Annotated in this window: 62 protein-coding genes, 1 tRNA gene and 2 rRNA genes (1 of these 65 running past the window's edge); 42 read left to right on the forward strand and 23 right to left on the reverse strand. The window is 64.7% G+C overall.

Annotated elements, in window-relative coordinates:
• The 3 genes from VF651_10135 to VF651_10145 all read left to right on the forward strand — a co-directional run.
• A 23S ribosomal RNA gene (locus VF651_10135) occupies positions 1-1,064 on the forward strand; the annotation flags it as partial.
• Positions 1,065-1,195: 131 nt separating this feature from the next.
• Positions 1,196-1,311: ribosomal RNA gene (gene rrf, locus VF651_10140) — 5S ribosomal RNA — on the forward strand.
• Positions 1,312-1,607: 296 nt separating this feature from the next.
• Positions 1,608-1,994: a hypothetical protein gene (locus tag VF651_10145; GenBank protein ID HEX7966067.1), complete on the forward strand. Its 387-nt coding sequence runs from the start codon at positions 1,608-1,610 to the stop codon at positions 1,992-1,994.
• Between the two features lie 4 nt (positions 1,995-1,998).
• Here the strand turns inward: VF651_10145 and VF651_10150 are convergent, their stop codons facing one another.
• The 4 genes from VF651_10150 to VF651_10165 all read right to left on the reverse strand — a co-directional run bounded on the left by VF651_10150 (position 1,999) and on the right by VF651_10165 (position 4,724).
• Positions 1,999-2,763 (reverse strand): alpha/beta hydrolase, encoded by a 765-nt coding sequence (locus VF651_10150; GenBank protein HEX7966068.1) that lies wholly within the window; start codon positions 2,761-2,763, stop codon positions 1,999-2,001.
• Between the two features lie 5 nt (positions 2,764-2,768).
• A complete protein-coding gene (locus VF651_10155) occupies positions 2,769-3,143 on the reverse strand; it encodes a cupin domain-containing protein (GenBank protein HEX7966069.1) in 375 nt (124 codons plus the stop codon).
• Between the two features lie 122 nt (positions 3,144-3,265).
• Positions 3,266-3,649 carry a VOC family protein gene (locus VF651_10160; GenBank protein ID HEX7966070.1) on the reverse strand — a complete coding sequence of 128 codons (384 nt, stop codon included), beginning with the start codon at positions 3,647-3,649 and terminating at the stop codon, positions 3,266-3,268.
• 25 nt (positions 3,650-3,674) lie between these two features.
• Positions 3,675-4,724 carry a 2OG-Fe(II) oxygenase gene (locus VF651_10165; protein HEX7966071.1) on the reverse strand — a complete coding sequence of 350 codons (1,050 nt, stop codon included), beginning with the start codon at positions 4,722-4,724 and terminating at the stop codon, positions 3,675-3,677.
• A gap of 117 nt (positions 4,725-4,841) precedes the next feature.
• Between VF651_10165 and VF651_10170 the strand changes: the two genes are divergently transcribed.
• Genes VF651_10170 through VF651_10190 form a run of 5 tightly spaced genes read left to right on the forward strand, consistent with a single transcriptional unit; the run spans position 4,842 to position 9,504 of the window.
• Positions 4,842-5,780 carry an arginine deiminase-related protein gene (locus tag VF651_10170; GenBank protein HEX7966072.1) on the forward strand — a complete coding sequence of 313 codons (939 nt, stop codon included), beginning with the start codon at positions 4,842-4,844 and terminating at the stop codon, positions 5,778-5,780.
• Between the two features lie 10 nt (positions 5,781-5,790).
• A complete protein-coding gene (locus VF651_10175; protein ID HEX7966073.1) occupies positions 5,791-6,252 on the forward strand; it encodes a PaaI family thioesterase in 462 nt (153 codons plus the stop codon).
• 32 nt (positions 6,253-6,284) lie between these two features.
• Positions 6,285-8,114, forward strand: coding sequence for an adenylate/guanylate cyclase domain-containing protein (locus VF651_10180; protein ID HEX7966074.1), 1,830 nt, complete (start codon positions 6,285-6,287; stop codon positions 8,112-8,114).
• Entirely contained in the window at positions 8,111-8,623 is a 513-nt protein-coding gene (locus VF651_10185; protein ID HEX7966075.1) for an SH3 domain-containing protein, read from the forward strand. The genes VF651_10180 and VF651_10185 overlap by 4 nt, the downstream gene beginning before the upstream one ends.
• Positions 8,620-9,504: a M48 family metallopeptidase gene (locus VF651_10190; GenBank protein HEX7966076.1), complete on the forward strand. Its 885-nt coding sequence runs from the start codon at positions 8,620-8,622 to the stop codon at positions 9,502-9,504. Before VF651_10185 ends, VF651_10190 begins: the two co-directional genes overlap by 4 nt.
• Before the next feature lie 60 nt (positions 9,505-9,564).
• Here VF651_10190 and VF651_10195 read toward each other — a convergent pair whose 3' ends face one another.
• The 4 genes from VF651_10195 to rocF form a co-directional block, all read right to left on the reverse strand.
• The gene (locus tag VF651_10195; GenBank protein HEX7966077.1) at positions 9,565-9,873 is read right to left on the reverse strand and encodes a hypothetical protein; all 309 of its coding nucleotides are present in this window, start codon (positions 9,871-9,873) and stop codon (positions 9,565-9,567) included.
• A 14-nt stretch (positions 9,874-9,887) separates the two neighbouring features.
• Positions 9,888-10,409 (reverse strand): aspartyl protease family protein, encoded by a 522-nt coding sequence (locus VF651_10200; GenBank protein HEX7966078.1) that lies wholly within the window; start codon positions 10,407-10,409, stop codon positions 9,888-9,890.
• A gap of 183 nt (positions 10,410-10,592) precedes the next feature.
• Positions 10,593-10,904, reverse strand: coding sequence for a carboxymuconolactone decarboxylase family protein (locus tag VF651_10205; GenBank protein ID HEX7966079.1), 312 nt, complete (start codon positions 10,902-10,904; stop codon positions 10,593-10,595).
• 53 nt (positions 10,905-10,957) lie between these two features.
• The gene (gene rocF / locus VF651_10210; protein HEX7966080.1) at positions 10,958-11,872 is read right to left on the reverse strand and encodes an arginase; all 915 of its coding nucleotides are present in this window, start codon (positions 11,870-11,872) and stop codon (positions 10,958-10,960) included.
• A gap of 137 nt (positions 11,873-12,009) precedes the next feature.
• On the opposite strand from rocF, the gene VF651_10215 reads away from it, so the two are divergent.
• Together VF651_10215 and VF651_10220 are read left to right on the forward strand one after the other, a co-directional pair.
• Positions 12,010-12,681, forward strand: a complete 672-nt coding sequence (locus VF651_10215) for a Fe2+-dependent dioxygenase (GenBank protein HEX7966081.1) — start codon at positions 12,010-12,012, stop codon at positions 12,679-12,681.
• Positions 12,682-12,852: 171 nt separating this feature from the next.
• On the forward strand, positions 12,853-13,722 hold the full coding sequence (locus tag VF651_10220) for a DMT family transporter (protein HEX7966082.1): 870 nt from the start codon (positions 12,853-12,855) through the stop codon (positions 13,720-13,722).
• Between the two features lie 70 nt (positions 13,723-13,792).
• Here VF651_10220 and VF651_10225 read toward each other — a convergent pair whose 3' ends face one another.
• Positions 13,793-14,680: a diacylglycerol kinase family protein gene (locus tag VF651_10225; protein ID HEX7966083.1), complete on the reverse strand. Its 888-nt coding sequence runs from the start codon at positions 14,678-14,680 to the stop codon at positions 13,793-13,795.
• A gap of 72 nt (positions 14,681-14,752) precedes the next feature.
• Complete coding sequence (locus VF651_10230) at positions 14,753-15,226, reverse strand: MarR family transcriptional regulator (GenBank protein ID HEX7966084.1); 474 nt, start codon at positions 15,224-15,226, stop codon at positions 14,753-14,755.
• 178 nt (positions 15,227-15,404) lie between these two features.
• Between VF651_10230 and plsY the strand changes: the two genes are divergently transcribed.
• The 7 genes from plsY to VF651_10265 all read left to right on the forward strand — a co-directional run bounded on the left by plsY (position 15,405) and on the right by VF651_10265 (position 21,591).
• Positions 15,405-16,046 (forward strand): glycerol-3-phosphate 1-O-acyltransferase PlsY, encoded by a 642-nt coding sequence (plsY, locus tag VF651_10235; protein ID HEX7966085.1) that lies wholly within the window; start codon positions 15,405-15,407, stop codon positions 16,044-16,046.
• A 15-nt stretch (positions 16,047-16,061) separates the two neighbouring features.
• Positions 16,062-17,027 carry a bifunctional biotin--[acetyl-CoA-carboxylase] ligase/biotin operon repressor BirA gene (gene birA / locus VF651_10240; GenBank protein HEX7966086.1) on the forward strand — a complete coding sequence of 322 codons (966 nt, stop codon included), beginning with the start codon at positions 16,062-16,064 and terminating at the stop codon, positions 17,025-17,027.
• Complete coding sequence (locus tag VF651_10245) at positions 17,027-17,767, forward strand: type III pantothenate kinase (protein HEX7966087.1); 741 nt, start codon at positions 17,027-17,029, stop codon at positions 17,765-17,767. Before birA ends, VF651_10245 begins: the two co-directional genes overlap by 1 nt.
• Positions 17,764-18,486, forward strand: coding sequence for an SPOR domain-containing protein (locus VF651_10250; protein HEX7966088.1), 723 nt, complete (start codon positions 17,764-17,766; stop codon positions 18,484-18,486). The genes VF651_10245 and VF651_10250 overlap by 4 nt, the downstream gene beginning before the upstream one ends.
• Before the next feature lie 179 nt (positions 18,487-18,665).
• Positions 18,666-19,727, forward strand: a complete 1,062-nt coding sequence (locus VF651_10255; GenBank protein HEX7966089.1) for a hypothetical protein — start codon at positions 18,666-18,668, stop codon at positions 19,725-19,727.
• A gap of 222 nt (positions 19,728-19,949) precedes the next feature.
• Positions 19,950-20,025, forward strand: a tRNA-Thr gene (locus VF651_10260).
• Positions 20,026-20,043: 18 nt separating this feature from the next.
• Positions 20,044-21,591: a hypothetical protein gene (locus tag VF651_10265; GenBank protein ID HEX7966090.1), complete on the forward strand. Its 1,548-nt coding sequence runs from the start codon at positions 20,044-20,046 to the stop codon at positions 21,589-21,591.
• Positions 21,592-21,623: 32 nt separating this feature from the next.
• On the opposite strand, the gene VF651_10270 is transcribed toward VF651_10265, so the two are convergent.
• Positions 21,624-22,442, reverse strand: a complete 819-nt coding sequence (locus tag VF651_10270; protein HEX7966091.1) for a hypothetical protein — start codon at positions 22,440-22,442, stop codon at positions 21,624-21,626.
• A 282-nt stretch (positions 22,443-22,724) separates the two neighbouring features.
• Between VF651_10270 and nadC the strand changes: the two genes are divergently transcribed.
• A complete protein-coding gene (nadC, locus tag VF651_10275; protein ID HEX7966092.1) occupies positions 22,725-23,576 on the forward strand; it encodes a carboxylating nicotinate-nucleotide diphosphorylase in 852 nt (283 codons plus the stop codon).
• Positions 23,577-23,656: 80 nt separating this feature from the next.
• On the opposite strand, the gene VF651_10280 is transcribed toward nadC, so the two are convergent.
• Positions 23,657-24,238, reverse strand: a complete 582-nt coding sequence (locus VF651_10280; protein HEX7966093.1) for a hypothetical protein — start codon at positions 24,236-24,238, stop codon at positions 23,657-23,659.
• A gap of 184 nt (positions 24,239-24,422) precedes the next feature.
• On the opposite strand from VF651_10280, the gene VF651_10285 reads away from it, so the two are divergent.
• The 7 genes from VF651_10285 to VF651_10315 all read left to right on the forward strand — a co-directional run bounded on the left by VF651_10285 (position 24,423) and on the right by VF651_10315 (position 32,097).
• A complete protein-coding gene (locus tag VF651_10285; GenBank protein HEX7966094.1) occupies positions 24,423-25,622 on the forward strand; it encodes a DUF3142 domain-containing protein in 1,200 nt (399 codons plus the stop codon).
• Complete coding sequence (locus VF651_10290) at positions 25,609-27,942, forward strand: hypothetical protein (protein HEX7966095.1); 2,334 nt, start codon at positions 25,609-25,611, stop codon at positions 27,940-27,942. The genes VF651_10285 and VF651_10290 overlap by 14 nt, the downstream gene beginning before the upstream one ends.
• Positions 27,943-28,076: 134 nt before the next feature.
• Positions 28,077-28,667, forward strand: coding sequence for a YajG family lipoprotein (locus VF651_10295; protein HEX7966096.1), 591 nt, complete (start codon positions 28,077-28,079; stop codon positions 28,665-28,667).
• Positions 28,668-28,911: 244 nt separating this feature from the next.
• Entirely contained in the window at positions 28,912-29,622 is a 711-nt protein-coding gene (locus VF651_10300; GenBank protein ID HEX7966097.1) for a VTT domain-containing protein, read from the forward strand.
• A 49-nt stretch (positions 29,623-29,671) separates the two neighbouring features.
• On the forward strand, positions 29,672-30,343 hold the full coding sequence (locus VF651_10305; protein HEX7966098.1) for an outer membrane beta-barrel protein: 672 nt from the start codon (positions 29,672-29,674) through the stop codon (positions 30,341-30,343).
• 25 nt (positions 30,344-30,368) lie between these two features.
• Positions 30,369-30,806: an aspartate carbamoyltransferase gene (locus VF651_10310; protein HEX7966099.1), complete on the forward strand. Its 438-nt coding sequence runs from the start codon at positions 30,369-30,371 to the stop codon at positions 30,804-30,806.
• A 106-nt stretch (positions 30,807-30,912) separates the two neighbouring features.
• On the forward strand, positions 30,913-32,097 hold the full coding sequence (locus VF651_10315) for an FAD-binding domain (GenBank protein HEX7966100.1): 1,185 nt from the start codon (positions 30,913-30,915) through the stop codon (positions 32,095-32,097).
• 27 nt (positions 32,098-32,124) lie between these two features.
• Here VF651_10315 and VF651_10320 read toward each other — a convergent pair whose 3' ends face one another.
• Positions 32,125-32,757, reverse strand: coding sequence for a hemerythrin domain-containing protein (locus VF651_10320; GenBank protein HEX7966101.1), 633 nt, complete (start codon positions 32,755-32,757; stop codon positions 32,125-32,127).
• Positions 32,758-32,972: 215 nt separating this feature from the next.
• On the opposite strand from VF651_10320, the gene VF651_10325 reads away from it, so the two are divergent.
• The 3 genes from VF651_10325 to VF651_10335 all read left to right on the forward strand — a co-directional run bounded on the left by VF651_10325 (position 32,973) and on the right by VF651_10335 (position 34,365).
• Positions 32,973-33,422 (forward strand): DoxX family protein, encoded by a 450-nt coding sequence (locus tag VF651_10325; protein HEX7966102.1) that lies wholly within the window; start codon positions 32,973-32,975, stop codon positions 33,420-33,422.
• 61 nt (positions 33,423-33,483) lie between these two features.
• Complete coding sequence (locus VF651_10330; protein HEX7966103.1) at positions 33,484-34,056, forward strand: DUF924 family protein; 573 nt, start codon at positions 33,484-33,486, stop codon at positions 34,054-34,056.
• A gap of 126 nt (positions 34,057-34,182) precedes the next feature.
• Positions 34,183-34,365 carry a hypothetical protein gene (locus tag VF651_10335; GenBank protein HEX7966104.1) on the forward strand — a complete coding sequence of 61 codons (183 nt, stop codon included), beginning with the start codon at positions 34,183-34,185 and terminating at the stop codon, positions 34,363-34,365.
• A gap of 12 nt (positions 34,366-34,377) precedes the next feature.
• On the opposite strand, the gene VF651_10340 is transcribed toward VF651_10335, so the two are convergent.
• The 4 genes from VF651_10340 to VF651_10355 form a co-directional block, all read right to left on the reverse strand.
• Positions 34,378-34,680: a hypothetical protein gene (locus VF651_10340; protein ID HEX7966105.1), complete on the reverse strand. Its 303-nt coding sequence runs from the start codon at positions 34,678-34,680 to the stop codon at positions 34,378-34,380.
• Between the two features lie 244 nt (positions 34,681-34,924).
• Entirely contained in the window at positions 34,925-35,137 is a 213-nt protein-coding gene (locus tag VF651_10345) for a hypothetical protein (protein ID HEX7966106.1), read from the reverse strand.
• A gap of 245 nt (positions 35,138-35,382) precedes the next feature.
• Positions 35,383-35,739: a hypothetical protein gene (locus VF651_10350; protein ID HEX7966107.1), complete on the reverse strand. Its 357-nt coding sequence runs from the start codon at positions 35,737-35,739 to the stop codon at positions 35,383-35,385.
• A gap of 230 nt (positions 35,740-35,969) precedes the next feature.
• Complete coding sequence (locus VF651_10355; protein HEX7966108.1) at positions 35,970-36,383, reverse strand: response regulator transcription factor; 414 nt, start codon at positions 36,381-36,383, stop codon at positions 35,970-35,972.
• Between the two features lie 163 nt (positions 36,384-36,546).
• Between VF651_10355 and VF651_10360 the strand changes: the two genes are divergently transcribed.
• Both VF651_10360 and VF651_10365 read left to right on the forward strand, forming a co-directional pair.
• Entirely contained in the window at positions 36,547-37,176 is a 630-nt protein-coding gene (locus VF651_10360) for a hemerythrin domain-containing protein (protein HEX7966109.1), read from the forward strand.
• Positions 37,163-37,351 carry a hypothetical protein gene (locus tag VF651_10365; protein HEX7966110.1) on the forward strand — a complete coding sequence of 63 codons (189 nt, stop codon included), beginning with the start codon at positions 37,163-37,165 and terminating at the stop codon, positions 37,349-37,351. The genes VF651_10360 and VF651_10365 overlap by 14 nt, the downstream gene beginning before the upstream one ends.
• 52 nt (positions 37,352-37,403) lie before the next feature.
• Here the strand turns inward: VF651_10365 and VF651_10370 are convergent, their stop codons facing one another.
• On the reverse strand, positions 37,404-37,664 hold the full coding sequence (locus tag VF651_10370) for a DUF6496 domain-containing protein (protein ID HEX7966111.1): 261 nt from the start codon (positions 37,662-37,664) through the stop codon (positions 37,404-37,406).
• Between the two features lie 27 nt (positions 37,665-37,691).
• Positions 37,692-38,687: an SDR family oxidoreductase gene (locus tag VF651_10375; GenBank protein HEX7966112.1), complete on the reverse strand. Its 996-nt coding sequence runs from the start codon at positions 38,685-38,687 to the stop codon at positions 37,692-37,694.
• 188 nt (positions 38,688-38,875) lie between these two features.
• On the opposite strand from VF651_10375, the gene VF651_10380 reads away from it, so the two are divergent.
• Positions 38,876-39,304, forward strand: coding sequence for a four-helix bundle copper-binding protein (locus VF651_10380; GenBank protein ID HEX7966113.1), 429 nt, complete (start codon positions 38,876-38,878; stop codon positions 39,302-39,304).
• 9 nt (positions 39,305-39,313) lie between these two features.
• Here the strand turns inward: VF651_10380 and VF651_10385 are convergent, their stop codons facing one another.
• Positions 39,314-40,252: an NAD(P)/FAD-dependent oxidoreductase gene (locus tag VF651_10385; protein ID HEX7966114.1), complete on the reverse strand. Its 939-nt coding sequence runs from the start codon at positions 40,250-40,252 to the stop codon at positions 39,314-39,316.
• A gap of 297 nt (positions 40,253-40,549) precedes the next feature.
• Between VF651_10385 and VF651_10390 the strand changes: the two genes are divergently transcribed.
• On the forward strand, positions 40,550-41,026 hold the full coding sequence (locus VF651_10390; protein HEX7966115.1) for a lecithin retinol acyltransferase family protein: 477 nt from the start codon (positions 40,550-40,552) through the stop codon (positions 41,024-41,026).
• A gap of 16 nt (positions 41,027-41,042) precedes the next feature.
• Here the strand turns inward: VF651_10390 and VF651_10395 are convergent, their stop codons facing one another.
• Entirely contained in the window at positions 41,043-41,438 is a 396-nt protein-coding gene (locus VF651_10395; protein HEX7966116.1) for a hypothetical protein, read from the reverse strand.
• Positions 41,439-41,625: 187 nt separating this feature from the next.
• Here VF651_10395 and VF651_10400 point away from each other — a divergent pair, with 187 nt between their 5' ends.
• Both VF651_10400 and VF651_10405 read left to right on the forward strand, forming a co-directional pair.
• Positions 41,626-43,038, forward strand: a complete 1,413-nt coding sequence (locus tag VF651_10400) for an AsmA family protein (GenBank protein HEX7966117.1) — start codon at positions 41,626-41,628, stop codon at positions 43,036-43,038.
• A gap of 119 nt (positions 43,039-43,157) precedes the next feature.
• The gene (locus VF651_10405) at positions 43,158-43,496 is read left to right on the forward strand and encodes a hypothetical protein (GenBank protein ID HEX7966118.1); all 339 of its coding nucleotides are present in this window, start codon (positions 43,158-43,160) and stop codon (positions 43,494-43,496) included.
• Here the strand turns inward: VF651_10405 and dsbG are convergent, their stop codons facing one another.
• Entirely contained in the window at positions 43,497-44,261 is a 765-nt protein-coding gene (dsbG, locus tag VF651_10410; protein ID HEX7966119.1) for a thiol:disulfide interchange protein DsbG, read from the reverse strand.
• 97 nt (positions 44,262-44,358) lie between these two features.
• Between dsbG and VF651_10415 the strand changes: the two genes are divergently transcribed.
• From VF651_10415 to VF651_10435, 5 genes are all read left to right on the forward strand, one after another.
• On the forward strand, positions 44,359-44,652 hold the full coding sequence (locus tag VF651_10415) for a UBP-type zinc finger domain-containing protein (protein HEX7966120.1): 294 nt from the start codon (positions 44,359-44,361) through the stop codon (positions 44,650-44,652).
• A 107-nt stretch (positions 44,653-44,759) separates the two neighbouring features.
• Positions 44,760-45,533 (forward strand): GNAT family N-acyltransferase, encoded by a 774-nt coding sequence (locus tag VF651_10420; protein ID HEX7966121.1) that lies wholly within the window; start codon positions 44,760-44,762, stop codon positions 45,531-45,533.
• A gap of 4 nt (positions 45,534-45,537) precedes the next feature.
• Positions 45,538-46,332 carry a lysophospholipid acyltransferase family protein gene (locus VF651_10425; protein HEX7966122.1) on the forward strand — a complete coding sequence of 265 codons (795 nt, stop codon included), beginning with the start codon at positions 45,538-45,540 and terminating at the stop codon, positions 46,330-46,332.
• Between the two features lie 19 nt (positions 46,333-46,351).
• Positions 46,352-47,053 carry a phosphate signaling complex protein PhoU gene (phoU, locus tag VF651_10430; GenBank protein ID HEX7966123.1) on the forward strand — a complete coding sequence of 234 codons (702 nt, stop codon included), beginning with the start codon at positions 46,352-46,354 and terminating at the stop codon, positions 47,051-47,053.
• Positions 47,054-47,083: 30 nt separating this feature from the next.
• On the forward strand, positions 47,084-48,574 hold the full coding sequence (locus tag VF651_10435) for a Ppx/GppA phosphatase family protein (GenBank protein HEX7966124.1): 1,491 nt from the start codon (positions 47,084-47,086) through the stop codon (positions 48,572-48,574).
• A 1-nt stretch (position 48,575) separates the two neighbouring features.
• Here VF651_10435 and ppk1 read toward each other — a convergent pair whose 3' ends face one another.
• Positions 48,576-50,675, reverse strand: coding sequence for a polyphosphate kinase 1 (ppk1, locus tag VF651_10440; GenBank protein HEX7966125.1), 2,100 nt, complete (start codon positions 50,673-50,675; stop codon positions 48,576-48,578).
• 196 nt (positions 50,676-50,871) lie between these two features.
• On the opposite strand from ppk1, the gene VF651_10445 reads away from it, so the two are divergent.
• From VF651_10445 to pstS, 3 genes are all read left to right on the forward strand, one after another.
• Positions 50,872-51,972, forward strand: coding sequence for a carbohydrate porin (locus tag VF651_10445; protein ID HEX7966126.1), 1,101 nt, complete (start codon positions 50,872-50,874; stop codon positions 51,970-51,972).
• Positions 51,973-52,176: 204 nt separating this feature from the next.
• Positions 52,177-52,368, forward strand: a complete 192-nt coding sequence (locus VF651_10450; GenBank protein ID HEX7966127.1) for a hypothetical protein — start codon at positions 52,177-52,179, stop codon at positions 52,366-52,368.
• Between the two features lie 287 nt (positions 52,369-52,655).
• Positions 52,656-53,567: the 5' portion of a phosphate ABC transporter substrate-binding protein PstS gene (gene pstS, locus VF651_10455; protein HEX7966128.1), read on the forward strand. It continues 105 nt past the right edge of the window; 912 of the gene's 1,017 nt are visible here — the first part of the coding sequence; the start codon lies at positions 52,656-52,658; its stop codon lies beyond the right edge, outside the window.

Genomic DNA, 53,567 nt, shown 5'->3' on the forward strand with positions numbered 1-53,567 from the left:
CTGGAAGGTTAAGTGATGGGGTCAGCCGCAAGGCGAAGCTCTTGATCGAAGCCCCAGTAAACGGCGGCCGTAACTATAACGGTCCTAAGGTAGCGAAATTCCTTGTCGGGTAAGTTCCGACCTGCACGAATGGCGTAACGATAGCTCCACTGTCTCCACCCAAAACTCAGTGAAATTGAAATCGCAGTGAAGATGCTGCGTTCCCGTGGCAAGACGGAAAGACCCCATGAACCTTTACTCTAACTTTACACTGAACTTTGAACATACTTGTGTAGGATAGCTGGGAGGCTTTGAAGTCCGGTCGCTAGATCGGATGGAGCCACCGTTGAAATACCAGCCTGGTCTGTTCGGAGTTCTAACCTAGGTCCGTGATCCGGATCGGGAACAGTGTATGGTGGGGAGTTTGACTGGGGCGGTCTCCTCCTAAAGTGTAACGGAGGAGTGCAAAGGTACCCTCAGCGCGGTCGGAAATCGCGCACGGCGTGCAATGGCACAAGGGTGCTTGACTGCGAGACGTACATGTCGAGCAGGTACGAAAGTAGGTCATAGTGATCCGGTGATTCTGTATGGAAGGGTCATCGCTCAACGGATAAAAGGTACTCTGGGGATAACAGGCTGATTCCATCCAAGAGTCCATATCGACGATGGAGTTTGGCACCTCGATGTCGGCTCATCACATCCTGGGGCTGTAGCAGGTCCCAAGGGTATGGCTGTTCGCCATTTAAAGTGGTACGCGAGCTGGGTTCAGAACGTCGTGAGACAGTTCGGTCCCTATCTGCCATGGGCGTTGGAGATTTGAGGGGAGCTGCTCCTAGTACGAGAGGACCGGAGTGGACGTATCTCTGGTGTACCGGTTGTCACGCCAGTGGCACTGCCGGGTAGCTATATACGGACGGGATAACCGCTGAAAGCATCTAAGCGGGAAGCCCACCCCAAGATTAGATCTCCCTGGACTCTTGAAGTCCCTAAAGGCCCGTCGAAGACTACGACGTTGATAGGCAGGGTGTGTAAGCACAGTAATGTGTTCAGCTAACCTGTACTAATTGGCCGTGCGGCTTGGCCATATAACCTCAAGTGGTTTGTATGGACCAAGATTTTGTTTGATGGTCTCCATGAGAGACTGACATACTTAAGCGACAACAACTTTCCTCACCGCGCGCGCCTTTGGGTGCTGCGCGACAGTGAAACCGGTTTGCCTGGCGACCATAGCGAGTGGGAACCACCCGATCCCATCCCGAACTCGGAAGTGAAACTGCTCAGCGCCGATGCTAGTTTGCGGTCTCCGCATGCGAAAGTAGGACATCGCCAGGCTCTATACACGAAGGCCCGTCAATCTCACGATTGACGGGCCTTTTCCTTTTCTGCTTCTCTGGCGATGTCTTGCTTTCGCATGCGCATGCGGAAGTAGGGTGAGCAAGAGCCGGCGCCCACCGGGCGGCGGCCTTGCGAACGCCTGGCCCGGACGGCCAGGCCGGCGTGGCTACGTACTCAGATGCTGTGCCAGGGATGGCGGCTACATACAGTTTCTTTATCTGGCGGATATCGGAGGTTGTACACTTTATCTCTCGTCTTATCCTGAGCTGCATGTGCATTACGATCCCGACAGCATGGCCGCCGATATGCCGCCGAAGGTCCGGATCGGCATCGGCATTGTCTTCTTGATATTGGCGATCGGCCTCGGCGTCGCTGCTTTCCTGGTGGGAGGTCTATTCATCCCTGGCGCGATTGCCGCCGGCATACCCTTGGCAGCTTTGGGCGGGTCCGTGCTGTTCGGTCAGGATCGGGATGGCGACAAAGGCGTGGTCGGCCCCGTCACCCTCTATGTATTGGCCGGCGCTGTCACTCTCGGAACGGTTTGCGGCGTGTTTGCAGGAGCGCATGCCACGCTCGGGCCTGGAGCGACAGTTGCAGCATTGCTTGCTCTAGCAGCGCGTCGCGGCAAGAAGAAACTGGATTTGTCCCGAGTTCACGACCCTCGTGACCGAAATCTCTGAGCCCTCAACTGGCTTCTAACAGCTTCTCCAACCACTCCACCACCTTCCCCCAGGCCTCGCCCTTCGGATCCAGATGCTCGAAATGCCTCACGCCGGGCAGCTCGATGTATTCCACCGTATCGCCGGCCCTTTCCCCCGCCTTCACGTAGTCCCGGCCCACGGCCGCCGGCACCACATCGTCTTTTTCGCCATGCACCACCAGCTGCGGTACGCCCAGCGGCAGCAGTTCCTGGGGCGAGGCGAGGGCATAGCGCTCCGGCACCTCACTGGGCATGCCGCCCAGGAGTTCTCTCGCCACGCCGTTCGAGCAGCCGAGCTCGTGGATGCGCCTTAAGTCTGCCGCCGGCGCTTGGCCCACGGCCACCATGATCCGCACCTGCGGGAGAGCGCTGCTTGCGGCGATCCGGCGCGGACCCGCGGCCCAGAGCGCCAGGTGTCCGCCGGCGGAATGGCCCACGGTCAACACCCGCGAGAGATCGATGCCCGCGCCATCCGCCTTGAGTTGTGCGAGATGCTCGATGCCCGCGTGCACGTCCTCGAAGCTGCCCGGCCAGCCGCCGCCGGGCTCGCCCAGGCGCCGGTACTCCAGGTTCCAGGCGGCGTAGCCGCGGCGCGCGAGGTCCTCGGCGAGCGGTGTCATCTGGTCGCGGGCGTAGGGCATGCGCCAGAACCCGCCATGGAACAGGCAGACCACCGGCGCATCGTCACGGTCAGGCAGGTGCAGGTCCCCGGCCTGGGAAGCGGCCGGGCCGTAGCGGAAGGTCTGCATGGCTTTCAGCCCGCGAGCTGCTGCTCGATGGTCTTGCTGCGCGCGTCCTGCACGTCGCCGGTATGCTTGGTGGATACCGTCTCGATGAGTACCAGCCCCACTTCCTCCTCGGCCACCGGGTTATGCAGCGTGTCCTTGGGGATCACGTAGAAGTCACCGGGTCCGAGTTCCACCGTGCGGTCCTTGAGCTGGATCTTGAGGCGACCGTAGACCACCAGGAACATCTCGTCCTCATGGTCATGCTTGTGCCAAACCAGCTGGCCCTTCACCTTCGCCACCTTCACGTACTGGTCGTTGACACGCCCCACCACCCGCGGCGACCAGTGCTCGGTGACGCCTTTGAGAGCCTCAGTGAAATTGATGGGATTCAAAGCGTCCATAGCAGCTCCGGAGAGATTTAAGATGATCTGCCATCCCTGGCGCGCGTCGTAGTACTAACCATTGCTCCCTGCCGCACATCCTGTGCGGCGTTCACCGGCGTGAAGCAGTGCTTCCCGCCGGTTCACCCAGCCGGGGGCTGCCAGAGCTCGACCTTGTTCCCCTCGGGATCCATGACCCAGCCGAACTTGCCGAACTCCGAGTCGTCGGTCTTCTCCAGCACCTCGCAACCCTCGGCCCGCAGCGCCTGCAGCAGCGCGGTCAGGTCATCCACGCGGTAGTTCACCATGAAGGTCGAACGGCTCGGCGCGAAATGGCCGCTGTCGGCCGCGCCGATGGACCAGACCGTCATGCCCCCGGTGGGGTTCCCCGCGTCGTCGGTCCAGGTGAAGGCCGTGCCGCCCCATTCCTGCACGTCTATCCCCAAGTGCCGCTGGTACCAGGCCCGCAATGCCTTGGGGTCCTTCGCGTGGAAGAAGATGCCGCCGATGCCCGTAACACGCTTCATGTGTATCTCCCAACCTGACTGTATCTCAGCCGCCTGCCACCTGGTGCTGCATCTCGGCCATCCGCTCCCGTTCCCCGAAGAAGAACCCCAGCAGGCCATAGCGGCTGCCGCGGGTCACGGGTGTGACCTCGTGCAGCAGCGAGCAGGAGAAGATCGCCGCGCCGCCGCGCTCGGGCACGTAGAGGTCCGGGCCGAACTCCGGGAAGCGCAGTTCGCCGCCGTCGTAGGCGCCGGTGTTGAGGTTGAGCGTCATGGCGAAGCGCCGGTGCTGGGTGTCGCGGGACTCGTTGTCCCGGTGCGCGTGGAAGTAGCCGGCGCCCGCATCGTAGCGGATGAGCTTGAACACCTCGTGCTGCGTCACCTGGAAGTTGAAGCAGCGCTGGATCTCCGGCAGCACCCGCCGCACCAGCGCGTCCTTCACCTTGTCCAGCCACGGCCCGTCGGCGATGTACACGTCCCGGCGCATCTTCACGCCGGGGTCCGGTTTCCACAGGGTCTTGTTGCCCTCCACGTAGGCGGTGCCGGAGGGCGTGCCGCCGGTCTCCTCGAAGTGGGCGATGAGCGCGTCGCAGGAGGCCGCATCCAGCACCCGCGGAATGAACAGCACCGGCGCCTGCTGGCGCAGCGTCCTGGGTTCGGGCCGCGGGCGCGCGGCATAGAGGTCCGCCACCCGCGCCATGAACTCCTGCGCATCCGCGCCGCGTTCCAGCCGCTCCAGGATACGCAGGTTGTCGTCCAGCACCAGCGCCGTTGTGCCCGTGGGTGCGCCGCCCAGCAGGTGCTGGGTCAGCACGCCGTCATCCGCGAGCAGCAGCACGCCTTCCGTCTCCTTCTCGAGCGGGGCGATCTCCGCCGGGCTGCCCAGGACCAGGGCCACCCGCGTGGCCTTCTCCCAGGCAGGATGCGGACGGGCGAGGGCCGCGAGGTCGGCGCGGGTGGCGGCGTCCCCGGCAGGGCCGCAGACGAACAGCGCCATGGGCTGGCCGTAGTGCAGGTCCAGGAACATGCGCGGCTTGCCGGAAGCATCCAGCCGCCTGAAATCCGGTATACGGTCGCCGAGGGCGAGACCCGCCATGGAGACTCCCGAAACGCGTGGGGGCGGCGGCTACTTTAGCACTTGGCCGGACAGGAGCGCCGCCGGGTCCCGGCCCATGGGGTAAGATGCGGCGCATCCCGTCTCCTAAGGCCGCCGATGGCTGCGACTCCCGAAAAGCAGAGCGCGTCCGCCGTGCTCATGATCCGCCCCGCCAACTTCGGCGCCAACCCGGAGACCGCGGCGTCCAACGCGTTCCAGAAGAGCACCGAGGCCGGCGCCACCGTGCAGGCCCGGGCGACCGCGGAGTTCGACGCGCTGGTGGAGGCGCTCCGCGCCGCCGGCGTGGTGGTGGAGGTGTTCGATGACAGCCCCGAGCCCGTGACGCCGGACGCAGTGTTCCCCAACAACTGGGTGAGCTTCCACTCCGACGGCAGCGCCTGGCTCTATCCCATGCAGGCCCTGAACCGGCGCTGGGAGCGGCGGCGGGACATCCTCGATACCCTGCACGCCGAGCGCGGCTACGCGCTCAAGGACGTGCACGACCTCTCGTACTCGGAGTTGGACGGCCGCTACCTCGAAGGCACCGGCAGCCTGGTGCTGGACCGTGTGAACCGCGTGGCCTACGCCGGCCTCTCGCCGCGCACCGACGCGCGGCTGCTGCAGGACTGGGCCGCCCGCGCGGGGTACGAGGTGGTGAGCTTCCACCCGCGCGACACCCGGGGCCAGCCCATCTACCACACCAACGTCATGCTCTGCATCGGCAGCGCCTTCGCCCTGGGCTGCTTCGACTGCATCGCCGACACGGCCGAGCGTGAGCGGGTGGTGCGGCGGCTCGCGGACACGGGCCACGAGGTGGTGGCCATCAGCCCTTACCAGATGGAGTCCTTCGCCGGGAACATGCTGGAGCTCAAGGGCCGCGGCGGCGAGACGCTGCTCGCCATGTCAGCCCGCGCCGAGCGCGCCCTGAATCCAGCCCAGCGCGCGGCGCTGGAGAAGCACGCGCGCATCGTCTCGTCACCTATAGATACCATCGAGGATTGCGCCGGCGGTTCTGTCCGGTGCATGCTCGCGGAAATACATTTACCCCGGAATTGAGGAATCGCAGATGGAGAAGTGCCTGCAAGAGACCTACGCCCCCCACAACGCCTGCTTCGGCTGCGGCCCGGCCAACGCCGAGGGCCTGCACGTGCGCAGCTTCCCGAAGGACGGCGAGGTGGTGGCCGAATGGCGCGCCCAGCCAAAGTACGAGGCCTTCCCCGGCATCCTGAACGGAGGCATCATCGGCTCGCTGCTGGACTGTCACTGCAACTGGACCGCCGCCTGGCACCTCATGCAGAAATCCGGCGCCGCCACGCCGCCCTGCACCGTCACCGCAGAGTACGCCATCACCCTCAAGCGTCCCACGCCCACCGACGGGCCCATCACCCTCAAGGCCCGCGTGGTGTCCTCCACCGAAGACCGGGCCGTGATCGATGGGGAGCTTTGGGCCGGCGGCAAGCTCTGCGACACCTGCCGCGGCACCTTCGTGGCCGTGAAAGAGGGTCACCCCGCCTTCCATCGCTGGTAAGCTCTATATAGATACGGGAGCAGGGGTGTTCCATGGTTAAAGGCATGCTGCGCGGGCGCACCTGGCTGCTCGGCCTCTTCGTCGTCCTCGTCGTCGCGGACTTCTTCGTGTTCGCCGGCTTCGATTCCCTGGAGCATCCGCTGCAGGACCTCATGGTCCGCGCCCACTCCGCCGGCCGCGCGCCGGACCCGGACGTGGTGGTGGTGGACGTGGACGAGGCGAGCCTGGTAGCGGCGCAGCAGCAGCTCGGCGCCGGCTGGCCCTGGCCCCGTTCCCTCTACGCCCAGCTCCTGCAGGGCCTGCTCAAGCAGGACCCCAAGGCCGTGGTGTTCGACATCTACTTCGTGGACCCGGACAACGTCAGGCCTGAGAACGACAAGTACCTCATCGAGGTCGCCGCGCCCAGCGACAAGGTGTTCTTCCCCTCGGTGCGCCTCGAGAACGCGGACGACAGCAAGGGCGCACCGCTCAAGGACCTGCCGCCGCCCTTCGGCATCGAGCCGGGGCCCGGCGCGGACCCGGAGGCCCATGCCGCCATGCTGTTCCCGCTGCCGCAGCTCGCGCTGACGGGACGCGTGGGCGTGGTGAACTTCCTGCAGGATTCCGACAAGGTCGGCCGCCGCTACTACACCTTCTACGACGCCTACGGCTGGCTGATGCCCTCGCTGCCCGCGCGCGTGGCCCAGTCGGCGGGCTACCCGCTGCCGGAGTCGGACGCCTTCGTCATCAACTGGCGCAGCGGCGTGCCCCACGTGCCGTTCTATGAGCTCTACGCGGACATGCAGAAGCAAAAGTCCGCGCGTCCGGCGGGCGAGTTCAAGGACAAGATCGTGGTGATCGGCAGCACCGCCGCGGGCCTGGGTGACTCCCATCCCTCGCCGCTGGCGGCGAACTATCCCGGCGTGGACACCCTCGCCACCGCCATCGCGAACCTCAAGGACGGCGATTGGATGCGGCGCACGCCGCCCTGGACCGGCGCGTTCCTGTCCCTCGCCCTGCTGCTCGGCCTCGCGTTCCTCTTCGCCCGGGGCCAGGGCCCGTTCCGCACCGGTCTCGCGCTGCTGGCTGTGTCCTTCCTCGTGGTGTTCCTGGGCTACCTCCTGCTCGGTTCCCGCTGGCTGCTGCCGGTGGCCCAGCCGCTATTGTTCGGCTGGCTGTTCTTCTTCGCCATGGCCCTCGCCGAATACCTGCGGGAGCGGCGCGAGCGCCAGCACGCCATCGGCCTGTTCGGCCGCTTCCTGGACCCGCGGGTGGTGGACGATCTCGTCAAGCACCGGCGCGACCTCCTGAGCGAGGGCGCCAAGAGCCGCGAGGTCACGCTGCTGTTCTCGGACATCCGCGGCTTCACCACCCTCTCCGAGTCCCGCACGCCGGAGCAGGTGGTGGCGATCCTCAACCGCTACTTCTCCAAGCAGGTAGAGGTGGTGTTCCGTCACGGCGGCACCGTGGACAAGTTCATCGGCGACGCCATCATGGCGTTCTGGGGCGCGCCGCTGGAGGACAAGGACCAAGCCAGGCACGCGGTGGCCGCGGCCCTCGAGATGAGCGCGGTGCTGCTGGAGTTCCGCAAGGACCTGGGCGACCTCGCCGAGGTGTTCGACATCGGCATCGGCATCCACACCGGCCAGGCGGTGGTGGGCTTCATGGGCTCCGAGAACAAGCTCGACTACACCGCCATCGGCGACAGCGTGAACCTGGCCAGCCGCATCGAGGGCCAGACCAAGGGCGTGGCCCGGGTGCTGGTCTCCGCCGCCACCCGCGAGCGCTGCGGGGACGCCTTTGACTTCACCGAGCGGGGTACTTATAAAGTGAAGGGCAGGGAACAGCCGGTGGTGCTGTACGAACCCCGGGAGAAAACATGAGACGCTGGTCCATAGGAATCGCGGTCCTGTTGCTGGTGCTGGGCGCGGTGCACGCCGCCTCCACCTCCACCGCCCAGACCGTCGTCGCCGGCAACCTCACCTCCGGCCCGTACTCGGACGCGAGCGTGGTCGCGCCGGTGCCGAACGCCGCCCAGGTCACCATCATCGAGCGCCAGGGCGGCTGGTACCACGTGCGCCTGGATTCGGGGAAGGACGGCTGGCTGCCCATGACCAGCATCCGCCTCAACAGCACCAGCACCGGCAGCGGCTGGGGCACCAGCTGGTTCAGCCTGTTCCAGAGCGGCCGCTCCGGCGCCAGCGGCAGCACCGCCACCACCGGCGTGCGCGGCCTCAACACCGGCGACATCCAGAACGCCAAGCCCGATCCCAAGGCCGTGGCGGAGCTGGACCAGTGGCAGATGAAGCCGGGCCAGGCCCAGGCCTATGCCGAGCGCCTGCCGCTCACCGCCAAGCCCGAGATCGCCTACATCCCGAAGGTGAAGCCGTGAAGGCCCGCGCGCTCGCCCTCGCCGCCGGCTTCGCCTTGGCCGGCCTGCCGCTCGCCGCGTCGAGCGTGGACCTCGGCAACCTCTTCAACACCGTCAAGCAGGCGGTGAAGCCCGCGGACCAGGACCAGGAGGCGGAGATCGGCCGCGACGCGGCCGCCACCCTGCTCGGCGCCACCAAGCCCATCCACGAGGCGGAGGTGCAGCAGTATGTGAACCGCATCGGCCTGTGGGTCGCCATGCACAGCGACCGGCCGGACCTGCCCTGGCGCTTCGCGGTGCTGGACTCGGACGACATCGACGCCTTCGCCGCCCCCGGCGGCTACGTGTTCATCACCCGCGGCCTGCTGCTGCGCATGCATAACGAGGCGGAGCTGGCCGGCGTGCTGGGCCACGAGATCAGCCACGTGGTGCTCAAGCACCACCTGAACGAGCTCATGCGCGCCGCGCGCCTCGACCTGCTCGGCCAGGCCGCGAGCTACGAGATGCAGCAGCAAGGCCACGACACCAAGGTGCTGGACAAGGTGGCGGGCGCCAGCCGCACGCTGTACTCCAAGGGCCTGGACAAGGACGACGAGTTCGACGCGGACCGCTTCGGCGTGGTGCTGGCGGCGCGCGCGGGCTACGACCCCTACGGCCTGCTCTCGGTGCTCCAGACCCTGGAGAGCGTGGACCCCAAGAGCAGCAGCATGCAGCTCCTGATGGCCACCCACCCCTCGCCGGCGGACCGCATCGCGGCCTTGTCCGCGTCCATGCAGGCCGGCCGCATGGAGCGCTTCGGCAACCAGCCCGAGGGCCAGGGCCGGTTCGAGCGCATCGTGAAGAAGCTGGTGGCTCCGGACGCGGCCGGCAAGGATGACGAGGATGAGGACAAGAAGAAGTAGGGCTTGGCCCGTCTGCGGATGAAGTGATGGGGCCTGTACGGCCCCATCTTTTTTTGCCCCTCAATGGGCCTGTGCGTGCGGATCCTTCGCCTCCGGCAACGGCGCGAGCCACACCCGCCCATGTTCAAGGTCCATGGTCATGATCCAGTGCTGCAGGAACCCGTAGCCGATGTTGCCGTCCATGATGAGGTTGCCGGTCTGGGCCGTCCCGCTCACCGGGATGCCATTCGCCAGCGTCAGGCTGCCGTCGAAGGTCGCTTTAACGTCCGGCTTCATTCCCACCAGCGGCGCGATGTGGTTGCCCACTACCATCGCCAGGTAGCCCCCGGTATCCAACTCCATCCAGGCGAGGCCGTCGGGCGTCTGCACCGCACCGTCCAGCGTCAGCGCCCCCGCACCGGCAGCTCTTTCGCGTGAGCCTTGCGCGCCGCCAGGCTTGCCGGCGTCTCGACGATGATCTCCTTGCCCGGCACCAGCGTGATGGCGTGGCCCGCGAAGACGTCCAGGCCCACGATGCCATCGATGGGCGGCGCATCCGGACCCATGAAGCCCGCGACATCGAACACGCCGATGATAGGAGCCTGGGCCTTCACTCCCGGCATCTCGACCATGAGGCCATCGCAGTGCGGCCCGTCGAGCCGCTGGCCGTCCAGGCGGAAGCCGGTGGCCTGGCCCCAGGGCTTGCAGCCCACCTTCTGCGCGAAGGCCGGGGTCATGATCGTCACGCCTTCGCCGGTGTCGAACATGAACGTGCCCGTCTGTCCGCCTACCGTGGCATTGGCCGTGAAGAAGTAGGCGAAGTAGGGCTTGAGCGGGATATGGCCCGCCGGCTCCGGTCCGGCCGCCATCGCCAGGGCGGGAGCCAGCAGGGTGAACAGGGTGGGAGCTAACTGTCGTAGTTGCATCTTTCGTTCCTCCAGGTCGTTGAGTGGTTGCGTCGTGACGCCGGCCCACCCCGGTGTCACTGATTACGACCGGACGAAGGAGAAGGGAATTCCGTAAGACGGGAAGGAAAAGAAACCTGCGGTTCGCGGGAGATGGACGAAGATGGTTTCTGGCGGGAACGCCGGAGATATCCGGCGAACGTGTCAGCGGGCTTGGTCTTCCAGAAGCTCATCCATGAAAGCGATTGCGCGTCTCATATGAGGGATGACGATCGTCCCGCCCACCACCAGCGCCACGCTCATCGCCTCCACGATCTCTTCCTTGCTGCAGCCCGACTCGATGCACTGCCCGATGTGGTAGCTCACGCAGTCGTCGCAGCGCAGCACCATCGAGGTGGAGAGCCCCAGCAGCTCCTTGGTCTTCGCCGGCAGCGCGCCGTCCGTGTAGGTGAGGCTGTCCACCGAGAACACGCGCTTGATCACGCGATTGTCTTCAGCCAAGATTCTCTCATTCATCTTGGCCCTGAAGGCGTTGAACTCATCGACGCGCTTGCCCACTGAACTCTCCCTTAGAGAATCGTCCTGCCCAGGGCTGACTGGATCAGCCACACTGCAAATTTACCTGTCTTGTTCTCGGTATCCATGGTGGGATTGAGTTCGACGACTTCCATGCCGACGAGCTTGTTGCTCCGGGCCAGCACCTCGCACACCAGGTGCGACTCGCGGAAGTTGAGGCCGCCCGGCACCGGCGTGCCCACGCCCGGGGCCACGGTGGGGTCGCAGCCGTCCAGGTCGAAAGAGAGGTGGATGCCGCCGGAGGCCTTGCCCAGGATCTCCATGGCTTCCTCCAGGCAGGCCGGGGCGCCGCGCGCGTCGATCTCGCTCATGGTGAACACGCGCACGCCAAGTTCCTTCACGATCTTGGCTTCCTTGGCGTCCACCTGGCGCACGCCGAAGATCACCACGTTCTCGGGCTTGAGCGCCGGGGCGCGGCCGGCGATGCCGGTCAGCTCCTTCGGGCCGTTGCCCAGCAGCACCGAGAGCGGCATGCCGTGGATGTTGCCGGAGGGGCTGCTGTCGGGGGTGTTCATGTCCGTGTGGGCGTCGCACCAGAACACGCCGAGGTCCAGGTTCTTGCGGCGCAGGTGCTTGGCCATGCCCGAGATGGTGCCGATGGCCTGGGAATGGTCGCCCCCCAGCACCAGCGGGAACTCGTCCTTGTCCATGGTGGCTTCCACCGTGCCGGCCAGGTCGCGGCAGACCTCGCTGATCACGCCGAGGTAGCGTGCGTTCTTCTCGCCGAGCTCGGCCGCCTCCATGGAGATCTGGCCGATGTTATGCATGCCGACCACCTCGTGGCCGATCTTCTTGAGCGCCGGCACCACGCCGGCGACATGCATGGCGGAGGAGCCCATGTCGGTCCCGCGCCGCCCGGCGCCGAGGTCGAGGTGGACGTTGGTGATGCGGATTTTCTTGGAAGCCAAGGGAGTAACCGGGGAATGCGCTAAGCAGGGCGGCCATTGTAACATGACTGCATATTCACTGATTTGTGCATATTATTGTTGACACCCCCCGCCCCGAGCGGGTCTCATGGGCCGGGGTCACACCAAGGTTTCCCATCATGCTGCTCAAGATCGAAGGCCTGCTCAGCGCCGCCGAGTTGGTCCAGCTGCGCACGCAGCTCGCCGGGGTCAAGTTCGAGGACGGCCGCACCACCGCCGGCGTCGCCGTGCGCGACGTCAAGCACAACCTGCAGAGCGCGGCCCAGGACAAGGCGCTGCTGGAGCCGCAGCAGCTCCTGGCCGCCGCCCTCGTCCGGAACGAGCTGTTCAACCAGTGGGTGCTGCCGCGCCGCCTGCTGCCGCCCATGTTCAACCGCTACGACACCGGCATGGACTACGGCGGCCACGTGGACAACGCCGTCATGGGTGGCGGCGACCCGCTCAGGGCCGACGTCTCCATCACCGTGTTCCTCACCGACCCCGCCGACTACGACGGCGGCGAGCTCGTCATCAACAGCGACGGCGAGGCCCAGTCCGTGAAGCTCGCCGCCGGCAGCGCGGTGGTCTACAGCTCCACCAGCATCCACAAGGTGCAGAAGGTCACCCGCGGCAGCCGCGTGTGCGGGGTCACCTGGGCCCAGAGCTTCGTGCGCGACGAGCCGCGCCGCGAGATGCTGTACGAGCTCATGCAAGTCGCCCGCTGGGCGCGGGGCGTGGCGCCCGGTTCCGCCGAGGCCATGAAGATCAGCAAGCTGCGCGCCAATCTCATGCGCCTTTGGGCCGAAGTTTAAGTCTCATCTGGGCGCCTCCAGAAGCCAGAGATTTTGGTCGCGGGCAAGGCGAAGCTGCCCGAGCAACCGGGCGCGGCATATATTCCGCGCGGGCGGACAGGGATGTGCGTCCTGGACCGCGAGCGAAGCTGGATGCGTAGCGAGCATCAAACTAATCGAGGCTCATAACCGATGTGGCAATTAGTGATCGGCGCCGTGCTTATTAGCTTCTCGGCGGTGTTCGTGAAGCTCGTCCACGTGCCCCCGACCGTGAGCGGTTTCTACCGGGTCTTCTTCGGCGGCGTGATCCTGCTCGCCGTGGTGCTCTGGCGGCGCGAGCATCCCCGGCTGAATGGCGCGAGCTGGATCAAGCTCCTGCTCGCCGGATTCTTCTTCGCCCTGGACCTCTTCTTCTGGCACCGCAGCATCCTCTACGTGGGCCCCGGGGTCGCCACGCTGCTCGCCAACTTCCAGGTGTTCGTCATGGCCGCAGTGGGCGTGCTGTTCCTGAACGAGCGCCTGAGCCTGTTCCAGTGGCTCGCCATCGTCATGGCCATGTTCGGCCTGGTGCTGCTGGTGGGGGCGGACTGGAGCCATCTCTCGCCGCTCTACCACTGGGGCATCGTCCTGGCGCTCATCTCCGCGGTGGCCTATGCCGGCTACCTCCTGGCCCTGCGCAGCACCCGCAATGCCACCGGCGGCTCGTCCTACAGCGCCATCACCATCACCTCGTTCGCGTCGGCCGCGATGCTGGCGGTGTCGCTGCTGGTGGAAGGGGAGTCCTTCGCCATCCCCACCTGGGCGGACGCGGGCTGGCTGCTGCTCTATGGGCTGGTGCCCCAGGTGCTGGGGTGGGTGCTGATCTCCCACAGCATGCACAAGGTGCAGGCATCCCAGGTGGGGCTGGTGCTGCTGTTGCAGCCCGCCTGCGCCTTCGTCTGGGACAGCGCCTTCTTCGGCCGGCATTTCAGCCCGCCGGAGCTGGCCGGCGCGGCCATCACCTTGGTAGCCATCTATATGGGCTCCCTGAGGCGATCGCCCATGCGGAAAAGAACCGCCTGAAATCTTGATCTTGGGGGACGTCAGCCGGAAGCGTTACGAGCAAAGGCAGAGCGCAGTAGCTTCCGGGTAATCAGCAGACGACCTCGAGGGCCCGGGGTAAAACCTCTATATCCAGTTTCTTCGCGCCGGTATAGGTGAGTTCCCCATCCGCGTGTATCGGCAGCGGCACGTCCGCCTCTACTGACAGCCGCCCGGTCCGGAACTTCACCACCTTCGGGTGGCTCATGTGCTCGCCCTTCAGCACCTGGGGCAGGAGCTGCAGGACGCCGAGGCGCCCCATGCCCTTGGCCACCACCACGTCGAACAGCCCGTCGTCGATCTCGGCGTCCGGCGCCATCACGAACGCGCCGCCTTCCACCTTGCCGTTGTTGATGGTGAGCAGGGTGATGGGCGTCTCCAGCCTCTCGCCGTCGTGGCGCACCCGCACCGTGGGGGTGGAGTGCATCAAGAGCAGGATCTTGGCCAGCGCGATGCCGTACACCGCGTTGCCGCGCAGCCAGCGGATGCGGTTGGCCTCCAGCGCCACCTGGGCGTCGAAGCCGATGCCGAGGCCGTTCGCGAAGTAGAAGTCGTTGCAGCGGCCCACGTCCACGCGGCGGGTCTGGCGGCGCACCGCGCGCCAGCAGGCCTCGCGCCAGTCATGGCTCGCGTCCAGCATCTTCACGAAGTCGTTGCCGGTGCCCACCGGCACCACCGCCAGCGGCGCGCCGCCGCCGCCCTTCATCCAGCCGTTCACCGCCTCGTGCACCGTGCCGTCGCCGCCGGCCACCACCACCACCGGCGGCTTCTCTGCGAGCGCGGCCTGCACCTTGGCCTGCACGTCGCCGGGGCCGGTGCTGTTGAGGATGCGGGTAGGGAGGCTGAGTTCCTGCAGGTAGGCGCCGATGGCCGGGCCCATCTCGCGGCCCAGGCCGCGGCCTGCTTCGGGATTCACGATGACGGGAGCACGCGCACTCATGGCGCGCGCCTGCGGGAAAGTCTCATCTTGTCACCCCAGCCCCTGAAAGCTGCGGCATAGCTTACTCGAAGCTCAGCGCTTCCCGTTGCCGTTTCCGTTTTTGGGGAGTTCGCCGTCTAGCTCGGCCATCATCCGCGCCACGCTGCCGAGCGCGAGGCGGATCGCCACCTGCTCGTCCGGCGGCAGCTCCGAGAGCCGCGCGCTGAAGCGCATCTGCAGGGGGGAGGGCAGTTCCAGGGACATCTGCTTGCCGAGCGGCGTGAGCGAGACCAGCACCCGGCGCTTGTCCTCGGGCCGCCGCTCGCGACTCACGAGGCCCCGCACCTCCAGCCGGTCCAGGATCCCCGTGAGGGTGGCGGGGCTGAGGGCGATGCCCTTCGCCAGCGCGCCGGTGGTGAGCGAGCCGCGCCCCGCGATCTCCCGGAGGCACAACATCTGCGGACCCGTGAGGCCATGGCTGCCGGAAAGCTGCCGGCTGTAGACGTCCATGGCGCGCATGATGCGCCGCAGATCCATGAAGATGTCCTTCATGAGGTCTTGGTCCATTTCCATCCCCTGAGTACTCGAAACCCCTAAGCTTCGGATGCAACTCTTATTATGTAATATAACATAATAAACATTCATTTGCAAAGTACCCGCCTTGGCAGGACCAAGCCCCCGTCCTGCTTGGGCCGCCTGTAAACCCCCGCTAGAATGGACACTTCGCCCCGCCGGATGCACCCCCATGATCGCCCTTGGCCTGCGCTGCCTCCTGGCCTATCTATTGGGTTCCCTCCTGGGCAGCATGCTCGTGGGCCGGGTCTACGGCGGGGTGGATATCCGCACCCAGGGCTCCGGCAACGCCGGCGGCACCAACGCCCTGCGCACCCAGGGCAAGATCTTCGCCCTCTGGGTCATGCTCATCGACATCGGCAAGGGTGTGGCCGCCGCCTGGCTCGTGCCAGCCATCCCGCTGCCCGTGCCCGGCGGGGAAGTGCTCACGGGCCCCTGGACCGCCGCGCTCTGCGGCATGTTCGCCATCGTCGGCCACGTGTTCCCGGTGTTCTACGGGTTCCGGGGCGGCAAGGGCGCCGCCACCTATGTCGGCGTCGTGGCCGTGTTGGCACCGGTGGCGCTGCTGCCGGGGCTCGCCGTGTTCGTGCTCGTGCTCACCCTCTCGGGCTACGTGGGCCTCTCCACCGTGCTCTCCGCCTGCACCGTGGCGGTGTTCGCGCTCTGGCGCGACGGCGCCGCCTCGCCGCTGTTCACCTTCGCCCTCGTCATGGCGCTCTTCATCGTCTACACCCACCGCAGCAACCTGCAGCGGCTCATGGCGGGCAACGAGAACCGCTTCGAGCGCGCCATGCTGCTGCGCAAGCGGCGCTGACCCGAAGTCAGCTCCATGGACCGCGCCCACGCCATCCTGCAGGTGCTCGCCGACGGCCGCTTCCACTCCGGTGAAGTGCTGGCCAAGAGCCTGGGCGTCACCCGCGCCGCCGTGTGGAAGAAGGTGCAGGGCCTGGAGAAGCTCGGCCTCTCCGTGTTCCGCATCCCCGGCAAGGGCTATCGGCTCTCCGATCCCCTCCAGCTCCTCAGCGAGGAGGCCATCGCCGCGGACTTGAGCCAGGCCACCCGCGCGCGGCTCAAGGCCTTGACCGTGCTGCCCGTGGTGGACTCCACCAACACCTGGCTCGCGTCCCAGGGCGGCGAGCCCGCCGCCTGTTTCGCCGAGTTCCAGTCCGCCGGCCGCGGCCGCCGTGGCCGGGCCTGGGTCTCGCCCTTCGGCGCGAACCTCTATATGTCCCTGGCTTGGCGCTTCGACGAGTGGCCGCCCGGGTTCACGGCCCTGGGCATGGTCACCGCCATCGCCGCGGTGCGGGCGCTGGAGGTCCTGGGCGTGCCGGACGTGCGCATCAAGTGGCCCAACGATCTGATTGCTGCCGGCCGCAAGCTCGGCGGCGTGCTCATCGACATCCAGGGCGAGCCGCCCGGCGCCACCCGCGCCGTCATCGGCCTGGGGCTCAACGTGCGCATGCCGTCCCAGCCGGCGGAGCAGATAGACCAGCCCTGGATGGACCTCGCCACCCTCACCGACGGCAACGCGCCGGAGCGCAACGCCCTCGCCGCCGGGCTGATCGAGTCGCTGTTCACGGCCCTCGGGGAGTTCGAGACCTTAGGGTTCGCCGCCTTCAGCGCCGACTGGCAGCGCCTGGACCTCGTGGCCGGCCGCGCCGTGGCGCTGCACTCCCACGAGCACACCGTCACCGGCGTCGCCGCCGGGGTGGACGAGCAGGGCGCGCTGCTGCTGCGCACGCCGGCGGGCGTCAAGCGCTTCGTCTCCGGCGACCTCTCCTTGAGGATCACCTGATGGTGCTGTTGCTCGACATCGGCAACACCCGCGTGAAGTGGGCGCGCCTCTCGGCCGGCGAGCTCGGCCGCATGGACGCGCGCGTCCACGCGGACGAGCAGCTGAAACCCGCGCTCCAGGCCGCGTTCGAGGGTCCCCAGCCCAAGCGCGTAGTGGTCTGCAACGTGGCAGGTCCCCTGGTGGCCCGGTACTTGAGCGAGTTCTGCCAGGAGCGGCTCGGCGCCAACCCCGAGTTCTTCATCTCCTCCGCCGAGCGCTGCGGCGTCACCAACGGCTACCTGGATCCGGTGCGCCTGGGCGCGGACCGCTGGGCCGCCGTCATCGGCGGGTTCCGCAAGTTCGGCGGACCCGTCTGCGTCATCGACGCCGGCACCGCCATCACCGTGGATGCGGTGAACGGTGGCGGCCGGCACCTGGGCGGGCTCATCGCCCCCGGCCCCCAGACCATGCGCCGCTCGCTCGCGGACGCCACCGCCGGCCTGCAGGACCTGGGCGAAGGCGAGCTCGCGCTGCTCTGCAAGGACACCCGCTCCGCCATCTGGAGCGGCGGCTGGCACACCGCCGCGGGTCTCCTGGAGCGCGTGCACGGCCTCGTCACCAAGCAGCTCGGCAACAGCACCAGGTTCGTGCTCACGGGCGGCGATGCCAGGCGGCTGGACGCGCTGCTTCCGGGCAGGTTCACCCTCTGCCCCGAGCTCGTGCTCATGGGGCTCGCCGCCGCCGCCTCGGAGCGCGCGTGAAACGCGCGATCTTCCTCGTGCTCCTGCTGGCGAACCTGGGGTTGTTCGCTTGGTATCGCTGGTACCTGCAGCCCGGCGAGAAGGCCCCCGCGCCGGCCCCGGCGCTCACGGCGAAACCGCTGCAGCTCATGAGCGAGCTCACGCCCGCCGAGAAGAAAGCGCTCGCTGCCCAGGCGCCCGCCGCCGCCACGGCACCCATGCTCGCCACCGCCGCGCCGGCACCGGCCACTGTGGCGCCGTCCGCCGCGGGGCAGACCTGCGCGAGCTACGGCCCCTTCCCCAGCGCCGACGCCGCAAGCCAGGCCCTCGCGCGCCTCAAGGCCGCGGGCCTCACCGGTGCCCAGCACCTCGTGCCCGGCAAGGCCAAGCTCGGCTACTGGGTGTACCTGCCGCCCTTCGGCTCCCGCCGCGAGGCGGACGCGGCGGCGAACCTCTTGCGCAAGCGCGGCGTGAAGGACATCTACGTGGTCGCGGACGAGGCCAACCGTAACGCCATCTCGCTGGGCGTGTTCAGCCAGAAAGACGGGGCCGTCCAGCGGCAGAAAGAGATCAGGAAGATGGGATACCGGCCCCAGATGGCCGAGAGATTTAGAGACGAACCCAGGTACTGGCTCAATGCCCAGGGGCCGGAGGCGATGCTTCCGGGAGCGGATGTATTTAAGGATTTGGGGGATGAGGCGGCGCCGGTCGGACGAGCCTCGACGGCCTGTTCCAACTGACAGCCATTCGACCGCAAGGAAGGGTTCCCATGAGAAGACATTGGAGGCTTATCGGGATACTGATCTTGGGGGCTGGCATCCTGGGCGGCTGCCGGTCCGGGAGCTCCACCTCCAGCGGAGGCGGAGCCTGTACCAATTCTTTCACCTGTCAACTGACCAGTGTGACTTACGGCGCCGGCATGTTCGTGGCGGTGGGGTCGGGCGGCGAGACGAGAGGGGATGACGGCAACCCGTGGATCGAAGTCAGCACCGACGGCATCAACTGGACGCCCGACCACGTCCAGTACACCGACGAGCAGCTCAACGAAGCGTACACACTCCGGTCGGTCACCTACGGCTCGAACGGCTTCGTGACCACGGACGGGGTGCACGTGCTGCACAGTACCGACGGCCTCAACTGGACTGTCGAGTCCTTCGAAAGCGCATCTGACAAGATCTCCTATGTCCTCTATGACGGCACTCGCTACATCCTGTATTCGAATACCGACGGGCCGAGTGGAAAACTGGGGATGATCGACAATTTTCCCTGGAAAGTCAGTACCGATGGGGTGGACTGGGCCGACTACGGCGCCATCACCATCAACAACGGCCCTGCGGGCGAACCGGTGTCCATCATCCATGTGGGCGGCATGTACGAAGCCGCCTGGCAACCGGCGGAGAACGTGCCGGGTAATACACGCTACCTCACCGCCACCTCGACAGATGGCCTGTCCTGGACCTTGGGTACCCCCGTTGCTGCGGTCACTCCCAAACCCACCATGTATTGGATCCTGCACGCCGGGGACCAATACCTCGTGTACGGTGGCATAGACGATCCCGCGCAACAGGGTGATTTTGGCGTGGTGCTGTATGGATCCTCGATGTCGGCCATGAAGGTCGCGAGCCCGCTCACAGTCCCAAGCAATGACAACCTGGGTGACGTCGCCGACGACTTCGATCCCACTGGAAGTTCGTTCCCCGGGCCCCCTTACCAGACCCATGGGCTGGTCAGCAATGGCACCGTGGCCGTGGCCCTCGGTACGCCGGGACTCTTTGTGAGCACGGATGGCATCGCCTGGCACTGGAAGAGCATGGATGGCGTAGTGCCTCTGACTGCCTGCAATACCTTTGAGGGAAACATCTGCAGCTCCTTCGCTTCAGGTGCCGCCGCACCCGGCGGTTCGATCGTGGTGTTGGTGGCCAGCGGAAGCGCGGGGGCGGAGACGACGGATGGCATCCATTGGGTCACCAGCAACTTGTAAGGGGCTAGTGAAGGCCACAGGCTGCGCCCGGGGTGAAAAACCGATCTTTTGGCCCCCGGCGTTGTTGAAAAGCCCCTCGCACTGCTCACATACGCGAAAAGTATGCTCCGCCTGCTCGGGAGCTTTTCGCCTAGCCGGATGACCAAAATCTCGGGTTTTCCATGTGGCCTGCTAAAATCTTGAGGGTTGACCGCGAGGGGTCGCGGTCAAGAAGGGTAAGTGGCCGGCGTAGCTCAGTTGGTAGAGCATCTGATTTGTAATCAGGTGGTCGGGGGTTCGATTCCCTCCGCCGGCACCAATTTCAGTCACTATCTAAATGGTCGACGAAGAACAGCACAAAAGCATTTTCGATACCTCAAGCTCAGAGGGCGTTACCGAGTCAGAACGTCTTCTTATGCGCCTGTGTCGCAAGTCGTTTTTAAGTTTGTGGTCCTATGCAAATCTTCATACCGATGAGGGAATGCACGGCGAAAATAAAGCTCCCAAAGAATTTGCAGACGTCCTCGTTGTATTTGGCAACGATGTAATTCTTTTCTCAGATAAACACGTTAATTTTTCTGAAACTGCACCACTTGAGGTGGCATGGCCGCGATGGCGCAAGCGGGCTATTGATAAATCAGTAAGTCAACTTTACGGGGCATTGCACTGGCTTAAGCGGTTTCCATCCAAAATATTCCTGGACCCAAGGTGCGAGCGCCAATTGCCTATCGCACTCCCGAGTGTAGAACTAGCTAACTATCACCTAGTTGCTGTAACTCGAGGGACAGCCGAGGCATGCGCCAGGAATTTCCCGGGAAGTCTTGGCACACTTCTTATTAACACTGAAGTGGAAAATATAGCTAGCGAAATACCATTTACTACTGGCAAGCCGGCTGAGGGTAAGCCATTTGTGCATGTATTCGACGAACTGGCTCTCGAAATCGTGCTGAATGAGTTAGATACGATTACTGACTTTGTCAGGTATCTCAATAAGCGTGAACAATTTTTGTCTGATCCAGAAATGGTAGTTATGGCGCCCGGCGAAGAGCAACTCGTCGCCGCATATATAACCAATATGACGGGCGATAAGCATTATTTCGTCTCGAAGTCTGAAGAAGATAAAAAAGCAGATTTAATTGCTTTTGATGAGTCTTATTATGATGGGCTCATCAGCCGCCCTGAATACAAAGATAAAAAGAGAGCAGAGCTAGATAGCTATACTTGGGATCAGCTCATAGAAAAATTTATTAAGATCGGTGATCCCAAAGCAATCTTTCCTGAAATCAATCAAGACACCCATGATACGGAGCAAGCACTTCGGGTGATGGCTTCCGAAAGCCGATTTCGTCGGCGAGTTTTGGTAGATAACCTCAAAGCAACTTTACATGCGGCGGCAGAGAAGCCGACTGCGCGCCGGGCGCGGGTTTTTTCTACACGGCAAGAGCCAAATGTTGCGTATATTTTCTTATTCGTACCAAAGCGTGCAGAAGATACGTATGAGACCTATCGACATTTAAGAGCTGGTCTATTGATGGCCTATTGTCGCTGCTCCAAGCTGAAATTTCCTGATGCCAATATCTTCATTGGGCTTGGATTCGATCATCCGGTGAAAGACTACCCTGGAGTATCGGAGGACTTGGTGGTCCATACCTGGAAGAACTTTGATCAAGAAGCGCGGGCAGAGGCTGAAAATATTAGAAATGAACTCGGAATATTAGGTGATGAGCTTACGTACTATTCTGGGCGTGCGACAGAATTTCCAAATACGAGTAGCTTAGATGAATTTCTCCAAAGGGAAAGGACGACTAAAGCCAAATCGTTAAAAGCTAAACAAAAGCGCAAACGCAAAGAGGCGAAGAGGTCGCGGCGACGCAATCGTAAATGAGTGGCAATCGGCATAGGCCGCCTAATAGCATCTTACTGGATTATTAGGCCTATTTTTTCTGCCGCGTGATAGAGACTGGTTAATAGCTTATCTCCATTCGCCAGAAATGCGGTCGTGTCGGCAATCGTTCTGAGAAAAGAACGCAATTTTGTGGTGTTTGGTTTCTTGGATTTAAGTTCCTCTACGCATTCACTTGTTACTGACAAAGCTTCTTGTTTTGGTGTCTCAGGCATGTTGCTTGAGTTTATGGCTTGGGCAAACTCTTCCAATATAGCTTTAAGTCCAGCAAGATTCTCTGCGTTGTAGGTAACATTGGCGGTGGCATAAGGAGCTTGGATAACCACAAGATTTCCTTGCCCCACCGAATAAGTGTTTCCCTGTGCAGCCGCACCATTCCGAGTACTAACGCGCAGACCATCAGTATATAAGTCTATTTCTGCACTATAGATACCCAGTAATCCTCCTTCATTAATGGTGGTACTTCCCGCGATGCCGCCTGCTAATCCACCATCTGACAGGCGTACGTGGTAAATCCTGTTGGCTTCGCCAGCTATTCCATTTAAATGGAGGCGCATTTGTTCTTTTAAGTCGCTCTCAATTCCGTCATACCATTGAACCTGAAGTGTCGTTAGAACACGTTTAAAAGTGTTCCATACAAATTGTGCTTGTTCTTCCAGTGTTGATCTACAGGCTTGGTCCAAGAGCACTACCATAGCGCCTGATCCAAAGGCTCCCTTAGCCGAAAGTTCATGTATCACAGCAGTACAGCGCTGGTTCATAGCAGCGGAGTATGCAGATTGCTGAGCCTGCACAATTTGGTCAATCCGACTAACAAGCGCCTGGTCGAGCATGGCGGTTTTCTCTCCCTTACTCGAATATACGCTTATGCTCTAAGAACACACAATAAGAAGGGAGACATCAATTACTTCGTGCTTGCGGCCGGCGACGGTGCTGTAGTCGCGGCCGGAGCAGTCCCCGCCGCCTGCTGGAACCAACCTTCGGTGATGCTAAAAGACTTGTCGTAGAGGTCTTTGGCGCCTGCCGGATTGTCGAGATGTCCCACCTTGTGGTTCTTGCAAGCCAGCGTCTTCTTGGTGAACTGCTGCAGGGAGGCCGCATGATAAACTTCGCGAATGTTGCAGCTTCCATCCGACCTCGCCCAGCAGGTCACGACTGCCCTGGCTGAGGACATCGGTGGCGGTGACATCACCGCTCAACTGGTCCCCGCCGCACAGCGGGTCACGGGTAAGGTCATCACCCGTGAGGAGGCGACCTTATGCGGCCGCCCTTGGGTGACTGAGGTATTCCGTCAGCTGGATCCGGCCGTCCGATTGACCTGGCATGCCGACGACGGCGACCGCGTCACTGCGGATCAGACCCTGTTTGAGATCACGGGCCTTGCCCGGCCCGTCCTCACGGGCGAGCGGACCGCGCTTAACTTCCTCCAGCTCCTTTCCGCGACGGCGACCGCCACTCGCCGCTATGTGGATGCGATCGCGGGAACCCGCTGCGCGGTCTGGGATACGCGAAAGACGCTCCCAGGACTGCGGACGGCGCAGAAATACGCGGTTTTGTGCGGCGGCGGCCAGAACTACCGCATCGGGCTCTTCGACCAGGTGCTGATCAAGGAAAACCACATCGCCGCAGCCGGCTCCCTGACGGCCGCGGTGGAAGCAGCCCACCGCGCAGCCGGTGCGCGCAAAGTCAAGGTGGATGTGGAAGTGGAGACGATGGAGGAGTTCGAGGAGGCGCTGCGCGCAGGGCCGGACATCATCATGCTCGACGAGTTCAGCCTGGCCGACATGAGAGCCGCGGTGGCGCTGAACGACTCCAAGGGCCATCGGGTCATGATCGAAGCATCGGGCAGCGTGACGCTCGAGAATGTCCGCAGCGTCGCGGAGACCGGCGTCGACTACATCTCGATCGGCGGCATCACCAAGCACGTCCGCGCTGTGGACCTGTCGATGCGGCTGGCATTTGAATGATCGGGGACAGATCACGGCTGATAAAAAAGGCCGCTCATTGAGCGGCCTTTTTTATAGAAACGATTGGGGACGGGAGCCGATTACTCTCCGGGCTGCGGCGTCGCTGCCGTCGTCGCCGGCGCCGGCTGAGTCCCCGCCGCCTGCTGGAACCATCCCTCGGTCACGCTGAAAGACTTGTCATAGAGATCCTTCGCGCCAGCCGGATTGTCGAGGTGCGATACCTTGTGAGTCTTGCAAACCAGCGTCTTCTTGGTGAACTCCTGCAGGGCATCCTCGAGCCCCTTGTCATGCTGGGTCGGGGGCTCGGAATAGAGGCTCACGTGGTAGTCGTCCGGCTGGTCGGCGAAGGCCTTGAAGCTGATCTGGCGGCGGGCGCTGTCCATTCCCACGATGTCCATCTTCATCCAGCTGAAATCGGGGGTGAGCTTCTTCCCGGCGGCAACCTTGTCCAGGACGCGGAAGCCTTGGGCGGTCATGAACTGCTGGATGGCTTGGTTGGAAGGGGTCTTGCCCTTGCAGTCGAAACTGAAAGCCAGGTCCGCGCCGAAGACGCTCGGCCTGCTGTCGGCGTCCTCAGGCGTCGTATCCGGACGGACTATGATCAGGATCAGTCCGATCACGGCGAACAGCGTGATGAATCCGGGCACTATCCACTTCTTCATCTTCGACCTCGTGGGGGCGTTGAGCCTGTGTGGCGCGGTATTCTCGCATTCTGCGAGCGATAAGGGGATAGACGGTGCCTGCTTCTCAGGCCTGGCGAACCCAGGTCCTCGTGCGCGGTGTTAGTATCTGGGTGGGGAAAGAAGCCGTCTTGGGATGGACTGTTTGGCGACTAAGGGGAATCTGGTGGCGCATGCGTGGCCGCTATGCCTGGCGGCGCTGCTCGCCTGCCTGTGTGTCTCTGCTGCACCCGCTTCCCATGAAGCTTTTCGACAAGATGCCTATATATGGCAGCGCCATTGGACGCCCGCGCTTGATAGTGCCGTGCAAAGGTCCGCCGATGTTGTGGACGGCTGGCGCGTGCTTGCGGCAGAGACCGATGGTCTGGGTCACCTGAGGCCGGTGCAGGCGAATTGGGAGCTGTTGGCCGTGAGCGACCGGCCTGTCACCCCCGTGATTCGCATAGATGGCCAGCTGCAAGACTGGAGCATCGATCGCTTAGTTGCGGATATCGGGTCTGTGGTTTCCGAGTTGCGCGCCACCCATGTCCCCGTAGCGGGTCTGGAGATCGATCACGACTGCGCCACGGCGCGTCTGCCTAAGTACGCCGCTTTCATGAAGGCTTTGCGCCGGGCACTGCCCGATGTCCATCTTTCCATGACGGCACTGCCGGCCTGGATGGAGTCCTCACAACTCGATGCCCTATTGGCACAGGCGGACGAGGTCGTGCTGCAAGTACACGCTGTGCGAGATCCACGCAGCGGCCTGTTCGACACCGGCATCGCGCGGGACTGGATCGAGCGCTTCTCGGTCCGCATCCATGGCCCGTTCCGTGTGGCCTTGCCTGCCTACGGCGTGCGGGTCACCTGGGGCGAGCGCGGCGAGATCGCCGTGGTGGAAAGCGAGATGCCGCGCTTCAGTGCTGGCACCGATGCTGCCGAGCTCATGGCCTCGCCGAGCGAAGTCGCCGCGTTGCTTTCCATGCTCCGGAAGGAGCACCTCGCGCACTTGGCCGGTGTGGTCTGGTTTCGCCTGCCTACGGATGAGGACAGCCGCGCCTGGAACCTCGCCACTTTGCGAGCAGTCATGCAGGGCATGCTACCTGAAGCCGTGGTCTCAGTGGAGTTGCGAGAGAGCAGCACTCCTGGCATGAGCGACGTGTTGCTGGGCAATCCTGGCCCCACTGATGCGGAACTTCCGCAGCGCATCGCGCTTCCGGTGAACTGCGGGGAGGCGGACGGTATCAACGGATATTCCCTGGAGCGGGTAGGTTTGGGCCTCGCGCTCACGCGACTCCAGTCCGGTATCTTGCATGGTCATCATCAGCGCCTAATTGGTTGGGCGCGCTGTACTCAAACCAAGGTAGCTTTCGATGCGCATCCCTAAGCGTTGGTATATCGCTGTCTCTGCCGTTGCTTTCATCGGTGGGGTTCTCGCTTGCGGCCCCGATTTCCCCTGGCAGTTGCTGGATGATCGCAACGTGACTTTGCGTTCGACGCCGGCGAATGACTTCCAGGACGAGATGCCCGCATTCCTGCCCAAGCCGGCGGACCAGCTCAAACCCAATGAAGAATATCTCTTGGAGAGACATTCGTATTACGACGAGAACTGGAATGGGTCGTTGAAGGCGGAGCGCGCCGCAGAGGAAGAGCGGGAACTAAAGACGGAAGCCGAAATAGCTTCGATACGTGTCATGCGCTCTCAGGACAGTGATGACAAGGCCTATGCGGCAGGCGCCGGTCTGCCCGAGGCAGTGCGGCTCTATACTGCAGGCGCCGTGGCGTATCACGGAAATGCCATGACCCAGGCCGCTCGGCGCTTCGAGGCAGTGCTGGCGCTACCGGCGGACCAGCGCAAGTCGCGCGCCACTTGGGCGGCCTTCATGCTTGGACGCATCCATGCTGCGGCTGGTGAGGAGGCTGATGCTGCCAGGTACTTCACCATGACCCGCGAATTCGCATTGCAGGGTGCTCCAGACCCGTTGGGGTTGGCTGTAGCCAGCTATAACGAGGAGGCCGGGATGCACTACCGGTTGGCAGAAGCACTGTTGCATGACGGTGTGCTTCCTGCAGACCAGGCAGAGATTTTCGGTCGCCACATGACGGTGGCTGGCAAGCTCTATGGTGAGGCTGAGGCCCGTGGTTCCCGCTGGAGTTTCAATTCCCTGGTCTGGGTCGCAGGCGAGGTGATGGCGGAACCAGTACGGGTGGAAGCCGCCGCCCGTGACCCATTCATGCAGCATCTCTTGGTGGCCTATACCCTGGGCCGCATACCCGATGCGTCCACCGAACGTAGCGATTACTACTTCGATTACTTCATCGACGGGCACCACCCTTTGGATGCGGCCAGCGGCAAGCCCAACATGATCCTTGAGCCATCGGTCGCGGTACTGGTGGCTGTACTAGAGAAACATCCCGCATCACGGCAGGGATGGGATGGTCTTGGGGCAATCATGTACCGGGCGGGCCGCTATGACCTTGCGGCGAAGCTTGTTGCAGATTCCTCTACGCCCATGGCTGCATGGCTCAAGGCCAAACTCGCCATCCAGAAAGGTGATCTCGCCAAGGCTGCGGAGTTCTATTCCCAGGCGGTGGAATCCTTCAAGTCCACCAAGGCCGGAATCAGCGACTACAATGCCGTATTACTCCAGGGGGAACAGGCTACGCTCGCACTTGCCCGAGGCGAATATCTGGATGCGCTGGATAAACTTTACGCTCAGGGCGATAAGTACTGGGGTGATATTGCCTATGTTGCAGAGCGGATCCTCACTACCGATGAACTGAAGCAGTTCGTGGACACGCGCGGTGCCACGGTCCAGTCGGATCACGTGGTATCCGACGAAGACTACTATGGCATTACCGCGGGTAGCCGGACCGAGTTGCGCGACCTGCTGGCTAGACGCTTGGTTCGTGATGGACGCTACAACGAGTCTTTAGTCTATTTTCACGGCTCGAAGGAGAGTGGGTTCGCCGATCCCCAGGTCCGTGACCATGTTACGGCCTACGCGAAAGCATTAGCCATCGCGGAAGGGAAGGAAGATTCGCTCGCGCGAGCCCATGCCTGGTATGACGCTGGAGTGTTGGCCCGTGAATGGGGCATGGAGATGATGGGCTATGAATCGGCGCCGGATTATTTCTCCGTTCAAGGCTACTACGCCTATGGCTATGGCCAGGAAAAGACGGGCGGCTCCTTCGTAACCGATGACGAGAAACGCCGCTTCAGCGCCAGCACAGCTAAGCCTGACTCGCGTTTCCACTACCGTTTCCTCGCGGTGGATGACCTGCGGAAGGCGGCGGCGCTGGTGCCACCCCGTGGCCAGGCTTATGCAGCCATACTTTGCACCGCCGCCGGCTGGATGTATCACACCCAGGATCAGGCTCCGTTAGGCGACGAGCTGTATAAGCAGTACGTCGCCCACGGTGCTATCGTCGATTTCGCCACCCATTTCGGCAATAGCTGTCCCGATCCGGATTTCACCGAGACTGCGGCGGATGTGACTGACAAGGCACATGCGCAAACCGTGGCCTGGATCGCCGCGCGGAAAGCCGCTGGACACCCTGTAAATCGGCTCAGCTTCATTCAGCGCATCATGGGCAAGATACGTCGGCATATGGGCTTGGCTCTTCTTGCTGTGCTTGGGCTCATGATCGTACTTGCGGGTGCTGCTGCAGCAGGGATCTGGCGGTGGCATTCGAAACCACGCTGATACCGAGAGCTCAATCCAGTTAAATTGTCGGCATGTAGTTATGGGACATTGGGAAAAGATGCTGGATCGGCACGGGTTTTGGTGAAGGTTGTTAATATCAAGAGACCGCAGGATCCCTTTAAGAGGATGACCTTATGAAACGCTATTCCCTGGTCCTGTTGCTGACGTTCCTGGCCTGCGGCTGCGCCCATGCGCCCGCCCCACTGAATGACATCCCGCTCGTATGGGCGCCCACGTCCACCGTCGCCGAGATCGGCGCGATCGACACCACCGGCATGACAGACGTGAAGATCCAGATGGGCGGCTTCACGGACGCGCGCAAGGACACGGCTCTCATCGGGGCGAACCGCGAAGACGGGCAAGACAGGCCCGTTACCACCCGGGATGCCGTCGCCGGTTACGTCACGGACCACTTGCGCGAGACGCTGCAGAAGACCGGCCTCGACGTCGTGGATTCGGGCGGCACCGCGGTCCTGAGCGGCGAGGTCAAGGATTTCTTCGTGACCGAAGTGAACACCTACCACGCGGAGATCACCTTGAGCGTCACGCTGCGCAATGCCGCGGGCAAGACCCTGTGGTCCGGCGTCGTCGGCGGCAGTTCCACCACCTTCGGCCATTCCTATAGCGCGGCGAACTACTACAAGGTGCTGTCCAACGCGCTGGTGGATGCCACGCACACTCTGCTGGCGAACCCTGGCTTCCACGATGCCTTAGCGGCGAAGTGATCGCCGTTGCAAGGGAGAAAATAACCGGGATCGCTTCAGGCCACGCTTTACGAAGCGGCGCAATCCCCTCCCTTGTCACAAAAGAGTCATACAGTTGCCCCCCTCCTTTGAGACGGAAGGGGAGGGGCTATCTTCCGCACCCGTAACCAGCCAGCATCCCTCTGTGAGAGTACCGGTCGTGCGACAGGTTTGGCCGGTGTTAAACCGGGTTTGGCGGAGCGGCCCCCCAAGCTAGACTCGGTGCATGTCCCGTGTAAGTGGCCGTACCGAGTCATGGGGCCCCCGGATACGGCTGGGCCTCATCATCGCCTCGGTCGTGGTGGCTCTGGTCCTGTTTGCCGGAAGCAAGCACTGGCTATCCATAGATGCGCTGCGCAATCACCGCGATGCGCTCCTGCACCTCGTGGAAGGGCGCTATTGGCAGGTCGCGTTCATCATGGCCGGGCTCACCATCACGCTGGTGGGGATGAGCATGCCGGTGACGCCCATCCTGATGCTCCTCTCGGGCCTGTTCTTCAATCGCTGGATCGGCAGCACGTTGATGCTGGTCTCCCTCGCCCTGGGTGCGACGCTCGCGCTGTTGGTGGTGCGCTACCTGGCCCAGGATTTCGTGCGTGCCCGGGTCCAGGACTTCCCGCGCACCCGGCGCCTGCTGAGTAGCTTCGGGCAACATCAGTCCAGCTACCTCTTGTTCCTGCGCTTCGCGCCGGGGATCCCGTTCTGGCTCACCAACATCCTGTATGGCTTGACTGAGATCAGCGCGCTACGCTTCCTGCTGCTGACCCTGGTGGGCCTCATCCCCAGCGTGGTCATCTACTGCAACATCGGCGCGAACCTGGCGCATGTGAAATCGGTCCATGAACTCCTGTCTCCGGGCATCATCGGAGGCCTGGCCCTGCTGGCCGCCCTGTGCCTCCTGCCCGTGGCCGTCCAGCGCTGGCGGCATCGCGCCTGAATCAGGCCTATATGTAGAATAGGACGGCATGTAACGGGGGGTCTGAGCCATGCGTCTTGCTTTCCATCTCGCCATCCTCGCCACCTGCCTGCTGACACCTGCCATCGCGGCGGCAGATGACTCTGGCTGGTATGTGGGTTACAGCGGCGCACAGACCCATGCATCCCAAGCTTCCTATTTCAAGGGCTTCTTCCCTAGGGGGATCGTGCCCTCAGACCCCTCTGTCTCCTCAAGCCTGGATTCCTCGGGCAAGCGCCTCGAAGGAGGCTACTGGTTTACGCCGAATATAGGCGTGCAAGCGGCCATCACGGATCTGGGCCGGTTTTCATTCAAGGCGACGTATGATTCCGGAGGGTTTGTGGGATGCGTCGGCGCGCAGTGTGGTCCCGCCACCATCACCGACTCGCGGATCGAGCCGACCGCGGAGACCCTTGCCCTGACCGGAAGATGGGCGCTTTCCGATGAATTCGACTTGATTGGCCGTGCCGGGGTCTTGTGGGGCAGCACCACGTATGAAGATCAAAGCATCGGCGTCCCTAACGGGCACCCGCGCATAATCGAGGCAAGTCGAGGAGGAACATTGGGCGTCAGTTTGGGGTGGAACTTCACGGATCACTCCGAGCTGCTGCTGGGATGGGACGAGTACACTGGTCTTGGCGGTAACCGCTTCGCGTCATTCAACGTGTCGGCTGTCTCGATAGGCCTGCAATACCACTTCTGACGACACACCCGATGGAGCCATAACCATGCGCTTACGCGCTTTAGCAGCCGCCGTCTTCCTGAGTCTCTTCGCCGTCGCCGCCTTCGCCGCGCCGCCGGGGAAGGACGCCGGCATGCCCTTCAACCTGAAGGCGACCAACCAGGCGTTCCAGAAGAACCCCACCGGCGGCATCCAGCAGATGACGGCGAAGGACCCGAACGACAAGGGCCTCATCGCCGCCATCCGCGCGCGCCTGCTGCAGGAAGCAGAGCGCTTCGGCGATGGCGACTACTCCAGCATCACCAAGGGCGGCGGCAAGCCGATGCCGGGCACCGAGTACCTGCGCGGCATCAAGCACGGCCAGCTCGCCATCACCTACCGCGAGGTACCCGCCGGCGCGGCGGTGGATTACGCGGGCCGCGACCCCGCCACCGTGGATGCCATCCACAAGTGGATCGACGCTCAGATCGGTAGCCACGACTAGGCGCGCTGCAACATATCGGGTTCTATCGGCACACCGATGCAATAGCTGCATTCCGCCGCATTGGCGCATAAGCTGATGCGATGCGCATGGAACGCAGAGCCAGGTCATGAGGATCGCCATCAGCGGCGCCGGCGTCGCGGGGCCCGCGGCAGCGTTCTGGCTGAGCCGCGCGGGCCACGAGGTCACGCTCATCGAGCGGGCGCCCCAGTTCCGCGCCGGCGGCTACATCGTGGACTTCTGGGGCGTCGGCTACGACGTGGCCGAGCGCATGGGCATCATCGGAAAGGTCCGCGACGCGGGCTACCTGGTGCGGGAAGTGCGCCTCGTGGACCGGCAGGGCAGGCGCGTCTCCGGCTTCGACGTGGGTTCCCTGCGCAACGTCACCGGCGACAGGTTCACGAGCCTGCCGCGCGGCCAGCTGGCGCTCGCCTCTTACCACGCGCTGGGTGACAAGGTGGAAGCGCTGTTCGGCGAGAGCATCGTCTCGGTGCAGGACACGGGGCCCGCGTTGCGCCTCAGCTTCGAGAAGCAGTCGCCCCGCGAGTTCGACTTGCTCATCGGCGCCGACGGCCAGCACTCCAACGTGCGCAGACTGGTGTTCGGTCCCGAGGAGCGCTTCGAGAAGCGCCTCGGCTACTACGTGGCGGCCTTCGAGGCATCCGGCTATGGGCCGCGGGACGAGCTGGTGTACATGATGCACTGCATCCCGGGGCGGCAGGTCTCGCGTTTCTCCATGCGCGGCGGCCGCACCATGTTCCTGTTCATCTTCCGCAGCGAATACCTGCGCGGGTCCGAGCCGCACGACACGGCGGGGTTCAAGTCCACCCTCGAAGGCGTCTTCGCCGACGTGGGCTGGGAGACGCCACAGATCCTCGCCGCCATGCGCGGGGTGGACGAGGTCTATTTCGACCGGGTGTCCCAGATCAAGTTGCCCGCCTGGTCCAAGGGCCGCGTGGCGCTGATCGGGGATGCCGCTGCGGCCGTCTCGCTGCTGGCGGGCGAGGGCACGGGGCTCGGACTCACGGAGGCTTATGTGCTCGCCGGCGCGCTACGGGATGCCGACGGCGATCACGTGCGCGCGTTCCGGCACTACGAGCAGACGTTGCGCCGCTTCGTCGAGGCGAAGCAGAAGGGCGCGGAGAATTTCGCCTCCACCTTCGCGCCCCGCACGGCCTTCGGCGTCTGGACGCGTGACCAGGCGCTGAAGCTCATGGCTGTGCCGGCCCTGGCGCGGGTCTTCCTGTCCTCCGCGCTCAAGGACGACATCACGCTGCCGGACTATCGCGCCTGATCCGGGCGATCCGGACCGTCGGGTTGGTTACGGCCTCCCGCCCATCCTGTCGCCGCCCAGGGGCCGGCCCGGCGGCTCGAACAGCATGCTCGGGGTGGAAGCTTCCTCCGGCGAGTCGCAGACCTGCTGCAGGAGCTGGATCTTGAGGTCCAGCAGCTGCACGCCGAGGTCGTCCAGGTCCAGGTCGCAATCCTTGGCCCGGGGGAACATGGTGCCTTCCTCTTCCTTCACGTGGTGCTTGGTGTATTCCTCCATCACCTTCACGTGGGCCTGGCAGTCGATGTCGCTCTCGGCGTCCTCCACTTCGGCGATGAGCTTCTTCAGGCTCTCGTGCTCCAGGCGCGCTTCCGGCACGATCAGCTCGTCCTTCTCCTTGGTCCGGGCCGTGCCCGCGAGCGCGTTCTTCACCGCCGGATAGAAGAGCTCCTCTTCCATGCGCATGTGCAGGCTGAGCGCCAGGCACAGCTTGGAGCTGATGAGCTTCCGTTCCGTGATGGTCTTGGCCTTGGAGTGTTTCTCGTAGAGGTCCGTGGCTTCCTGGTGGTCGGCCTTCAGCAGCGCGATCGCGTCCTTGGGCTTGTCTCTCATCGCCTGGGCGGCCTCGAGCATCTTGGTGGCGACTTCGGAGCGCGGGGCGCTGTTCTGTGTCTCTTCAGCCATGTGGGTGTTCCTCCTCGTTTGGGCGGTCAGTGCAGATGCGGGACCATAGAGGACGCCGGCGCCGTTGGCCGTGAGGTGCACCGCAGAATAACGCTGCCCGCAAGATGACCTCACTATTGCTGCGTTCGCAGAACGTGTAGGTCGGCCCGAGGTCGTTCCTGTAATAAATGTCCCGCGCGGTCGCTCCTGGGTTGGTGCACCACTCGGAGAGATGCATGAAGGACTTTTCCCGCTGGGCTCCCGTCCCGTTGCGGCTGATCGTGGGCTACGGTTTCATGGCCCACGGCGTCGCCAAGCTGCTGCGCGGCCCTGAGCACTTCACGGCCATCCTGCAGGCCATCGGCGTGCCCGATCCGCAGCTCATGGCCTGGCTCACCATCGGTATCGAGGTCGCCGGGGGCTTGGCCGTGATGCTGGGCGCCTTCGTCACGCTGGCCAGCCTGCCCATGGCGGTGGTGCTGCTGGTGGCGATGTTCACCGTGCACCTGCCCAACGGCTTCAGTTCCATCAAGCTCCTGGCGGTGACACCCGGCGGCGCGCAGTTCGGGCAACCTGGCTACGAGACGGACCTGCTCTACCTCGCCTGTCTCGCGGCGCTCGTCCTCGGCGGTCCCGGACCGCTGGCCCTGGACGTGGCCTTGGCCAAGAGGAGACGAGGCGGCTGACCGCGGGACTGTGCCCGGGCGCATGGACGGCTGTGCGCCCGTCCCGTAGATTCTGCGGTGCATGGAACGCTACCGCGAGATACTCGATTTCTGGTTCGGGCCCGGCGCGGGCCCCAAGTTCTGGTTCGGCGCCGATGCCGCCACGGACCGCGTGGTGCGCGAGCGGTTCGCAGGCGACCTCGAGGATGCCGTCGCCGGCAAGCTGGATCCCTGGGAAGATTCGCCCGAGAGTGCGCTGGCGCTGGTGGTGTTGCTCGATCAGTTCTCGATGCAGCTCCACCGCAAGCAGCGGCGGGGCTACGAGCTGTCCGCCCTGGCGCTGCCCGTGGCCGAACGGGCGATCATCAAAGGCTTCGACCGGCAGTTGGATTGCGCCCGGCGCGGCTTCCTCTACATGCCCTTCATGCACGCCGAGGACCTGACGCATCAGGAGCGCGGGGTGCAGCTCTTCTGCACGCTCGTGCAGGAATGCGGCCCCGGCGACCAGGAAGCCAACACGGGTTTCCTGAAGTACGCCCGGCTGCACCGTGACATCGTCGCCCGCTATGGCCGCTTCCCGGGACGCAACGCCGCCTACGGGCGTGAGAGCACGTATGCCGAGCGGGTGTATCTCGATGAGGGAGGGTACTTCTAGGCGCGCCCGTGCAGCATCCGTGACCTGGCTCAGGTGCTTCGGGTTTGTGGTGGCCCGCACAGATTCACGCGGTGCCCGCCCGTAGATTTTGTGGCATCACGCAAGGAAGCTACGAGGAACGCCGCCATGCCGAAGGATGATGTAATCGGGCGCAAGGTCCGCGCCGTCAAGGATTGGATGTCGAAGGTCACGCACCAGGTCACTGCATCCGGCAACACCGACGCCCGCAGTCCCAACGGCGAGCGCCGCATCCGGGACGTGGGCCGCCTGCCGGAACGCCGCGGTACTGACCGGCGCGACATCGTCTGAGGCCTTGCAGCCTCAGAGCAGGTCCGGGTGGGGGAAGTCCTGGTAGCCCTTGTAGATCGTGAGGGCGGACATGCTCGCCTGGACCGGGCGCGGGGCACGCTGCGTGCGCGGCTTGAACGGCTTACCCGTGTGGCCGGCCTTGGCCTTGTTGGTGACCAGCCGCCCGTTCTGCATCATTTCGCCGAGATAGCGTCCCGTGGGACAGAATATCTCGTCGCCCACGCGGTGGCCTACGTGCCGGCCGCTGTAAGTCCAAAGGTCGTTGCCCATCCAGTAGCCGAAGCACTGGCCCGACCAGGTCCATATCCAATCCATCTTCGCGATCCTTCAGCCACGGAAGGGTGCTTTTCGCTCTCGTTATGGCGGGCATTCTAATAGATATTTAGTGTACTAATAGAATCGTACGACATTTTTTTAGCGAGCGGGTGGGCCGCGCCCCGCGGGGACATCTGGGCTCACCAACGAGGGATCGAGCTTGCCGTCTTGGATCAGCTTTATCAGCAGCTGCGGGCCGCGGACAGGCGTCCGCGGCCCGCGTCCTCACACACTGATGTGCAGCTTATCTGCCGCCGCTTCCGCTGCCATGGCTATGCTGGCCGCCCCGGCGCTGGGCATCCTTGTCCACCGCCGCACCGCTGGCGTTCGAGCCGCTGTGGGAGCCGCTTCGGCCCGAGGCGCTGCGGCTGCGTGAGCCGCCGCGGCTCTGGCTCGAACCGCTTTGGCTGCGGCCGGCCGCCTGCATGGGTTTGCCGCCGTTCTGTTCATCGCTCATCGTGCATCTCCTCTGTCGTGGGCAGCCTTGAGTGCCCGCCGTGCGAGCCGCCCGTGCGCATCAGCGTGTGCGCATTCTCGTCCTCCTCGCCGGAGCGACTGTGAAGCGTTCCGCGGTCTCTGGACGACATGTGCAGATGTGATGCGTACGTGCCGCTGATGGGGTCATCCCAAATGCGGGCCGCGGACAAACGAAAGCCGGTGGACTCGCATCCACCGGCCCCGTGCGCACGAGCGCGGTGAGGCTTAGCGGTTGCTTCCGCCTTGTCCGCCCTGTCCGCCGCCGCCATGGCTGTGCTCGCCGCCGCGACGCTGGGCCTCTTTATCCGTCGCCGCACCGCTGGCGTTCTGGCCGCCGTGGGAGCTGCTCCGGTTGCTGCCACTCTGGCTGCCGCTGCGGCTGCTGCCGGACGAACCTTCATCCTCGTCTTCCGATGAAGACGCGGCGCTCTGGCTCTGGCCGCCATGGCTGTGCTGTCCGCCCCGCCGTTGGGCTTCCTTGTCCTGGCTCGCGCCGCTCTGGCCGCGGCCGGCAGCTTCCACGCGGGAGCTCTCGTCGGACTCGTTGCTGGTCTGGTTGTTGCGGTCTTGCTCTGTGTTCATCTGAATTCCCTCTCGTCTGGGCAGCTTGCGGTGCGGTCCTAAAGCGGCGGCTGCCGGCGCCGCTGGACCACGGCCCGGCATGGAACCGGGCGTCCTCGCATTCTGCTCGGCGTGGATGCCAGAAGTGTGAACCGGCGCGCAGTCCCGGCACGACACATGCAGATGTGAGGCCAGTGCAACCTGGATGGGGTGTTCCTAAACTTGCGTAGGCGACTGGAAGTGAGGGGCGTTCAGCGCGGGTACTGGTCGAGATGACGCAGCACTTCGGGGATGCGGTCGAGCTGGCGCTTGGAGAGATAGCCGTCCGCGCCGGCCTTGGAAGAGATCTCGGCGAACACGTGCGACTCATGCCATGAGAGCACCACCACGCGCGGTGGCTTGTGGCGCGCTTTCAGGGCCTTCGCCACGGCTGCGCCGGTCATGTCCTCCATGTTGAAGTCCGAAAGCACGAGCTGCGGCTCGAGCTCGCTCGCGAGCTTCAGCGCTTCCCAGCCGTTGCGCGCCTGGCCCACGATCTCGATGTACGGTTGCTGTTCCAGGAATGCCGCGAGGGAGGAGAGGAAACGCGCGTTGTTCCCGACCAGCAGCGTGCGCAGCCTGCGGCCTAAGCGTTCCGTGGGTTCGTTCGCCGGTGTCGTTTCCATGGTGGGATTCTTTCCGGGATGCGTTGACGCTGCAAATCTTCTTGACATAGTGGCACTGTGTCCGCTCGGCATCATGGTTTGTGTGGGACCGCACAGACGCAGGCACGACATGCCCGTAGATTCCCTGGCTCACCTTTCCGTCGGCCGACACGAGGATAACCCCATGCCCCGCAAGAAGACGCTCCGCTCCAAGGTCACCGAGAAGATGTTCGAGGCCGAGAAGTCCCGGCCCAGCGACGCCATCGAACTGCTGAAGACCGACCACAAGGAGGCCACCGCTCTGTTCAAGAAGTTCTTCAAGGCCCGCACCGCCGCCCAGAAGAAGGACTTGGTGGGCGAGATCTGCCTGGCTCTGAGCATCCACATGCGCATCGAGGAAGAGATCTTCTATCCCGCCGTGAAGCAAGCCCTCGGGAAGGACGACAAGGAACTGGTTCCCGAAGCCCGCGTCGAGCATTCCAGCCTCAAGAAACTTATCACCGAAGTGGAAGCCGCGGAGCCGGACGAGGAGTTCGATGCGCGGGTGCAGGTGATGTGCGAGTACACCAGCCACCACGTCAAGGAAGAAGAGACCAAGATGTTCCCCAAGGTCCGCGATACGGACGTGGACCTCGAGGCGCTCTGCCAGAAGCTCCTGCAGCGCAAGCTCGCGCTCATGGACAGCATCGCCAGCAAGGCCTCGGGCCGCGCCAAACCGCCGCGCCCCAGCAGTCTGTTCAAGGGCCGTGGCGCACGCGGCAGCGCGCGCAGCAGCTCCAGCCGCAGCACCGGGCGTTCCCATGCCAGACATTGAGCGCGGCATCCGCACCGTGAAGGGCTGGCTGCTGAGGGCCACCCAGAAATCCAGTGTGCAGGAGAGTCCGTCGACGCGCGGCGCCGGCGAACGCCGCTACGGCCTCGACGATCGGCGCGGCCCGCCGCGACTGAATGCCTCTGATCGTCGAGACGGCCAGCCGGGCGTCGGCTAGCGATGGAGAAGCAAGCTGGCCGTCTCATCGCGACGGCCAGCTTGGTCCTTCCTTAAGACCGTTTCTTCCGGCGGCCACCCCGGGATTTCTTCTTGCGCCCGCCCGATTTCTTCTTGCGCTTCGGCGGCACTTTCTTGCCTTTCTTGCGCGCCTTGGACAGGCCGATGGCGATGGCCTGCTTGCGCGACTTCACCTTGCCGCCGCGTCCGCCCTTGCCGCTCCTGGCCTTGCCGCGCTTGGCGCGGTGGATCTCGCGGCCCACGTCGCTGCGTGAGCTGCGGGAGTACTTGCGGCGCTTCTTCTTCCTTGCCATGGTCTCTTCCTCTTTGCTGCCTCGAAATCAGCCTCCCTTGTATCCTCCGATGATCGGCAGGATCTCACCCGTGATGTAGCTGGAGCAGGCGGGCGCCGCCAGGAACACGTAGGCCGGCGCGATCTCCTCCGGCTGCGCCGCGCGCTTCATGGGCGTGGACTGGCCGAACTTCGCCACGCCCTTGCCGCCGCTGTCGGCGGGATTGAGGGGCGACCACACCGGCCCCGGGGCCACCGCGTTCACGCGGATGCCCTTCTGCACCAGGTTCTCCGAGAGGGAGCGGGCCAGCATGTGCAGGCCGCCCTTGGTGGCGGAGTAGGCGAGCAGGTCGCTGTTGCCCACGAGCCCGGTCACCGAGCCCGTGATGATGATGGAGCTGCTCCCGGATTTCATGTGCGGCACCGCCGCCTGGCACATGAACACCGTGCCGTAGAGGTTGGTCTTCATGTGCATGTCGAGGGCCTCCTCCGTGAGATCCTCGAGCTTGGTGCTGTGCATCTGGAAGCCGGCGTTGCTGACAAGGATGTCCACGCCACCCAGTTCCGCCACGGTCTTCTTCACGGCCTCCTCGCAGAACTTCTTGCTGCGCACGTCGCCGGGGATCAGGATCGCCTTGCGGCCCTCCTTCTCCACCGCGCGCTTGGTCTCCTTAGCATCGTCGTGCTCGTCCAGGTACACGATGGCCACGTCCGCGCCTTCCCGCGCGTAGAGCACCGCCACGGCGCGGCCGATGCCGGAGTCGCCGCCGGTGACGATCGCCACCATGTCCTTGAGCTTCTCCGAGCCCTTGTAGCGCGGCGCGTCGTACATGGGCTCGGGCTCCAGCCGTGACTCGTGGCCGGGTTTCTTGTGGTGCTGCTGCGGGAACGAGGAGGGGTACTCGCGCATGCCGGTCTGGACCGCATGCTCCTTCTCCCGCTCGCCTGAACGGGATTCGTCCTTCCGGTCGACGTCTGCCTGGATGCGGCGGTGCTGTTTCGCGACCTTGTCGGGGTCATGGGTGCGGGTGCTGTTCTGTGCCATCGCTTGCTCCTCTTTGTCCATGGTGGCGCGTACGTCAGGAAGTCTGCGGCGACGGCGGCGGCGATGCTGCGAATCAGCCGACAAAAAGCCGAACAGCACTTCCGTTCACACCCTTAGGGTCTCTACCGCATGCGAGGGGCGCCGGCCGGGGCGTACGATGCCGCTTTGAACGCATTAGGAGCAGGCACATGGAACGACAGCGTGAAGCCGGCAACGCCGGAATCGGCGGCAACATGCGCGCGGCGGTGGAGGTCGCGAACCGTTGCCGCGACGTGTGCCTCGGCACCGCCGTCAACTACTGCCTGCGGGAAGGCGGCGAGCATGCGGAGCAGGCGCACCTGCGCCTGATGCTGGATTGCGCCGAGATCTGCCGCACCGCGGGCACTTTCATGCTGGTCGATTCCCCCTACCATCAGGACGTGTGCGCCGTCTGCGCCGAGATCTGCGACGACTGTGCCCGCGAGTGCGAGGACATGGAGGGCATGGAAGCCTGCGCGCAGGCTTGCCGCGACTGTGCCGAGAGTTGCCGCCAGATGGCGGACGCGGAGCCGCACCTGCAGACTGCCGGCGCGGTGGCCCGGGCGCGCCGCCGCGGCTCCGAGGCGCACGACGTCTGAATCCGGCGCTCAGGGGTCAGCGCGGTCCTCGCGGCGGGATGCCTCCCGCAGCCGGTTGTGCATGGTGGTGGCCGCCACCGCGGCCTGGCCGATGGCCACACTGATCTGGTTGAGCCCCTGCACCACGTCACCGGCCGCGAAGCAGTTGCGCACCGAGGTCTCCTGGTGGCCGTCGGTCACGATACGCTGGTCCTCGCCGATCTCCACCTGCAGGCGCGTCGCCAGGTCGTTGCGCGGCGTGCAGCCCATGGCTGAATAGACGAGGTCGAAATCCAGCTCATGGCCGCCGGTGAGGGTGAGGCGTATCCGGCCGCCTTCCGTGTCCGCCGCGAGCTTCGCCAGCGGCTGCTCTATGACCTGCACCTGCCGGTCCTCCAGCCGCAGGTACGCAGGACTGCCCGGGTCCACTTGGATCCCTTGGGTCAGGACCGTGACGCGGTCGCTGAAGTCCCGCAGGAAGTCCGCCTCGCCGAAGCCGCTCTCGCCGGAGCCCAGCACCAGGATGTCCTTGCCGCGCGCTTCATAGGCGTCGCAGACGGGACAGTAACGCACCAGGCCGTCCCGCACCGCATCCACGAGGTCCGGCAATTCCGGCTTCACGTCCACCACGCCGGTGGCTAGCAACAGCGTGCGTCCATGCACCGGCCCCATGCGCGTCTCCAGCATGAACGAGCCGGGCACCTGGCGCGCGTCCTCGACGCGGGTGTGGTCGATGCGTCCACCCGCATCCAGCACTTGCCGGCGCATGCGTTCCAGCAGCTCCGGCCCCTCGATGCCCTTCGGAAAGCCCGCATGATTGTGGGTGACCGGCACCCAGGCGGCACGGCTCTCTCCCGAGTCAAGGACCCGCACACTGCGGCGGAACCGCGCCAGGTAGTAGGCGGCCGCCAGGCCGCCCGGCCCGCCGCCCACGATCAGCGCATCGAAGAGCTTTTCTCCGTCTTCCATGCCGCGAGGTTAGGGCGGCTGGCGACTCCTCCGCCACCATTCGCTCCATAACGCGACCCTTAAGGCTTCCACCGCATCGGCAGCGCCGGGCATGCGGAGTAGCATCGGTCCTTTACCAGGAGCAGGACATGGCAGCGGGAACGGAGAAGCAGCAAGGGCCGCGCAATGGTGCCGACATCCTGGTGGAGACGCTCATGGCCTTCGGCGTGCGGGAGCCGTCCCGCATGCCGCTGCAGCTCTAGGCATTACAGGTCAAATCGGCTCAGCAATACACGCGCCACTGCCTATACTCGTCCCATGTCCACCGTGTTCGATCCCGAATGGCTGCCGCTGGAGCGGCACATGATCGCAGGTCTCAAGCCCGGCGACGTGCTGCGCCGCTGGAAGACCGGCGTGTGGCACCTCGGCATCTACCTCGGCGACGGCAAGGTGCTGCACAACGTGCCCGGCGACTCCGTCGGTGAGCGGCTCACCTCCTACCACACGTTCGCCAGCGGCAAGGACGTGCAGGTGGCGCGGGGGTATCCGGCACTGCGTGCCGAGGTGATGCAGCGCGCCACCGAGATCCTGGAGAACCCGCGCGCCTACTCGTACATCTGGCGCAACTGCGAGCACACTGCCTACGAGATCATGGAGGGCCAGCCCCGCAGCCCCACGGTGCAGCGCGTGAACGGCGTGTTGAGCGTGATGGTGGTCGTATCGCTCACGGCGCTGGCGTACAACTTCCGCCGCGAGATCGGTTCCGGGTTGCGGCGGTTCGGGCGCGGGTCCTAGTCCGGTCGCGGAAGGCTCACTTGGTGCCGAGGTCACCCGGCCAGCTGCGGGGAAGGCGGGAGAGCAGGTCGAGCGCACTCTGCCTCGACCAGGCGTTGGAGTGGATCGGCCGCAGGGCGCGGGTATCCTGGTGTTCCCTCACCGGGACCGGTTGCTTGGGCGCGATCTCGGGCTTCTGGCGCCGCAGGGGGCGTTGCGGTCCGGTCGCGGGGTTCTCCGAGAACGCCACGCAGCGGCCATCCTTGTCGCGCAGCCAGCCCCTCTCGAACCAGCCCAGCAGCACGCCACGGTAGGAATAGACCGCGTCCGCGTCCATGTAGGCGACGGCCTCGCCGGTGAAGAGGAAGATGTGCACCTCATCATCGCTGTATGCGATGGCTTGGCCGCTCTGGTCGTAAAAGACTATCTGCACGTGCCCCACTCAGCGAGATCTGCGGCGGCCCGCCCATAAGGGCGGCATCGCAGACATGATACGCGATGCTACCGGGCCTGAAAATTTGACAGGCCATTTAACCGTTGCGTCGGACCGCTGATGCATTCGGCGCGAATGCGGCGGAAATCACGGACACGGCGTGCGGCGCATAGCAGCATTCATGCGCATGCGCAGGCCCCTCAAGTACCTCTCCATCGCCCTCGTCAGCCTGCTGGCGCTGCTCCTCCTTGCGACGCTGGGCCTCGCGCGATACGCGCGCACCGGCGCGTTCCATGCCCGCATCGAGACCGCCGCTTCGCGGGGGCTGGGCATGGAGGTGAGGGCAGGCGCGCTGGGCCTGGGATTCCTGCCTACTCCCCACTTGACCCTGCACGATGTGCGCGTACGCAACCGCGGCGTGGACGTCGCGGCCATCGACGTGATGCATGTGCGGTTCCGGCTCTTCCCGCTGCTGCAGCGGCGAGCGGAGCCCGCGACCCTGGACCTCGATGGGCTGCATCTCCTGGTCAAGAAAGGCGAGGACGGCATCCTGGACCTCGTGCGCAGCCAGCCTCCCGCCCACAAGCGCGCCCATGGGCCCATGGAGATCCGTGTGGAGGATGCCAGCGTCCGTTACGAGGGTGCGAAGACCGGCGCCTGGGTGGAGGCGGTGGGCTGCGAAGCGCGTGTGCACGACGTGCGCACCGAGATGCCCGACGGCCGGCCCGGGCTGCAGCGCGTGAGCCTCACCGGCGACATCGCCTGCAAGCAAGTGCGCGCTCCCAAGTTCGCCGGTACCGACCTCAAGGCCGGCATCTCCGCCGGCGGCGGCGTCTATGCCTTCGAGCCCGTGAGCCTGCAGGCCTTCGGTGCCGAGGGCCGCGGCAGCCTGCATGCCGACGTGGTGCAGTGGCGCTACACGGTGGATCTCGCCGTGCCGCAGCTGGACGTGGCGCGGTTCATCAAGGATATGGGTTTGCGCCAGCTCGGGGAAGGCAGCGTGGCGTTCGCGGCGGACATCGCGGCCCAAGGGAAGGACCGCGACGAGGTGGTGAAGAGCGCCTCCGGCAGCCTGTCGCTCCAAGGCAAGGAACTCAAGCTGGAAGGCTACGACCTGGACGGCGAGCTCAAGCGTTTCGAGCACAGCCAGCGCTTCAGCCTGGTGGACATGGGCGCGCTGTTCTACGCCGGCCCCCTGGGACTCGCAGCCACCAAGGGCTATGACTTCTCCCGCATCAAGGGCCCGGGCGGCGGCACCAGCCCCATCCACGTCCTGCTCTCGGACTGGAAGGTGAAGCACGGCGTCGCGACAGCGAGCGATGTGGCCATGTCCACCGATACGCACCGCATGGCGCTGCAGGGCAAGCTGGACTTCAACAGCGAGAGCTTCAACGGCGTCACCGTGGCGGTGGTGGACGCCCAGGGCTGCGTGATCGCGCGGCAGGACATCTCGGGCAGCTTCACGCGACCCAAGCTCGAGAAGCCCGACATCCTGGCGGCCCTCACCGCGCCGGTGCGGCGGCTGGTCAACAAGGGGGAGAACCTGCTGACACAGCGGGGCTGCAAGGCGTTCTACTCCGGATCCGTCAAGCCCTACTAGCGCGCTGTTGAAGATCCGATACGCACGTGAGGGCAATCCGCGATCGAAGCCGGGCCTTCACCCGATGTCGTTATGTGACATGCGCCGATACATTGGTCGCCAGCAGCAAGGAGAGCAGCATGCATTACATCCTCGACAGCTACCAGAACGTCGTCTGCAGTCCCGGCGACAACGAGAGCATCGAATCCGTCGGGCCCCGGCCGGATCCGGGCAGCGTGGAGCATGCCGGAGATGGCGATCCTGATTACGACAACCCCGAACGCCTCGCCGGAGATCTCTCGTCGGACCGGGCGGAAGGCGACCCGAAGCGGCGGTCGCCTGCGGGCCATGGTAGCGGCGACCGCAACGAGGCCGGCTATGCAGAGGACGGCGAGAGCGTGCGCGGCCGCGGCGCGAGCGGTGAATCCTACGAAGACGAGGCCGACGAAGCGCTGTTCAGGCCGCGGCGCGAGCGCTGATCACTTCGGGTCGAGAGTAGAGATGAATGCCGTCATGTCCTTCGGCAGACCCGCGCTCAGGGCCCACTGACCCGAGCGCCGGAACAGCAGCAGCGGCGTGCCGGGATCGCCCACTTGCCTCAGCTGCTCGCCGTGGGCGAGCAGCGCGGCGCTGACTTGCGGCGGGATGGGGGAGAGGGGCGGGATGCCGCCTTCCTCGTGGGCGGTGTCGAACTGAGTCTCGTCTAGCGCGAGCGCCGCGGCCTTGTCCTTCGCCGCGAGGATCGCAGCTGAGCGGCCCGGGCTGGATTCCTTCAGGAACGCCACCATCACCCAGCGCACCCGCACCTTGCCCGCTTCCAGGAACGGCCGCAGCTGCGTCCACAGGTGATTGCAGTAGATGCAGTTGGGGTCAGCGTAGGCATAGAGCAACGGTGCATCCGGCTTGCCTTCCTCCACCGTGGCGAGGTCCTTCGCCAGCGAGGTGGCGAGCGACTCGGCCTGGGGTGCCATCACGTACTTGTCGAAGTACTGCTGGGTGAGGTTGTTCCCGTCCTTGTCCACCAGCGGTGCGCCGAACACATAGGCGCCGCTAGGCGTGGTGAAGACGATCACGGGACGGTCGGGCAGCCTCACCACCCAGCCGGTGAGGCCGTCCACCGCTGGGAAGCTGCGCTCCAGCTTGGCGCCGCTGTCCAGCAGCTGTTTGAGCGCGGGAGGAGCATCGGTGGCGAAGGTGGTGAGCGGCAGCAGGGCCGCGAGGAGAAGTGCGTATGGGTGTCTCATGGAGCGATTGTGACAGGTCGCGCGCAGTACGGGAAATGCTCCGGTTTGACGCGTCGCGGGTGCAAGGCGAAGACTGCCGTTTTGCAGGAGGCATGTGATGACCCCAGTGAAGCTCAGCCAGCGGCAGGCTAAGTCCGCTGCCTGCATCCATACCAGCCAGGCCCAGGAGGTGGAATACGCCCGGCATGAGTGCCCCGAGTGCATGGCCCTCGGCGACGAGTGGGTGCAGCTGCGCATCTGCATGACCTGCGGCCACGTGGGCTGCTGCGACAGCTCCAAGAACAAGCACGCCGCCGCGCATCACAAGAGGACTGGGCACCCCATCATCAAGACGATCGAACAGGGAGATGACTGGGCCTGGTGCTATGTGGAAAACACCTATCTAAAGTAGGCCGGCCTGCGTGGCTTGCCGGGTTTCACCGAACGGTCAAGGAACCGTCATAGCCTCTTTATAAGCCAACGGCATCCTGACGCTCGGAAACCCGTCAGGAGACCGTCATGGCCGTCAATCCGGAACTGCTGTTCGAGGGCGCCGCTCCCGCCGTCCTGGGGAAACCGGACCTGCACGTGGGCCTCGCCCGCGACGACGAGGAGTTGCGTGCCGCCCAGCGGCTGCGCTACCGGGTGTTCGCCGGGGAGATGCAGGCACGCCTGCACAGCGAAGAACCCGGCCTCGACGTGGACCCCTTCGATGCCTACTGCCGCCATCTCATCGTGCGCGACCGGCGCAACGACGAGGTGGTGGCCTGCCTGCGCGTGCTCCTGGATGTGGACGCGCAGCGTGCGGGCTCATTCTATTCCGAGACCGAGTTCGACCTCGGCAACCTCATCACCGCCCCCGGCCGCGTGATGGAGATAGGGCGGGTCTGCGTGCACCCGGAGTATCGCGGCGGAATGGTGGTGTCCATGCTGTGGGCAGGGCTGGCGCGCTTCTTCCAGGTGTCGCAGTTCAATCGCATCCTGGGCTGCGCCAGCATCCCCGTGCTGGGCGACGGCGCCAACGCCATGGCCGCCTTCGCCACCCTGGCGGAGCGCTACATGGCGCCGGAGGAGTTCCGGGTGCGGCCGAAGCTGCCGCTGCCGCTCAGGGACGGGCCTGTGCCGCCGGCGCGCATCCCCTCGCTATTGCTCGCCTACATGCGCCTCGGCGCGCGGATCTGCGGCGAGCCCTGCTGGGATCCTGACTTCAACACCGCCGACGTGGTGGTATTGCTGGATCCGGCGGACCTGCGCCAGCGCTATGCGCGGCGTTTCCTGAAGCAGGTTGCCTGAGCCCATGCCGCGTGGGCTGATTCGCTTCCTGCGCGCGTCGCTGCTGGCGGTACATGTGCTGCTCGGCCTGCTGTTGGGCGGCCTCACGCTCACGCTGCCACCATTGCGGCGGCAGGTGCCGGCGTTGCGCAGCTGGTGGCTCATGCAGGGGGTCGCGATCCTGGGCATCCGGGTCATCGCCTGCGGCCGGCCCGCACGAGGCCTGATGCTGGCGAACCATCTCTCCTGGGTCGACATCCTCGTGCTCGCCACCCAGTCACGTTCCGGCTTCGTGGCCAAGGCGGAGATGGCGCGCTGGCCGCTGCTCGGCTGGCTGGCGCAGATGGGCGGCACCGAGTTCGTGCGCCGCGGTTCCCATGACGACGTGAAGCGCGTGCTCGCGCGCATGGTGGCGCGGCTCGAGGCCGGTGAGAGTCTGACGCTCTTCCCGGAGGGCACCAGTACGGGCTCCACGTTGCCGCTGCGTTTCCGGCCGCGCCTCTTGCAGGCGGCGGTGGACGCGGGAGTGCCGGTGCAGCCGGTGGCGCTCTATTACGGCACTCGGCTGTCGGCGGTGGCGTTCGTGGGGGAAGACAGCTTCCTCTGCCATCTGTGGCGCCTCCTGGCGGCGGAGCCGGTGCTCGCCGAGGTGAACTTCCTGCCGGAGCTCGCGAGCCGGTCGGGCGACTGCCGTCTGCTGGCGGATGAGTCCTGGCGCGCCGTGACCCACGCGCTGACCCGCCTCGAGCGGTTCGAGCGTGAGGCCGTGATCACGGGAGACGAGGGACTAGGCGAGCCGGAACCGGCCGGCGTCGTCTGACGGTCGGTGGGGAGGGATCATGGAAGAGAACGATCTCAGCACACACATCTCGCATGCCTTCAACGATGACCTGACGCGGATCCGCACCCTGACGCTGGACATGGGACACATGGTGGAGCGGCAGATCGGCGCTGCACTCACCGCGCTCACCACCGCGGACGTGCATCTGGCCCACCAGGTGGAAGTGGAGGACTACCGGGTGGACCTCTTGGAGGTCGCCATCGACAACGAATGCAGCCGGGTGATCGTGCGGCGCCAGCCTACCGCCATGGACCTGCGCTACGTGCTGTCGGTCATCAAGATCACCTCCGATCTGGAGCGGATCGGCGATGAGGCGGAGAAGGTGGCGCGCATCGCCGTGCACCTCACGGGACTGGACCGCCCGTGGGACAACTACGCCGAGCTCGGCCTCCTGGGGCAGGACGTGCGGGACATGGTGCGGGACGCGGTCATGGCGTTCGAGACCTACAACGTGCGCCTGGCGCGGGACGTGCTGCGCCGGGATGCGGCGGTGGACCAGCGTCACGAGGCCATCAACGCCCGCTGCATGGCTGCCATGAGCACCGACCCCCGCGACATCCGCCGGCTGCTTTATGTGCTGTGGCTGACCCGGGCCCTGGAACGCGCCGGGGACCATGCCAAGAACGTGAGCGAGCAAGTGTTTTACTTTGTAGAAGGGCTGGATATCCGGCACGTGACTCCGACGCACGCGCCTGCCTGACCGCCCCATTTTCGGGGTAACCTTAAGTCCATGAAGAAGAAGCAGGCGCCCCACGTCCTGGCCGCGGTGGACCTCGGCTCGAACAGCTTCCACCTGCTGGTGGCGCAGGTCACCGGACGGCGCATCGAAGTGCTGGACAACATGCGGGAGATGCTGCGCTTCGGCTCGGGCCTGGATGCCCGCGGCCGCATCACCCGCCACGCGGAGTCGCGGGCGCTAGCCTGCCTCAAGCGTTTCGGCGACCGGCTCTCGGGCTACAACCCGGAGTTCGTGCGGGCGGTGGGCACCAACACCCTGCGCCGTGCCCGTGCCAGCCAGGACTTCATCGCCGAGGGCGGCCGCATGCTCGGGCACCCCATCGAGGTCATCAGCGGCATCGAGGAGGCACGGCTCATATATAGGGGCGTCTGCGCCTACCTGCCGCCCTCCCGCGAGCGGCGTCTGGTGGTGGACATCGGCGGCGGCAGCACCGAGCTCATCGCGGGGCAGGGCGGCGAACCGAAGTTGATGGAGAGCCTGGCGATCGGTTCCGGCACCGTCACCGACCAGCATTTCCTGCGCGCCGGCGTCACCCGCAAGAGCTACGCGGATGCGCTGCTGGCAGCGCGCCGCCGCCTGGAACCGGTGGAAGCGGCACTGCGTCGCGCCGGCTGGCGCGTGGCATTGGGCTCTTCCGGGACTATCCGGGCAGTGAGTAACGTGTTGGAGGAACTGGGCTGGACCCGCGGCGAGATCACCCATGCGGACCTCCTGCGCCTCGCCGAGCTGCTGGTACAGAAGCGCCACCACCGCCGCTACGAGCTGCCGGGCCTCAAGGCGGAGCGCGCGCCGGTATTCGCCGGCGGCGTGGCGGTACTGCAGGCCGTGTTCGAAGCGCTGGATCTCGGCGTCATGGAAGTGGCGCCGGGCGCGCTACGTGAAGGCGTGCTGCTGGACCTCGTCGGCCGGCTCAAGGACCGGGACGTGCGGGCGGCGGCGGTGGACTCACTCATGGCCCGCTACAGCGTGGACCGGGAACAGGCCCGGCGCGTGGCGGACACAGTCCAGAAGCTCGCCCGCGGCGCGACCCATTGGGACCTGGGAGACGACGGCCGGCGCGCCCTGGGCTGGGCGGCGCAGCTGCACGAATGCGGCCGGGCGGTGGCCCGCAGCGGTTACCACAAGCATGGCGCCTACATCCTGGCGAACGCCGACATGGCGGGTTTCGCCCGCAACGAGCAGCAGCTCCTGGCGGCGCTGGTGCGAAGCCACCGGGGGAGGGTGGACCCCGACGTGTTCTATGGTTTCGCCTGGGCCGAGCAGGACAGGGCGCGCCGGCTCACGGCGCTTCTGCGCCTCGCCTATTCCCTCAATCGTGGCCACGAGCCCGAGGTGCCGCGCTTCAGCTTCAAGGTGCGGGGCAACCAGCTGAAGCTCAAGTTCCAGAAGGGTTGGCTCAAGCGCCGGCCGCTGCTGGAAGCGGACATGGAAGAAGAGATAAAGAACTTAAGAGACCTGGGATTCAATCTGAAGGTCAATTGATTTATTTATCCGCGTACTGCGCCAAGAGTTCTTGTTGTGCCGAATGGTGTTTCTTACCCTTGGCCGACAGCCGCCGATAGCGCCCGTCGGTGGCGAGCTGCCAGGCGCCGGTGTTGTCCTTGAGGTAGCGTTTCAGGTCCACCAGCAGCCGGTCCCGTAGCTTCTTCTGGGTGATGGGGAAGCACACCTCCACCCGGCGGAAGAAGTTGCGCTCCATCCAGTCGGCGCTGGCGCAGTAGACCTCGCGCTTGCCGCCGTTGTGGAAGCAGTAGACCCGGGTGTGCTCCAGGAAGCGGCCCAGCACGGAGCGCACCCTGATGTTGTCGGACATGCCCGGGATGCCGGGCCTGAGGCAGCACACTCCTCTTACGATCAGGTCGATCTTCACCCCCGCCATCCCGGCCCGGTACAGGGCCTGGATCACGCCGGGTTCGGTGAGGGCGTTCAGCTTGGCGATGATGCGGGCCGGCTTGCCGGTGGCGGCATGCTTGCGCTCCCGGTCGATCATCTCAACGACGTCGGTGTGCAGCGTGAACGGCGACTGCTTGAGGCAGGAGAGCTTGCTCAGCTTGCCGAGACTGGTGAGCTGCAGGAAGATGCGGTTCACGTCCTCACCCATGTCCGCGTCGGCGCTGAACAGGCTGTAGTCGGTGTAGATGCGCGAAGTGCGCGGGTGGTAGTTGCCGGTGCCGAGGTGCACGTAGCGCCGGAGTCTCCGGCCCTCGCGCCGCACCACCAGTATCATCTTCGCGTGGGTCTTGTAGCCCACGATGCCGTAGACCACGTGGGCGCCGGCTTCCTGCAGGCGGTTGGCGAGCGCGATGTTGTCCGCCTCGTCGAAGCGGGCGCGCAACTCGATCACCACCGTGACTTCCTTGCCGGCATGGGCGGCGGCGAGCAGGGCGTCGACGATCGGCGAGTCCGGGCCGGTGCGGTACAGGGTCTGCTTGATGGCCAGCACCTTGGGATCGGCGGCGGCCTGGCGCAGGAAATCCAGCACCGGCATGAACGACTCATAGGGGTGGTGCAGCAGCACGTCCTTATCGTCCAGCACTTCGCAGATGGGCTTGCCGCCGGTGAACGCCTTGGGGATACCGGGGACGAACGGCGGGTACTTGAGCTCAGGCCGGTCCACCATGTCGTACACGGCGTCGAGGCGGCTCAGGTTCACCGGTCCTTCCACCGTGAAGAGGTCCTCGGGCGCGAGCTCGAACTCCGAGAGCAGGAACGCAGCGGTCTCCTCGGGGCATTCGGCCGCGACCTCGAGGCGCACCGCATCGCCGTAGCGGCGCGAGGCCAGCTCACCCTGCACGGCGCGCAGCATGTCGTCGATGTCTTCCTCGTCCACATACAGATCGCTGTTGCGGGTGACGCGGAACTGGTAGCAGCCCGTCACCTTCATGCCCGGGAACAGCTCTTCCACGTGGGCGTGGATGACGGAGGAGAGCAGCACGAAGGGGTGCCCTTCCTTCGCCTCCGCCGGGATCTGGATGACGCGCGGCAGCGAACGGGGCGCCTGTACCACTGCCATGCCGCTGTTGCGGCCGAAGGCGTCCTTGCCCTCCAGTGAGACGATGAAGTTGAGGCTCTTGTTGAGGATGCGCGGGAAGGGGTGTGAGGGGTCCAGCCCCATGGGCGAGAGCACCGGCAAGACTTCATCGTGGAAGTACTTGTGCATCCAGGCCTCCTGGGCGGCATTCCACTCGCTGCGCTTCAGCACGCGGATCGCCGCCTTCTCGAGCGCCGGGATCAAGAGCTCGTTGAGCGTGCGGTACTGCTGGCTGACGAGGTCGCGGGCCTCCTCGCTGATGCACCGCACCGCCTCGGACTCCGGCAGGTCGTCCGGGCCCATGGGCGCGGTCTGGAGCTCCAGGCGCTGCTTCAGGCCCGCCAGCCGAATCTCGTAGAACTCGTCCAGGTTGGTGGAGGAGATGCACAGGAAGCGCAGCCGTTCGAGCAGCGGCAGGGAGGGGTCCTGGGCCAGGTCCAGCACCCTGCGGTTGAATGCCAGCTGGCTCAACTCACGGTTGATGTAGAGCCCGGGTTGGTTGAGGTCCACGCTGTCCACGCCGCTTATATACGCATCCAGGTTGACAAGCATATGACAGGGACGCCGTCCCGACGCGGCAATACAACATATGCGCCTGGATCCGTGGGGGGCGAGGGCCGTGCTGTGGTGTTTTAACCTGTCACATCAGGTTCCCGGTTCTGTAATCTGCCTGTCATAGGCGCTCCGTAACCTTGCCCGCCATCCGGTCCTGCCGGCAGATTTCATCAATCATAGGGAGACCTTTGACATGCGTAAGTTCAACCTGATTTCCCTGGCGGTCGCAGCGGTCCTGGCCGCCCCGCTGGCCCATGCCGACGTCGGCGACACGACCCTCGGCGGCGTGCTGTACACCGACCTGACCAGCATCAGCACCACCCAGGATACCGCCACCGGCTCGACCGACAAGGACCCGAACGGTTTCGGTCTGGACGTGAAGCGCGCTTATCTGATCTTCAACCATGACTTCGACGACATGTGGTCCATGAACGTGACCACCGACTTCAACTTCCCGAAGCTGTCGGTCACCGGCACGGACTCCACCGGCGCCACTGTCAACTCCAGCGGCAACGCCCCTGAGACCCAGGTTTTCATCAAGAAGGCCTACGTGCAGGGCAAGTTCAGCAAGCTGGCCGTGCTGCGCGTCGGCGCCGCCGACATGCCCTGGATCCCGTACGTGGAAGGCGTGTACGGCTACCGCTTCGTGGAGAACACCCTCATCGACCGCACCGGTTTCGGCAACTCCGCCGACTGGGGCGTGAACCTGAACGGCAGCGGCGACCTCGCCAACTACTCCGTGTCGCTGGTCAACGGCGGCGGCTACAAGAACCCGAGCCGCAGCAAGGGCATGGACGCGGAAGGTCGCGTGAGCTTCGCGCCGCTGGACGGCAAGCTGATCATCGGCATCGGCGCCTATACCGGCAAGCGCGGCAAGGACATGGAAGCCGCTCCCGCCGCCAACACCGCTAGCCGCCAGGACCTATTGCTGGCCTGGAAGGACGCCGGCCTGACCGTGGGCCTCGAGTGGTTCAGTGCCGACAAGTGGAACGACGTGACCAACACCGGCACCACCACCAAGTCGGACGGCACCTCGCTGTTCGCGTCCTATGACTTCCCGGGCACCGACTTCTCCGTGTTCGGCCGCTACGACGACGTGAAGCCGACCAAGGACACTTTCTCCACCCAGGAAGACAAGTACTACAACGCCGGCTTCGCCTGGAAGTCGAACAAGAATGTGACCTGGGCCCTCGCCTACAAGAGCGACAAGGTGACGGACAACCTCAAGCTCGGCAACACCACTAACTCCCTGAAGACCCAGGAATTCGGCATCTGGGCCCAGGTGAAGTTCTGATCCGGTCCTAAGTTCCAAGCCTCCGAGACGAGAGTTGGGGCGGGTCTGCAAAGACCCGCCCTTTTTTTGGGGGCAGCGATTCTCATGCCTACCCGCCCCCGGCGGTCACAGTGGCGGGCCCGCCTTTTCGGCCGCATGCGGCTGTTCCTTAAGACTTCAGTTCTTCATGGCCCCTTAACAGGGGCGCAAGAAAATCCCGCCAGAATGCCGCTCGAACCCCACCCCGCGAAAGGACCTGCCGCCATGAAGCTCATCAACACCGATTCCTACACGCTGGAAAGCCGCCTGCAGCGGCTGGCCTCGGGCCGCCGGCGCCGCCGCCTGAACCGCCACGCGCCCGGAGCGAACCCCGGGGACAACAGCCCCCGCGGCACCACGCCCAAGAAAGCCGCCTGACCCGAGTTCTCCGCCCGCTTACCCCCGCCCACAGCGCCCATGGCTGTGGGTTTTTCGTTTTCCTTCCGATGCGGTAAAGGCAGGGCGAAACGTCAAATCACGGGGGCGGCCGGACGCTGTAATACTGTTGAAATATTTCAGTCATGGAGGCGTAACGCCCCTCCCCTAAAGTGGCGCGCATCCCGGACGGGCAGGCCCCGCGGGCGTGCCAGATCCGACCATCTCTTAAATTAGGGAGTCACGACATGTCAGTCACTTTCATCAAAAAGGCGGCCCTGGCTGCCGGCATGCTGGCCGCCAGCCTCGGCGGCGCCGCTTCGGCGGCCGATCAGCAGCAGTTCACCGGCGCCGGCAGCACGGCCATCTACCCGGTGCTGTCCGCCTGGTCCGATACCTACCACAAGGACACCGGCATCGCCTTGAACTACCAGTCCATCGGCTCCGGCGGCGGCATCAAGGCCGTCGAGGAGAAGACGGTGAACTTCGGTGCCACCGACAAGCCCCTGACTCCGGACGTGCTGACCCAGAACAACCTGGTGCAGTTCCCGGCGATCATCATCGGCATCACCCCGGTGGTGAACATCCCGGGCGTGGCCCCCGGCCAGATGGTGTTGAACGGCCAGGTGCTGGCGGACATCTACCTGGGCAAGATCACCAACTGGAACGACAAGGCCATCGTGGCCCTAAACCCGGGTCTGACCCTGCCGGACTCCACCATCGCCGTGGTGCACCGCGCCGACGGCTCGGGCACGACCTTCACCTTCACCAACTACCTGTCCAAGGTCTCCGACGAGTGGAAGACCAAGGTGGGCTCCGACACCGCCGTCTCCTGGCCGACCGGCCTCGGTGGCAAGGGCAACGCGGGCGTGGCCAACTTCGTCAACCAGGTGAAGGGCTCCATCGGCTACGTGGAATACGCCTATGCGCTGCAGAACAACATGGCCTATACCAAGATGGCGAACCATGACGGCAAGACCGTCGCCCCGGAGCTGAAGAGCTTCCAGGCGGCCTCGGCCAATGCCGACTTCACCAAGGTGGAGGGTTTCTACCTGATCCTGACCGACCAGCCGGGTGCCGAGAGCTGGCCGATCACGGGCGCCACCTGGGTGCTGATGCGCTCCGATGGTGACAAGGCCCAGAACACCGCCGTGGCCAAGTTCTTCGGCTGGGCCCTGACCAAGGGTCAGGCGCAGGCCGAG

This window comes from Gammaproteobacteria bacterium, assembly GCA_036383255.1.
GTDB lineage: Bacteria > Pseudomonadota > Gammaproteobacteria > Natronospirales > REEB76 > DASUBN01.

What these genes read in the sequence shown, in the direction of transcription:
- VF651_10205 (HEX7966079.1), bottom strand. Translation starts at nt 10,904, where the DNA reads ATGAATGAGAGAATCTTGGCTGAAGACAATCGCGTGATCAAGCGCGTG.
- VF651_10425 (HEX7966122.1), top strand. Translation starts at nt 45,538, where the DNA reads ATGCCGCGTGGGCTGATTCGCTTCCTGCGCGCGTCGCTGCTGGCGGTA.
- VF651_10355 (HEX7966108.1), bottom strand. Translation starts at nt 36,383, where the DNA reads ATGGAAACGACACCGGCGAACGAACCCACGGAACGCTTAGGCCGCAGG.
- VF651_10415 (HEX7966120.1), top strand. Translation starts at nt 44,359, where the DNA reads ATGACCCCAGTGAAGCTCAGCCAGCGGCAGGCTAAGTCCGCTGCCTGC.
- ppk1 (HEX7966125.1), bottom strand. Translation starts at nt 50,675, where the DNA reads ATGCTTGTCAACCTGGATGCGTATATAAGCGGCGTGGACAGCGTGGAC.
- VF651_10255 (HEX7966089.1), top strand. Translation starts at nt 18,666, where the DNA reads ATGTTCGTGGCGGTGGGGTCGGGCGGCGAGACGAGAGGGGATGACGGC.
- VF651_10325 (HEX7966102.1), top strand. Translation starts at nt 32,973, where the DNA reads ATGAAGGACTTTTCCCGCTGGGCTCCCGTCCCGTTGCGGCTGATCGTG.
- VF651_10370 (HEX7966111.1), bottom strand. Translation starts at nt 37,664, where the DNA reads ATGGCAAGGAAGAAGAAGCGCCGCAAGTACTCCCGCAGCTCACGCAGC.
- VF651_10360 (HEX7966109.1), top strand. Translation starts at nt 36,547, where the DNA reads ATGCCCCGCAAGAAGACGCTCCGCTCCAAGGTCACCGAGAAGATGTTC.
- VF651_10300 (HEX7966097.1), top strand. Translation starts at nt 28,912, where the DNA reads ATGTCCCGTGTAAGTGGCCGTACCGAGTCATGGGGCCCCCGGATACGG.
- VF651_10290 (HEX7966095.1), top strand. Translation starts at nt 25,609, where the DNA reads ATGCGCATCCCTAAGCGTTGGTATATCGCTGTCTCTGCCGTTGCTTTC.
- VF651_10350 (HEX7966107.1), bottom strand. Translation starts at nt 35,739, where the DNA reads ATGAACACAGAGCAAGACCGCAACAACCAGACCAGCAACGAGTCCGAC.
- VF651_10265 (HEX7966090.1), top strand. Translation starts at nt 20,044, where the DNA reads ATGGTCGACGAAGAACAGCACAAAAGCATTTTCGATACCTCAAGCTCA.
- VF651_10170 (HEX7966072.1), top strand. Translation starts at nt 4,842, where the DNA reads ATGGCTGCGACTCCCGAAAAGCAGAGCGCGTCCGCCGTGCTCATGATC.
- VF651_10450 (HEX7966127.1), top strand. Translation starts at nt 52,177, where the DNA reads ATGCCGCTCGAACCCCACCCCGCGAAAGGACCTGCCGCCATGAAGCTC.
- VF651_10315 (HEX7966100.1), top strand. Translation starts at nt 30,913, where the DNA reads ATGAGGATCGCCATCAGCGGCGCCGGCGTCGCGGGGCCCGCGGCAGCG.
- nadC (HEX7966092.1), top strand. Translation starts at nt 22,725, where the DNA reads ATGTTGCAGCTTCCATCCGACCTCGCCCAGCAGGTCACGACTGCCCTG.
- VF651_10225 (HEX7966083.1), bottom strand. Translation starts at nt 14,680, where the DNA reads ATGAGTGCGCGTGCTCCCGTCATCGTGAATCCCGAAGCAGGCCGCGGC.
- VF651_10365 (HEX7966110.1), top strand. Translation starts at nt 37,163, where the DNA reads ATGCCAGACATTGAGCGCGGCATCCGCACCGTGAAGGGCTGGCTGCTG.
- VF651_10445 (HEX7966126.1), top strand. Translation starts at nt 50,872, where the DNA reads ATGCGTAAGTTCAACCTGATTTCCCTGGCGGTCGCAGCGGTCCTGGCC.
- VF651_10305 (HEX7966098.1), top strand. Translation starts at nt 29,672, where the DNA reads ATGCGTCTTGCTTTCCATCTCGCCATCCTCGCCACCTGCCTGCTGACA.
- VF651_10390 (HEX7966115.1), top strand. Translation starts at nt 40,550, where the DNA reads ATGTCCACCGTGTTCGATCCCGAATGGCTGCCGCTGGAGCGGCACATG.
- VF651_10335 (HEX7966104.1), top strand. Translation starts at nt 34,183, where the DNA reads ATGCCGAAGGATGATGTAATCGGGCGCAAGGTCCGCGCCGTCAAGGAT.
- VF651_10375 (HEX7966112.1), bottom strand. Translation starts at nt 38,687, where the DNA reads ATGGCACAGAACAGCACCCGCACCCATGACCCCGACAAGGTCGCGAAA.
- VF651_10280 (HEX7966093.1), bottom strand. Translation starts at nt 24,238, where the DNA reads ATGAAGAAGTGGATAGTGCCCGGATTCATCACGCTGTTCGCCGTGATC.
- VF651_10175 (HEX7966073.1), top strand. Translation starts at nt 5,791, where the DNA reads ATGGAGAAGTGCCTGCAAGAGACCTACGCCCCCCACAACGCCTGCTTC.
- VF651_10185 (HEX7966075.1), top strand. Translation starts at nt 8,111, where the DNA reads ATGAGACGCTGGTCCATAGGAATCGCGGTCCTGTTGCTGGTGCTGGGC.
- birA (HEX7966086.1), top strand. Translation starts at nt 16,062, where the DNA reads ATGGACCGCGCCCACGCCATCCTGCAGGTGCTCGCCGACGGCCGCTTC.
- VF651_10330 (HEX7966103.1), top strand. Translation starts at nt 33,484, where the DNA reads ATGGAACGCTACCGCGAGATACTCGATTTCTGGTTCGGGCCCGGCGCG.
- VF651_10200 (HEX7966078.1), bottom strand. Translation starts at nt 10,409, where the DNA reads ATGCAACTACGACAGTTAGCTCCCACCCTGTTCACCCTGCTGGCTCCC.
- VF651_10180 (HEX7966074.1), top strand. Translation starts at nt 6,285, where the DNA reads ATGGTTAAAGGCATGCTGCGCGGGCGCACCTGGCTGCTCGGCCTCTTC.
- VF651_10380 (HEX7966113.1), top strand. Translation starts at nt 38,876, where the DNA reads ATGGAACGACAGCGTGAAGCCGGCAACGCCGGAATCGGCGGCAACATG.
- phoU (HEX7966123.1), top strand. Translation starts at nt 46,352, where the DNA reads ATGGAAGAGAACGATCTCAGCACACACATCTCGCATGCCTTCAACGAT.
- VF651_10385 (HEX7966114.1), bottom strand. Translation starts at nt 40,252, where the DNA reads ATGGAAGACGGAGAAAAGCTCTTCGATGCGCTGATCGTGGGCGGCGGG.
- VF651_10155 (HEX7966069.1), bottom strand. Translation starts at nt 3,143, where the DNA reads ATGGACGCTTTGAATCCCATCAATTTCACTGAGGCTCTCAAAGGCGTC.
- VF651_10435 (HEX7966124.1), top strand. Translation starts at nt 47,084, where the DNA reads ATGAAGAAGAAGCAGGCGCCCCACGTCCTGGCCGCGGTGGACCTCGGC.
- VF651_10245 (HEX7966087.1), top strand. Translation starts at nt 17,027, where the DNA reads ATGGTGCTGTTGCTCGACATCGGCAACACCCGCGTGAAGTGGGCGCGC.
- VF651_10405 (HEX7966118.1), top strand. Translation starts at nt 43,158, where the DNA reads ATGCATTACATCCTCGACAGCTACCAGAACGTCGTCTGCAGTCCCGGC.
- VF651_10165 (HEX7966071.1), bottom strand. Translation starts at nt 4,724, where the DNA reads ATGGCGGGTCTCGCCCTCGGCGACCGTATACCGGATTTCAGGCGGCTG.
- plsY (HEX7966085.1), top strand. Translation starts at nt 15,405, where the DNA reads ATGATCGCCCTTGGCCTGCGCTGCCTCCTGGCCTATCTATTGGGTTCC.
- VF651_10145 (HEX7966067.1), top strand. Translation starts at nt 1,608, where the DNA reads ATGGCCGCCGATATGCCGCCGAAGGTCCGGATCGGCATCGGCATTGTC.
- VF651_10215 (HEX7966081.1), top strand. Translation starts at nt 12,010, where the DNA reads ATGCTGCTCAAGATCGAAGGCCTGCTCAGCGCCGCCGAGTTGGTCCAG.
- VF651_10150 (HEX7966068.1), bottom strand. Translation starts at nt 2,763, where the DNA reads ATGCAGACCTTCCGCTACGGCCCGGCCGCTTCCCAGGCCGGGGACCTG.
- VF651_10340 (HEX7966105.1), bottom strand. Translation starts at nt 34,680, where the DNA reads ATGGATTGGATATGGACCTGGTCGGGCCAGTGCTTCGGCTACTGGATG.
- VF651_10320 (HEX7966101.1), bottom strand. Translation starts at nt 32,757, where the DNA reads ATGGCTGAAGAGACACAGAACAGCGCCCCGCGCTCCGAAGTCGCCACC.
- VF651_10400 (HEX7966117.1), top strand. Translation starts at nt 41,626, where the DNA reads ATGCGCAGGCCCCTCAAGTACCTCTCCATCGCCCTCGTCAGCCTGCTG.
- VF651_10420 (HEX7966121.1), top strand. Translation starts at nt 44,760, where the DNA reads ATGGCCGTCAATCCGGAACTGCTGTTCGAGGGCGCCGCTCCCGCCGTC.
- VF651_10295 (HEX7966096.1), top strand. Translation starts at nt 28,077, where the DNA reads ATGAAACGCTATTCCCTGGTCCTGTTGCTGACGTTCCTGGCCTGCGGC.
- VF651_10220 (HEX7966082.1), top strand. Translation starts at nt 12,853, where the DNA reads ATGTGGCAATTAGTGATCGGCGCCGTGCTTATTAGCTTCTCGGCGGTG.
- VF651_10270 (HEX7966091.1), bottom strand. Translation starts at nt 22,442, where the DNA reads ATGCTCGACCAGGCGCTTGTTAGTCGGATTGACCAAATTGTGCAGGCT.
- VF651_10230 (HEX7966084.1), bottom strand. Translation starts at nt 15,226, where the DNA reads ATGGACCAAGACCTCATGAAGGACATCTTCATGGATCTGCGGCGCATC.
- dsbG (HEX7966119.1), bottom strand. Translation starts at nt 44,261, where the DNA reads ATGAGACACCCATACGCACTTCTCCTCGCGGCCCTGCTGCCGCTCACC.
- VF651_10310 (HEX7966099.1), top strand. Translation starts at nt 30,369, where the DNA reads ATGCGCTTACGCGCTTTAGCAGCCGCCGTCTTCCTGAGTCTCTTCGCC.
- VF651_10345 (HEX7966106.1), bottom strand. Translation starts at nt 35,137, where the DNA reads ATGAGCGATGAACAGAACGGCGGCAAACCCATGCAGGCGGCCGGCCGC.
- VF651_10160 (HEX7966070.1), bottom strand. Translation starts at nt 3,649, where the DNA reads ATGAAGCGTGTTACGGGCATCGGCGGCATCTTCTTCCACGCGAAGGAC.